The organism is Nocardia sp. NPDC005366 (genome assembly GCF_040606855.1).
Lineage (GTDB): Bacteria > Actinomycetota > Actinomycetes > Mycobacteriales > Mycobacteriaceae > Nocardia.
Map to the genome: position 1 here is coordinate 1 of NZ_JBEXFQ010000045.1, position 43,642 is coordinate 43,642.

40 protein-coding genes and 3 pseudogenes are annotated in these 43,642 nt (G+C 64.7%); 8 read left to right on the plus strand and 35 right to left on the minus strand.

What is annotated here, in order from left to right; genetic code table 11:
• Window positions 1-1,105: 1,105 nt before the first annotated feature.
• The 22 genes from ABZS43_RS32655 to ABZS43_RS32760 all read right to left on the minus strand — a co-directional run bounded on the left by ABZS43_RS32655 (window position 1,106) and on the right by ABZS43_RS32760 (window position 25,367).
• The gene (locus ABZS43_RS32655) at window positions 1,106-1,456 is read right to left on the minus strand and encodes a hypothetical protein (protein WP_355039851.1); all 351 of its coding nucleotides are present in this window, start codon (window positions 1,454-1,456) and stop codon (window positions 1,106-1,108) included.
• Window positions 1,457-2,261: 805 nt separating this feature from the next.
• Window positions 2,262-2,765, minus strand: coding sequence for a hypothetical protein (locus tag ABZS43_RS32660; RefSeq protein ID WP_355039852.1), 504 nt, complete (start codon window positions 2,763-2,765; stop codon window positions 2,262-2,264).
• Window positions 2,766-2,789: 24 nt separating this feature from the next.
• Window positions 2,790-3,248, minus strand: a complete 459-nt coding sequence (locus tag ABZS43_RS32665; protein WP_355039853.1) for a hypothetical protein — start codon at window positions 3,246-3,248, stop codon at window positions 2,790-2,792.
• A 48-nt stretch (window positions 3,249-3,296) separates the two neighbouring features.
• Complete coding sequence (locus tag ABZS43_RS32670) at window positions 3,297-4,298, minus strand: alpha/beta hydrolase (protein ID WP_355039854.1); 1,002 nt, start codon at window positions 4,296-4,298, stop codon at window positions 3,297-3,299.
• Window positions 4,299-4,839: 541 nt separating this feature from the next.
• Window positions 4,840-5,121 carry a hypothetical protein gene (locus tag ABZS43_RS32675; protein WP_355039890.1) on the minus strand — a complete coding sequence of 94 codons (282 nt, stop codon included), beginning with the start codon at window positions 5,119-5,121 and terminating at the stop codon, window positions 4,840-4,842.
• Between the two features lie 56 nt (window positions 5,122-5,177).
• Window positions 5,178-6,530 (minus strand): MmgE/PrpD family protein, encoded by a 1,353-nt coding sequence (locus ABZS43_RS32680; RefSeq protein WP_355039855.1) that lies wholly within the window; start codon window positions 6,528-6,530, stop codon window positions 5,178-5,180.
• Window positions 6,530-8,563, minus strand: coding sequence for a 3-hydroxyacyl-CoA dehydrogenase NAD-binding domain-containing protein (locus ABZS43_RS32685; RefSeq protein WP_355039856.1), 2,034 nt, complete (start codon window positions 8,561-8,563; stop codon window positions 6,530-6,532). Before ABZS43_RS32685 ends, ABZS43_RS32680 begins: the two co-directional genes overlap by 1 nt.
• The gene (locus ABZS43_RS32690) at window positions 8,560-10,659 is read right to left on the minus strand and encodes an acetate--CoA ligase family protein (RefSeq protein WP_355039857.1); all 2,100 of its coding nucleotides are present in this window, start codon (window positions 10,657-10,659) and stop codon (window positions 8,560-8,562) included. The genes ABZS43_RS32685 and ABZS43_RS32690 overlap by 4 nt, the downstream gene beginning before the upstream one ends.
• Window positions 10,659-11,831, minus strand: coding sequence for an acyl-CoA dehydrogenase (locus ABZS43_RS32695; protein ID WP_355039858.1), 1,173 nt, complete (start codon window positions 11,829-11,831; stop codon window positions 10,659-10,661). Before ABZS43_RS32695 ends, ABZS43_RS32690 begins: the two co-directional genes overlap by 1 nt.
• Window positions 11,832-11,936: 105 nt before the next feature.
• The gene (locus ABZS43_RS32700) at window positions 11,937-12,755 is read right to left on the minus strand and encodes an N-acyl homoserine lactonase family protein (RefSeq protein ID WP_355039859.1); all 819 of its coding nucleotides are present in this window, start codon (window positions 12,753-12,755) and stop codon (window positions 11,937-11,939) included.
• Window positions 12,748-13,626, minus strand: a complete 879-nt coding sequence (locus ABZS43_RS32705; RefSeq protein WP_355039860.1) for an NAD(P)-dependent oxidoreductase — start codon at window positions 13,624-13,626, stop codon at window positions 12,748-12,750. Before ABZS43_RS32705 ends, ABZS43_RS32700 begins: the two co-directional genes overlap by 8 nt.
• A 100-nt stretch (window positions 13,627-13,726) precedes the next feature.
• Window positions 13,727-15,208 carry an aldehyde dehydrogenase family protein gene (locus ABZS43_RS32710; protein ID WP_355039861.1) on the minus strand — a complete coding sequence of 494 codons (1,482 nt, stop codon included), beginning with the start codon at window positions 15,206-15,208 and terminating at the stop codon, window positions 13,727-13,729.
• 32 nt (window positions 15,209-15,240) lie between these two features.
• Window positions 15,241-16,164: a hypothetical protein gene (locus tag ABZS43_RS32715; RefSeq protein WP_355039862.1), complete on the minus strand. Its 924-nt coding sequence runs from the start codon at window positions 16,162-16,164 to the stop codon at window positions 15,241-15,243.
• 79 nt (window positions 16,165-16,243) lie between these two features.
• A complete protein-coding gene (locus ABZS43_RS32720) occupies window positions 16,244-17,473 on the minus strand; it encodes a CoA transferase (protein ID WP_355039863.1) in 1,230 nt (409 codons plus the stop codon).
• A gap of 38 nt (window positions 17,474-17,511) precedes the next feature.
• Window positions 17,512-19,176: an OB-fold domain-containing protein gene (locus ABZS43_RS32725; protein ID WP_355039864.1), complete on the minus strand. Its 1,665-nt coding sequence runs from the start codon at window positions 19,174-19,176 to the stop codon at window positions 17,512-17,514.
• On the minus strand, window positions 19,173-19,406 hold the full coding sequence (locus ABZS43_RS32730) for a hypothetical protein (protein ID WP_355039865.1): 234 nt from the start codon (window positions 19,404-19,406) through the stop codon (window positions 19,173-19,175). The genes ABZS43_RS32725 and ABZS43_RS32730 overlap by 4 nt, the downstream gene beginning before the upstream one ends.
• A 22-nt stretch (window positions 19,407-19,428) precedes the next feature.
• Window positions 19,429-20,619 carry an amidohydrolase family protein gene (locus tag ABZS43_RS32735; protein WP_355039866.1) on the minus strand — a complete coding sequence of 397 codons (1,191 nt, stop codon included), beginning with the start codon at window positions 20,617-20,619 and terminating at the stop codon, window positions 19,429-19,431.
• Window positions 20,620-20,661: 42 nt separating this feature from the next.
• Window positions 20,662-21,882, minus strand: coding sequence for a cytochrome P450 (locus ABZS43_RS32740; protein WP_355039867.1), 1,221 nt, complete (start codon window positions 21,880-21,882; stop codon window positions 20,662-20,664).
• Between the two features lie 47 nt (window positions 21,883-21,929).
• Window positions 21,930-23,393 (minus strand): aldehyde dehydrogenase family protein, encoded by a 1,464-nt coding sequence (locus ABZS43_RS32745; RefSeq protein ID WP_355039868.1) that lies wholly within the window; start codon window positions 23,391-23,393, stop codon window positions 21,930-21,932.
• A 28-nt stretch (window positions 23,394-23,421) separates the two neighbouring features.
• Entirely contained in the window at window positions 23,422-24,282 is an 861-nt protein-coding gene (locus ABZS43_RS32750) for a mycofactocin-coupled SDR family oxidoreductase (RefSeq protein WP_355039869.1), read from the minus strand.
• A 12-nt stretch (window positions 24,283-24,294) separates the two neighbouring features.
• Entirely contained in the window at window positions 24,295-25,158 is an 864-nt protein-coding gene (locus ABZS43_RS32755; RefSeq protein WP_355039870.1) for an NAD(P)-binding domain-containing protein, read from the minus strand.
• A 20-nt stretch (window positions 25,159-25,178) separates the two neighbouring features.
• Complete coding sequence (locus ABZS43_RS32760) at window positions 25,179-25,367, minus strand: ferredoxin (RefSeq protein WP_355039871.1); 189 nt, start codon at window positions 25,365-25,367, stop codon at window positions 25,179-25,181.
• Window positions 25,368-25,633: 266 nt separating this feature from the next.
• Here ABZS43_RS32760 and ABZS43_RS32765 point away from each other — a divergent pair, with 266 nt between their 5' ends.
• Complete coding sequence (locus ABZS43_RS32765) at window positions 25,634-26,359, plus strand: TetR family transcriptional regulator (RefSeq protein WP_355039872.1); 726 nt, start codon at window positions 25,634-25,636, stop codon at window positions 26,357-26,359.
• On the opposite strand, the gene ABZS43_RS32770 is transcribed toward ABZS43_RS32765, so the two are convergent.
• From ABZS43_RS32770 to ABZS43_RS32785, 4 genes and pseudogenes are all read right to left on the minus strand, one after another.
• Window positions 26,316-27,617 carry a phosphotransferase family protein gene (locus ABZS43_RS32770; protein ID WP_355039873.1) on the minus strand — a complete coding sequence of 434 codons (1,302 nt, stop codon included), beginning with the start codon at window positions 27,615-27,617 and terminating at the stop codon, window positions 26,316-26,318. The genes ABZS43_RS32765 and ABZS43_RS32770 overlap by 44 nt on opposite strands.
• 496 nt (window positions 27,618-28,113) lie before the next feature.
• Window positions 28,114-28,402: pseudogene (locus tag ABZS43_RS32775) on the minus strand (hypothetical protein); the annotation flags it as partial.
• 82 nt (window positions 28,403-28,484) lie between these two features.
• Complete coding sequence (locus tag ABZS43_RS32780) at window positions 28,485-29,975, minus strand: FCD domain-containing protein (protein ID WP_355039874.1); 1,491 nt, start codon at window positions 29,973-29,975, stop codon at window positions 28,485-28,487.
• Window positions 29,976-30,226: 251 nt separating this feature from the next.
• A complete protein-coding gene (locus ABZS43_RS32785; RefSeq protein WP_355039875.1) occupies window positions 30,227-30,361 on the minus strand; it encodes a hypothetical protein in 135 nt (44 codons plus the stop codon).
• A gap of 435 nt (window positions 30,362-30,796) precedes the next feature.
• On the opposite strand from ABZS43_RS32785, the gene ABZS43_RS32790 reads away from it, so the two are divergent.
• The gene (locus tag ABZS43_RS32790) at window positions 30,797-31,627 is read left to right on the plus strand and encodes an acyl-CoA thioesterase domain-containing protein (protein ID WP_355039876.1); all 831 of its coding nucleotides are present in this window, start codon (window positions 30,797-30,799) and stop codon (window positions 31,625-31,627) included.
• Between the two features lie 89 nt (window positions 31,628-31,716).
• Here the strand turns inward: ABZS43_RS32790 and ABZS43_RS32795 are convergent.
• Both ABZS43_RS32795 and ABZS43_RS32800 read right to left on the minus strand, forming a co-directional pair.
• A pseudogene (locus ABZS43_RS32795) lies at window positions 31,717-31,927 on the minus strand (short-chain dehydrogenase/reductase); the annotation flags it as partial.
• Window positions 31,928-32,321: 394 nt separating this feature from the next.
• A complete protein-coding gene (locus ABZS43_RS32800; protein ID WP_355039877.1) occupies window positions 32,322-32,450 on the minus strand; it encodes a hypothetical protein in 129 nt (42 codons plus the stop codon).
• Window positions 32,451-33,162: 712 nt separating this feature from the next.
• On the opposite strand from ABZS43_RS32800, the gene ABZS43_RS32805 reads away from it, so the two are divergent.
• Genes ABZS43_RS32805 through ABZS43_RS32820 form a run of 4 tightly spaced genes read left to right on the plus strand, consistent with a single transcriptional unit; the run spans window position 33,163 to window position 36,826 of the window.
• Window positions 33,163-35,412, plus strand: a complete 2,250-nt coding sequence (locus tag ABZS43_RS32805) for a nitrate- and nitrite sensing domain-containing protein (protein WP_355039878.1) — start codon at window positions 33,163-33,165, stop codon at window positions 35,410-35,412.
• Window positions 35,413-35,428: 16 nt separating this feature from the next.
• Window positions 35,429-35,869 (plus strand): roadblock/LC7 domain-containing protein, encoded by a 441-nt coding sequence (locus tag ABZS43_RS32810; protein WP_355039879.1) that lies wholly within the window; start codon window positions 35,429-35,431, stop codon window positions 35,867-35,869.
• Window positions 35,866-36,252 carry a DUF742 domain-containing protein gene (locus tag ABZS43_RS32815; RefSeq protein WP_355039880.1) on the plus strand — a complete coding sequence of 129 codons (387 nt, stop codon included), beginning with the start codon at window positions 35,866-35,868 and terminating at the stop codon, window positions 36,250-36,252. The genes ABZS43_RS32810 and ABZS43_RS32815 overlap by 4 nt, the downstream gene beginning before the upstream one ends.
• A complete protein-coding gene (locus tag ABZS43_RS32820) occupies window positions 36,233-36,826 on the plus strand; it encodes an ATP/GTP-binding protein (RefSeq protein WP_355039881.1) in 594 nt (197 codons plus the stop codon). Before ABZS43_RS32815 ends, ABZS43_RS32820 begins: the two co-directional genes overlap by 20 nt.
• Here ABZS43_RS32820 and ABZS43_RS32825 read toward each other — a convergent pair.
• The 3 genes and pseudogenes from ABZS43_RS32825 to ABZS43_RS32835 form a co-directional block, all read right to left on the minus strand.
• Entirely contained in the window at window positions 36,716-37,243 is a 528-nt protein-coding gene (locus tag ABZS43_RS32825) for a transposase (protein WP_355039888.1), read from the minus strand. The genes ABZS43_RS32820 and ABZS43_RS32825 overlap by 111 nt on opposite strands.
• A 184-nt stretch (window positions 37,244-37,427) precedes the next feature.
• Window positions 37,428-37,766 (minus strand): ISAs1 family transposase, encoded by a 339-nt coding sequence (locus ABZS43_RS32830; protein ID WP_355039882.1) that lies wholly within the window; start codon window positions 37,764-37,766, stop codon window positions 37,428-37,430.
• Window positions 37,767-37,819: 53 nt separating this feature from the next.
• A pseudogene (locus ABZS43_RS32835) lies at window positions 37,820-38,119 on the minus strand (transposase family protein); the annotation flags it as partial.
• A 281-nt stretch (window positions 38,120-38,400) separates the two neighbouring features.
• Here ABZS43_RS32835 and ABZS43_RS32840 point away from each other — a divergent pair.
• Window positions 38,401-38,658 carry a transposase gene (locus ABZS43_RS32840; RefSeq protein ID WP_355039889.1) on the plus strand — a complete coding sequence of 86 codons (258 nt, stop codon included), beginning with the start codon at window positions 38,401-38,403 and terminating at the stop codon, window positions 38,656-38,658.
• A gap of 5 nt (window positions 38,659-38,663) precedes the next feature.
• Here ABZS43_RS32840 and ABZS43_RS32845 read toward each other — a convergent pair whose 3' ends face one another.
• From ABZS43_RS32845 to ABZS43_RS32860, 4 genes are all read right to left on the minus strand, one after another.
• Window positions 38,664-39,782 (minus strand): NAD(P)-dependent alcohol dehydrogenase, encoded by a 1,119-nt coding sequence (locus tag ABZS43_RS32845; protein WP_355039883.1) that lies wholly within the window; start codon window positions 39,780-39,782, stop codon window positions 38,664-38,666.
• Window positions 39,779-40,687 (minus strand): SDR family NAD(P)-dependent oxidoreductase, encoded by a 909-nt coding sequence (locus ABZS43_RS32850; RefSeq protein WP_355039884.1) that lies wholly within the window; start codon window positions 40,685-40,687, stop codon window positions 39,779-39,781. The genes ABZS43_RS32845 and ABZS43_RS32850 overlap by 4 nt, the downstream gene beginning before the upstream one ends.
• Before the next feature lie 73 nt (window positions 40,688-40,760).
• On the minus strand, window positions 40,761-41,255 hold the full coding sequence (locus ABZS43_RS32855) for a hotdog domain-containing protein (RefSeq protein WP_355039885.1): 495 nt from the start codon (window positions 41,253-41,255) through the stop codon (window positions 40,761-40,763).
• 411 nt (window positions 41,256-41,666) lie between these two features.
• Window positions 41,667-43,295, minus strand: coding sequence for a sialidase family protein (locus ABZS43_RS32860; RefSeq protein WP_355039886.1), 1,629 nt, complete (start codon window positions 43,293-43,295; stop codon window positions 41,667-41,669).
• 103 nt (window positions 43,296-43,398) lie between these two features.
• On the opposite strand from ABZS43_RS32860, the gene ABZS43_RS32865 reads away from it, so the two are divergent.
• Window positions 43,399-43,642 (plus strand): hypothetical protein (locus ABZS43_RS32865; protein WP_355039887.1); only part of this gene is annotated, 244 nt, incomplete at its 3' end.

Below are 43,642 nucleotides of genomic sequence, written 5' to 3' on the forward strand. Positions count from 1 at the left end.
CTAGAGAAACGCTCTTCAGGCGCGCATCTCCATGTCACCGCAGCTCAGGCCATAAACCGTCGCTCCAGACGCCCGAAATTCTGCGGAACCCCGGACTGACGTTGTGGACCTGGTCGAAAGTGTTGCGGCGCATAGCGTTAGCGGCCGGAGTGCTGAACTTCTCCACTCACACCATCCGGCATCTGTGCTTGACCGACCTGGCCAGGATGGGTTGAGAGCTGCATGCGATCGCGACGTTCGCCGGGCATCGCAGTACCGACTCGACCTTGACCTATATCCACTTGTCGGGCCGGGATCTGTCGGACAAACTGAATTCCTCCATGGCGCAGATCCATGCCTGGCGCCTCGAGATGCTCACCGGCACCGGGAGTTCCGGAAGCGGACCGGACATGCCGGCGTGAGCGCCGCCGCCAACCGGGCGCGGGCAAGCACCGCCGCCGATCGGCGGCTGTCTGACTCGACGCGGTGGGATCGGCGGATCGCGTTGAGCGACACCGAGATCGCGACGCTGGCGGTGCTCGACCCGCAGCAGCTGCGCCGCAACAAGGCCGTGGGTACTCCGCGGAGGACCGCGGTGCACTGGCGGGCACTGACCCGGCCGGTCGAGCCGTTGGACGCGACGGTGGCCGGGTTGCATCACGACGGCGACGACCGGTTCCGCCTCGCCGGCAGGCAGGCGGCGGCGATCATGCTGGCCCACTGCGCCGAAACCGGCCGCAGCTGGTGGGGCTGGACCACATGGGAGTGGGCCACGCTCTGCGGCGGCAGCGCACGCGAGTTCACCACCGCGCAGTCGATGCCGACCGAGTCGACGGTTCGGCCGTTCCTGGTGGCCCTGGCCTATCTGCTCGGCGGGTTCACCGACTTCCACCGTCTGGGCCTGTTTAAGACTCCCGCGACATTTTCGCCGAGGACGCGGTCTGCCTGCTCGACGTTCCCGTCCACAAGACCGGCACCGCGTTCACCAAACCCGTCGACCCCTTCGTCGAACAAGCTATCCACGCATGGCAGACGCTGCGGCCCGACCAGCCGAAACAATTGGACCGCAAGACCGGGAGCGCGTCGAGGTGCTGTTCTCCATTCGCGCCCTGCCCGTCGGCAAGCCCTACGTCAACCACACCATCATCCCGGCACTCTGCGCCAAGGCCGGTGTCCCCACCGCCGATGTCCGCGGCACATCACCAGCCACCACGCCCGATCCACCATCGCGAGCCAGCTCTACAACGCCAAGGAACCCATGCCCCTGTTCGAACTGCAGGCATGGCTCGGACATCGCCCCCTCAATACCACCCAGCATTACGCCAAAATCACCCCGAACACCCTGTCCAAGGCATATTCCGAGGCCGGGTACTTCGCCCGCAACGTCCGCACCCTCAAGGTCCTCGTCGACCGAGACGCTGTCACCTCCGGCGCAGCAGCCGCCGGAGAACCCTGGCAGCACTACGACCTCGGTCACGGCTTCTGCACCTACACGTTCTTCGAACAGTGCCCCCCGAATGGCTTGTGCCCGTTGCGATTTCTACACGCCCAAGAACTCCAGCAAGGGCCAACTCCTCGAAGCCAAAGAGAACCTGCAACGGATGCTCGCCAACATCCCGCTCAGACGAAGAACGAGTCGCCGTCGACGAGGGACACAGCGCTCTCGACCAACTCCTCGAACGCCTCATCGACGTCCCCGCCCCAACCGGGGTCACACCCCGACAGATCGGCGTTCCACCCACCGCCACCTTGCTGCCCATCACCCCCACAACCCCCGAAAAACTGTCATAAACAGGACATTTCAGATTCCACAGAATGTGTGCGATCAAGGATGAGCATTCCGCACGAGTGCTGGGCTGGTCGGTGGCCGACCATATGCGCACCGAACTGGTCACCGCCACGCTCGACAAAGCGATCGCCACGCGCGGCCGTACCCTGCTCCCTGCTGCGCACGGCCGAGTTGACCGGAGCGGAAAATGTGTCGGTTCGGCGATCTGTTGAACCTCGTCTCCGATCCCGGTCTTCTGCTTGGCCGGGCCAACTTCGATCTCCTGCGACGCCTCGTGCTCCTCAGTTGACCACCCGCCCCGCAAGATCACCAACTCTATGCGAGATCCACAATCTGAGCGGACTTGACAGCCCTCGTCCTCGGCACGGGACCGGCGCGCTGGGCTCGTGGAAAGCCGATCGTGACACCGCATCCTGCGATGTGTGTGCCGGGGTGTGGCTGGACCGATCCGGCGGCCGACTGGCCGCTGGGGATCCCGTGTGCTGCTTCGGTTTCACGCTCGTGCAGCGGCGAGGATTCGGCGCAGCACCAAGGCGAGTTGGGTTCGTTGTTTTCCGCGCTGGCTCAACACGTTCCAGCCGAGGAGCCGGTCGGCTCGGGCGGCGCGCTCCTGCATCGTCGAGTGGTGCAACTGTAGGACGCTCGCGGCATCGCGCACGCTGTTGGTGATGCTGATCGCGTGGAGCGTCTCCAACATCCACGCGGTGGCGGCGGCCGCGTCGTTCAGTGCGGCGACGTCGGCGGGCGGCGTGTCGTCCGGCCGGACGCCGGCGGCCAGAACCAGCAGGGTGCCGGTTTCCTCGGCGAGGATCACGCGATCGCCCGGGTCCTGTTGTGTGCCTTCGGCGGTCAGCATGCGCGCCAGGCGGGCTCGGGCCCACGAGCTCGCGGCCGCTCGGGCGGGCACGATCGGACCGATTCCCGCTCGGCCCGCGCCGATTGCGGCGCGAGCGTCCTCGAACGATCGGGTGAGCAGCGGGCCGTCGTCCGTCGCCACGACGCACAGCGGAGTCGTTGGCGGTCAGCCCAAGTCCGCGCAGGGCCGCGTCGTCCGGATCGTCGGCCAGCAGCGCCCGGACCCATCCTGCTCTGCGCTGTTCGGGGGTGTCCAGGGTGCGCCGAGCACGGTCGCCGCGGCGAGCAACGCGCGTTCCAGGACGAGTGTGTCGAGACCGCCTTCGACGGATTCATCACGCTCCAAACACATTTCGAGCAACCCATCGCCCGCGACGACTCGCGGCCACCCGTCCGCGAGCGTGGAATCCGGTGTCGTGTACGTGCCTTCGGGCAGAACCCGACGGCGATCGCCGCGTGATCGATCAACGAAACCGACGGGGCAGCCAGAAAGTATTGCGGCGCCGCGCAATACCGAACGACAACCGGCGCGGTGCTCGACGAGCCGGTCGAAGTAGACGACGATCTGCAGTGCGTTCGCCGCCTCGGGAGCCAGAGCGGAAAGTCGGATCGTCAGCTCGCGCATCGTTCTTCCTCTGCTCGGCACCGCCTCGTGCACGACATCCCGAGGTGGTCAGGAGTTCATGATCCTCCGCAGCCACCGAACCCGGACGTCCTTGGTATCTCGCGACACCGTCGTCTGCGGAGCCAGTCCATCATACCTGTGGAAGCCTCCGGCGAAAACGTGCAGCTCCGCCTGGCCTCCGGCGCGCCAGATATTGCTCGCGTAGGTGACGGCCTCGTCCCGGAACGTCTCCGCGGAGCCGACATCGATCAACGCCGGTGGCAGACCGGACAAGTCGGTCGCGCGGGCGGGAGCAGCGTACGGCGAGACATCCGGGCCGCCCCGCGCCGCCCCGAGCAGCGCCGACCAGCCGGTTTCGTTCGCGTGCCGATGCCAGACGCCGCGTCCTTCACTCTGGATCGCCGAAGGGGTGTCGTTGCGGTCGTCGAGCATCGGGCACATGAGGACCTGAGCCGCGATCGCCGGGCCCTGCCGGTCCCGGGCCAGCAGCGCGGTCGCAGCGGCCAGGCCGCCACCCGCGCTTTCACCCGCGATGACGATTCGCGCCGGATCGATACCGAGTTCTCCGGCGTGATCGGCAACCCAGACCAGCCCGGCGTAGCAATCCTCCATCGGTCCCGGATGCGGCGTTTCGGGAGCGAGGCGGTAGTCGACCGAAATCAGCGTCGCGTCGAATTCCGTTGCCCAGTCGAGCATATCATCGCTGATCATCCGGTTGCTGCCGATGATCATGCCGCCGCCGTGGATGTAATAAATCGCCGCGCTCGGCGCCTGGATTCCCGTGGGGCGGCAGACCATCAACGAAATCTGTTCTCCGTGGACGCCAGGAACGAGAATTTCTTCGACGTGGAAGGCGCCGTCACGACTGAGCTCCTCGTTCGAGCGGGAGACCATGAGCTCGCCGGCCCTTGCTCGGATTGCCGGTATGGCATCGACGGAGGTGAAATTCGGCATATGCGGCAGGATCACTTCCAGCGCCGCGGCGAGTTCCGGGTCGAATGGAACGGGGGGCCCGATCTGTGGTGTGATCGCGACGTCGCTGTCGGTCATTGTGCCTCCTTCTCGTAACTGCTCGGCCCAGTCTGGCCGGGGGACGGCACGAGCGGTACAGCCATGCGACGGAAAATACCCGCCGAATGGCGGGTACTCCCAGCCGACTTCAGCTGCACCAGTTGCTCAGCACTGGGTCTGACCGATGCGTCGGAATCGGGGTGTGTCGCGGGAACGAGAGCGATCAGGCCGAGGGTCCTGATCGAACGCCAATGGTCACGCTTGTGGATCATCGTGCTGCTTTCTCTCATAGAACCGGAGCTGCCGGAGCCGGACGGTGATGTAGATCACAAACCGGGGTCAGGTAACCTAGGTGCGCAAAGTAGATGTGTCAATAAGAAATCTAGGTTCACTAGGTTGTCGTGGAACCTCAGGTTCCACAGGTGCTGCTCGCGGTGGGGATCAGGCCGGGGTGCAGCCTGAGCAGTGAAGGGAAGTCCGCGTTGAGCACGGAATACTGCGGGTTCGACCACAGCTCCCCTTGGTGCAAGACTTCACCGAAGGCCGATACTATAGCGGTACAGATAGTCAACTAGGTTTGCTAAGTAAGCTGTTTTTTGCTTCTGTCGCAAAGGTGGGTAGAGGCATTGACTAGCAACTGACCATCTCGCCCTTCTGATCGGGAAAGAGTTCCAGAAGCCGGGCCCCTCCGCTCGAAACTCGTCGTAATCTGCAAGGTGGTCGCCGCCGGGCTTCGTGTCCATGTGGTTGTTGCGACCGCCTTCATCGCCGCCAACTCCGACTCATGGTCACCCTTGCTCTCGGCGAACATCCGCACCGCCCGCTCACGCAACTCCTGCGGATACTTCTTCGAACTCGACACGACTCCATCCTTCACAGACGTTGAAGTCTCCTGACACCCCGGAGCGGTTCAGGTGGTCAATCACCGTTCGGTTGGCAGGCAAGGTTGCGCACAGATCGCAGGGCCGCCACCTCCACGAGCTGATCCTGGAGCCGTGCAGCATTCGCTGCGCCCAGAACCGGTGCGCTCAGCCCGGTGAACTTGGCGGTGATGGCGTCGGTGGACAGCGGGTTCTCGGGGCTTCCTGGTCGGTCAGGAACTGTCCGCATGACGCGGTCACCATTCTTGGTGGTGATGGTCACCGACGCGCCTCGGCGGGCGGGGAATGCCGCCTCGAACTGATCGCCGACCTCGAGACTCACACGCTCAGCCAGCGTCCGCCACCGAGTATCGGCGATTCGCGCGGCCTCGAAACTGTCCTGATCGAGTCGGCCGTCTGTCAGCGCGGTCGCGACGGTGTATGCGAGGCTGAATCGGGCGGCGGCCGGCGTCTGTGGATCCGCATTGCCTGCGACGTCCAGCGCCGCGCTGTAGCTGGCGACGGTGATGGTGTCCACCTGGTCAGGCTGTAACCCGGTGTCGCGAAGTTGGAGGGCTGCGGCGATGGCCGCGAAGGTGTGTCCGCAGCAGGGATAGGGCTTGACGGTCAACTGCTCGATGACGGGGACGGTGGCAGACCGGTCATGGCAGATCGTCCAATCCGCGTCCGCGCCTGTGGCAGCGGCCAGGCCGCTCTCACCTTCCAATGCGTCCAGGGCTCCCACGATGCCGCCACCCGCGGCGAGCGCGGCGATGACCCCGGCATGCGCAGCGTTGCCGGCGTGCAGCGGCTTGCCCGTGCTGTCGCGCCGAAACGTCTGCTGGAGTCCGCCGGCCATGGTCGCTGCGAGCGTGATCGAGTGGATGGTCGCAGCGCTGTCGAGCTCGAGCAGGTAAGCGGCGGCCATGGCTGATCCGAGGGCACCCGCGGTGCCGGTGGTGTGCCATCGGCGGTAGTGGGTCGGGCCCAGTGCTCGAGCGACCCTGCCGGCGACCTCGATACCCGCGACGACGGCGTCCTCGAAGCGGCGGCCGGTTGCGTCCACCATGTCGCCGACCGCGAGCGCGGTCGCCACGACGGGTGCGCCTGGATGCACCAGCCCCGGGGCATAGATGTCATCGAGTTCGAGCGTGTGCGCGGCAGTGCCGTTGACGAGTGCGGCCGTGGCGGGGTCCGCCGAGCCGCCGCGACCGACGAGACGGGACGAACCGCCTGCGGCCAGGCTCTGCGCCAGAGTCTGTGGCAGGCGTTCGATGGATCCGGCAATCGTCACGGCGAACCAGTCGAGCAGGGTCCGCCGGACCGCTTCGGACGTCGTCACCGACTGTTCTCCGGCGACAAGGTCGAGCGCGGCCACGGTGAGGGCTTGGGCTGCGGTCTGCTCACCCACTACTCGCCACCTCCGATTACTTCGCGAACGAGCCCGAAGTGATCGGGCTCGTGAGCGGCCTTCGCAACGGCTGCCGTGAGTGCGGCGATCCGTTGGAGCGGCTGCTGGCGGGCCCACCACACCGGCCCACCGAGGTGGCGGGGGAAGCCGAATCCGTTGACCAGGACGACGTCGATGTCATCGATGTGCGCCGCCACGCCATCGGCGACGGCACGAGCGCCCTCGACCACCATTGCCCCGATCGTTCGATCGAGGATCTCATCCGCGGAGAGTGCGGGGCGGTCGAGGCCCTTGCGTGCGGATTCCGCGACGATCAGGTCGATCACCTCGCTGTCCAGCGTCGGCGTCCCGTCGGCGTCATATGTGTAGTAGCCCGCGGAGGTCCGGCGGCCGAGGCGGCCGAGGTCGCAGAGCTTGTCGGGGATGTCGACATACCGGGCTGGGAGAACGCCGCGCTGCCGCCAGCTTCGACGCAATGCCTGGGCGATCTGCAGCCCTGAGAGGTCGGCCACCGCGAACGGGCCCATGGGAAGCCCGAACTCCTGCACGGTGGTGTCCACCTGGTCCGGAAGCGCCCCGTCCTCCAGCAGGTACTCGGCGTGCCGCCGGTAGACAGCGAAGATGCGGTTGCCGATAAATCCCTCGCCGTCGCCCGCCAGTACCGCACACTTCTCGATGTCCTTGACCAGGCGCAGACCGGCTGCGACGGACGTGGCAGCCGACTTGGGACCGGAGACGACTTCGACCAGGCGCATGGCCTGGGGCGGATTGAAGAAGTGAAGCCCGATCAGCGCGCTCGGGTCCGGCAGCGCGTCGGCGATGTGGCCGACGCCGAGATAGGAGGTATTGGTGGCCAGCACGGCCCCTGGCGCAGCGGCGGCCGCCGCCCGCAGCACCGACGTCTTGACCTCCAGGTCTTCGAACACGGCCTCGATGATCAGCTCTGCCTCGGCCAGGTCCGCAACGTCGGCCGATGCCGTTACCGCGTCCCCGTACGCCGCCACCGTCGCAGCACTCACGTGCCTCCGTCGTCCGAGGCGAGCCACCCGGGACCTGACCGCGTCAGCCGCCTGGGCCGCCCGGTCGACGTCGACATCGACAACGTGCACGGAGAGTCCATGGATCGCAAGCTCGGCGGCGATGCCGATCCCCATCGCGCCCGCGCCGACCACCGCGGCGCTCCTCAGTGGTTCACCGGCCGGCCGCGCGCTTCGGCGGCGGGGTGCCGAGCGCTCGGCGAAGAATATGTGGCGCAGCGCCTCGGCATCCGGACCTACTCGGTAACGGTCGAAGACTGCGCGCTCGGTGGAGAGCGCCGCCTCGATCGGCTCGACCCCGGCACTGCGTACCAACTGGGCAGCCTCGACAGCGTTGGGTCGTGCGCGCCGCAAGACCTTTGTGGCGGCGTCGTCGACCGCTGCTGGATCCTCCGCAGGCACCTCGAGTCCCGAGGTCGGTCGCTTGGACGTGGTCCGCGCGAGCTCGCATGCCCGCGCGACCAGATCTTCGGCCACGATGCGATCCACGATGCCGAGCTCGTGCGCCTCCTCGGCCGACAGTCTGCGTCCCGATACGATGACCTCGATGGCAGCGGCCCGGCCGACCAGACGCGGTAGCCGCTGCGTGCCTCCGGCGCCCGGAACCATGCCGAGCGTGACCTCGGGCAAGCCGACGGCGGCCCGAGGGGTCGCGATTCGTGCGTCACATCCCAGCGCCAACTCGAGCCCGCCGCCGAGGGCAACGCCGTCGATCGCCGCGACGACCGTTCGCCGGCACTCCTCGATCGCGGCGATGACCTCGGGCAGCAACGGCCGTGGCACCGGACCGCCGAACTCGGTGATATCGGAGCCGGCCATGAAGTTGCCGCCCTTGCCGACGATGACACCGGCGATCAGGTCGCTGCTCGCTGTGAGACGTCCGATCCCGGCGAGTAGTCCCGCACGTACCCCCTGTGCGCCGGCGTTGACCGGAGGGTTGTCGATCGTCATCACCAGGACGCCGTCATGGATGCTTTCAGTGACCTGCGCCGTCATCGGCCCACCTTCGGATTCATGATGCGCACCAGCGCATCGACAGCGACGACACCGCGACCTTCGGGCAGAACCATCACCGGATTCGCCTCGGCCTCGACAACGGTGCCACCGGACGCCTCTCCGAGGCGCGACATGGCGACTACCGCGGCCGCGAGTGCGTCGAGGTCACCCCGCGGTGCGCCCCGGTATCCGGTGAGTGCGCGCAGGGAGACGACCTCGCCGACCATGTCGCGCGCGGTGTCGAGGTCGACCGGCGCGGTGCGGACGCTTCGGTCCTGATACATCTCGGCCAGCACCCCGCCGGCGGCGAGCACCACGATCGGCCCGGCGTCTGCGTCGTATCGATAACCGATGAGGGTCTCGCCGAGACCTTTCACCATCTCCTGAACGAGCACTCGATCGACCCGGATTTCCGGCATGTGGTGGGAGACTGCGGTACTGATCTCCTTGATCGCGGCGTCGAGCGCTTGGTCGTCCGCGATCCCGAGCACGACACCGCCGATGTCCGACTTGTGCGGAACGTGGGCCGACAGGACCTTGACCACCGCGGGGGCCGGCACCGGAAGACTGATCCGGCCGGTGCCCGCGAGGGTCGTATCGATCACCTCGTAGCCGGCGTGCGGTACGCCGACGGAGGAGAGGAGGTCATAGGAGCGGACCTCGTCAAGCACCTCGCTGACGCCGTCGTCCGGCAGCCTCGGCACCGGATCCGACTTGGGGGCGCGCCGATCGAAGACCGCGACGACCGCCTCCGCGCAGGCTTCGGGAGTGCGGAACGCCGCGACGCCGGCCTCGCGGAGCAGCGTGAGCGCCTCCGGAGCATCCGGCATGATGAAGGCCGCGAGCGGTTTCGCGGCGCCGATGCTGTCGGCGATCGGTTTGACGGCAAGGTCCGGGCGGAACCTGGCCGAGGAGCCGGGCACCGCGACGACGGCATCGAACTCGGGGGCTGAGCACACCACATCGAGCGCGGCCTTCATGACCTCGTATCGCGTACCGGCGAGAGTGAGATCGATGAGTACGCCGTGCCCCGTGTCGACCCCGCGCTCGGCCAGACGCGCCACTGTCTCCGGCGAGGGTGCCGTCGGGACTGCTCCCGCCACCGCGAGGCAGTCGACGACCATCGCGCCGCCGCCGCCGGTGGTGGAGATGACGGCGACCCGCGGCCGCGGATTCCCGCGACCGGTGGGCCGCACGAGTCGAGCGAACTGCTGCGCTTCGAGCAGCGCTTCGAAGTTGGTGACGCGAGCGATACCGAGATCGTGCAGCAGCGCCGTCGCCACCGCGTCGTCGCCCGCGAGTGCGCCGGTGTGGGAGACGGACAGACCTGCGCCCTCCTCGGAGCGTCCGAGCTTGTACGCGACGATCGGCTTTCCCGCTACGGCCGCGGCGCACGCGAAGCGGCGAAGGTCGTCGGCGGCGTGCAGATTCTCCAGGAACAGCGCGTAGCTGGAGATGCCGGGATCCCCGACTGTCGACAGGCAGATCTCGCCGAGGGACAGATCGAGTTCTGAGCCGGTGGCGACCAGGCCGTGGAACCCGATACCCATGCCCTTCCCGCGCGAGACCAGCGCGCCGATGGCGCTGCCCGACTGGGATGCGACGAAGACGCCGCCGCGCGGCAGGTCGGCTTCGGCGAAGGCCGCGTTCGCGGTCAGCAGGAACCGCTCCGCCAGGTTGACGAGGCCGAGGCTGCTCGGGCCGAGGATGCGCGTGCGGGAGTTCCGCGCGATCTCCCTGATCGCTGCGATCCGGCGTACCCCAGCAGGATCGGTCTCGACGAACCCGTCGGCGAGGATGGTCACCACCGTCACCCCGAGCTCCGCGCACTCGCGGGTGATGTCGATGGCATCATCGGCGCCGACCAGCACAAAGACCTGGTCGGGCACCGTGGGGAGGTCGCGCACACTGGGGTAGGCAGTGTGGCCCAGCACCGTCGAGCGGGTCGGATTGACCGGATAGACGGTCCCCGGCCAGCCGGAGCGGGTGAGGTAGTCCAGCGGCCGGCCCGTCGTTTTCTCGGGACTGTCGGAGGCGCCGACGATCGCGACGGTGCCGGGGCGGAAGAGGGCCTTGTACAGGTCGTCCGTCGTCATCACGCGCCCTTGCTCGGCGTAGCTACGGAGGGCCGCTGACTGAAGCGCCGGTCGAAGACGGTCTCAGCGATACGGTTCTTCAGTATCTCGGTCGAGCCGCCGGCGATCATCCAGCCGCGAGTGCGGCGGAAGCAGTACTCGACCAGGGACTCGTGGCTGAAGCCGATGCCGCCCATCGCCTGGACCGCGACATCGGCTGCGCCGAAACCAGCTTGATTCGCGGCGTATTTGGCCACAGCTGTACTGTAGGCCGAAGGCAACGCTTGGTCCGCCTCGAGGGCCGCGCGATGGAGCAGCAGTTCTGCCGACTCGAGTTGCACCGCCCGCTCAGCGAACATCCACTGCAATCCCTGGAACTCCGCGAGCGGACGGCCGAACTGCTCCCTGGCCTTGACGTGGTCGACCGCAGTATCGAAGGCGTACCGACCGACGGCGAGCGAGCGGGCCGCGTTGCCGAGCCGTTCGACATTGAAGCCACTGATCTGCCGCTTGAAACCGCCCTCGCCGAGCAGCACCTGTCCGGCCGGGATGTAGCAGTCCTCGAAGTACAACTGGCACCAGTGCTCACCGTTCATGAACTCGGACGGAGTTCCCACCGTGAAGCCCGGGGTGTCCTTCTCGACCAGTACCGATCCGATACCGCCGACACCCGGCCCGAACCGGACGTACACCAGGAAGAGCGCCGCGTCGGAGCTGTGGGTGCCGAAGACTTTGCTGCCGTTGATGACGTAGCCGTCTCCCCTCGGCGTCGCGGTGGTCGCCAGATCGGTGACGGCCGACCCCGCATCGGGCTCAGTCATGCCGAGGGCTATAGCGCTCTCGCCCGCGAGCAGTGACGGCAGGTAGCGATCACGCTGCTCGGCGGTGGCGTACTCGGCGAACGTGCGAATCGGACCGAAGTTGCCTGCCTGGATCACATCCGCGCTGCGGGGGCAGTATTTCGCCACGGCCCGGATCGCCGTGATCGCGGCGAGCAGTGAGGCACCCTGCCCGCCCTTGTCCTCCGGGATCGTCAGGCCGAGGAGACCCTGCTTGGCCATCGCGCGGGCGACCTCCCAAGGGAACCCCGAGTCGTGCGCACGCGCGAGGGCACCATCGGCGAGGGTGCGCGAAGCGAATGACTCGACGGACTCTCGGAATGCCTCGATCTCATCCGGAAGATGGAAGTCCATGTTTTGCTCCAGTTGTCTGGCTCGTGGCGGGTGGGTGCTGGCGTGGCCGGGTCATCCACGGCAGCCCTGGTTGCTCGTCCGCGGTCGCGCCGAGCGGGGGTGTGCTTATTCGGGTGGCGACGGCGGGCGGTGTAGCGCAACGACTCCCGCGGGCAACCCGGAGCCGTCGTAGCGGTTCATGACCTGCGGATCGTGGCCCGGGATGATGTGATCGAGGGTGTCGGCCAGGCTGACGATGGTGTCGTAGCCATCGAGCATCTCGCCGAGGTCCACGATCGCGGGGAAGGGGTCCCGCTCCTCGAAGTTGGCGTAGTAGTGCAGCGCGTCCGACGCGAGCACGACCCAGCCGCGTTCGGTCCAAACCCTGACGATCTGCAGGCCGCGGGTGTGTCCGCCGATCAGGTGCAGTTCGAGTCCTGGAGCGATCGCGTGCGGGCCGTCCACAGTCGAGACCGCCCCGGCGTGGATACGGCGCAGCACACCGATCAGATCTTCGACCTCGAAGAAGTGGTTCAAGGACGGGTGGCGCATGCTCGGACCCATCGTGTAGGCGAGTTCCCGCTCCTGTAGCCAGACGCGCGCAGCCGGGAAGTCGTCAAGTCCGCCCGCGTGGTCGTAGTGCAGGTGCGTCAACACGACGTCGCCGACTGCGCCCGGATCGATGCCGAGCGTGCGCACAGCCTCGGCAGGCGTCCGCTCGAGGGTGCGGCCTCTCCGCTGGCTGGAGTGCTCGCTGAAGCCGGTGTCGACCACGGCGATCATGCTGCCGCGCCGCAGCACCCACATGTCGAAGTCGAGCGCCATCGTGCCCTCGCGCCCGGCGCCGTGCAGGAAGTTCTCACATGCCAGGCGATCGGCCACAGCCAGCCGAATTGCGTAGACCTCGAACGGCGAGATCGCCGTGTCGACGCGAACCTCAGCCACGGCCGTCGATCAGTTTGATCATCACGGGGTAGTAGTTGAGCTCGTAGCCCGCGTCGCGAGTCGCCTCCAACAGCTCCATGGTCTGCTGGGCGCCCTTCACGGTCAACCCGCCGTCCTCGGCGAGCTGGAGCGCAAGCGCGAGGTCCTTGATCGCGTAGAGGGTCGGGAATGCCTTCTCCGGGAATTCGTCGGGCACGAGTGTCCCCATCGCGTTCTTGCGTAGCTGAAAGCTATCGGCCGAGCCGAGCTGCAGCGTCTCGAACAGCAGACGACCGTCGACACCGGCGGTGCGCCCGATCGCCATCGCCTCGGCCAGAGCGTTCACATTCTGGAACACGACCATGTTGTTGAGGATCTTGACGACCTGCCCGTTGCCCAAGCCGCCGACATGGACGATGTCGGATCCCATGCAAGACAGGTGAGGCTCGAGGGTCGCGAACAGGCCCTCGGGGGCTCCCACGGTGATCAGCAGCGTGCCCTCGACGGCGGCTTGGCGCAGGCGCGCGACCGGCGCGTCGACAAGCACTGCCCCCGCCGCGGCGACCTGCTCACCCAGCTCCCGAGTACGCGTCACGTCACTGGTGCTCATATCGACGATCACGGCCGGATGCCGCGGCGCCGCCAGAATCTCGCCGACGACCTCTTCGACCTGGGCGATGCTGGGCAGAGACAGGAAGACGATGTCGACCCGAGCAGCGAGATCCGCGAGATCGGACGCGCGCTCCGCCCCGATTTCGACTGCTGACGCGAGCGCGTCATCGCGCGCGTCGTACACGATGACGGGCAGACCGGACTTGCGGGTCAGGTTCGCGCACATGGGCCCGCCCATGACTCCCAGGCCGACAAAACCCAGTACCTTTTCCTCTGACACTTCCCTGACCTCCTGTAGTTAGTAACGGCGAGTCCCTCGGCCCGATTCGGCAGGCTGCCGTCCGCACCGGCTGCGCTGCGTGATGCAGCCACCGGCGGAGCTAGTCGACCGAGACGATCACGCTCTTCACCTGGCTGTAGTGCGCGAGCGCCTCCATGCCCTTCTCGCGGCCGATCCCGCTCTCGCCGTAGCCGCCGAACGGGACCTCCACTCCCGCCCCGGCATATCGATTGATCTGGACCTGGCCGGCCTGCAGTGCCGCGGCGACGCGGTGCGCGCGACCCACGTCCGCCGTGAACACGCCGGCCGACAGCCCGTACGGGGTGTCGTTCGCGATCCGAACGGCTTCCTCGACATCGTCGAAAGTGATGACGGACTGCACGGGGCCGAAGACCTCGTGGCGAGCGATCGGCATGTCGTTCGTGACCTGCGCGAGCAAGGTCGGCATGACGAAGTGGCCCCGATCGGTGTCACCGGCCGTGCCACCGACGAGGACACGTGCACCGTCGCGCTGTGCATCGCCGATGAGTCCGAGCACCCGGGTGCGCTGCTTGTCGGAGATGAGTGGGCCGATGTCGGGATCCTGCAGTCCGTGTCCCACCGACAGGCTGTCCATGCGCTCGGCGACGAGTTCCAGGAAACGCTCCTCGACGGAGCGGTGGACCAGCAGTCGCGTGGTGGCGAAGCAGGACTGGCCGGAGTTGCGGATAACCGCGAGTGCGCCTGCGGCCGCGGCCTTCTCGAGGTCCGCGTCGGCACACACGATCGTGGGCGACTTCCCGCCCAACTCGAGGTTACAACCGATGACGCGGTTCGCGGCGACGGTGGCCACCGACTTCCCTACGGCGACCGATCCGGTGAAGGTGATGTGCTTGATCAGCGGGTGCCGGACCAACGCGTCACCTGTGTCCGGACCCTCACCGAGCACGATGTTGCACAGTCCCGCCGGAAGTCCTGCCTCGACCATGAGAACGGCGGCCAGGGCACTGGTCAGCGGGGTCAGCTCGGAGGGCTTCACCACGACGGCGTTGCCGGCTGCGAGGCTGGGCGCAACCCCGCGCATCATCTGGCTCAGCGGGGCATTCCACGGTGTGATGTGAGCGATCACGCCGTACGGCTCGTGCACCGTGTACGCGAACGTTCCACGAGGTTGCGGAATGGTCTCGCCGGAGAACTTGTCGACCGCGCCTGCGTAGTACTCCAGGTATCTCGCGCTCACCGCAATGTCGGCACGGGCCTGGGAGATCGGTTTGCCGGTGTCGATCGATTCCAGCCCGGCGAGCATCTCGGCCTTATCGCGGAACATATCCGCGCAGCGCATCAAGACGCGCCCGCGAGCGGCGGGCTCCATGGCGGCCCACTCCCCCTGCCAGGCACGGTGCGCCCCCTCGACCGCATCGGCTACCAGGTCGGTGGAAGTCGCCTCGAAACGCGTGATGATGCTATCCGTGCCGGGATCGAGGACGTCGGTGACGCGCTGCCCGGTCGTGGACGTCCACTCCCCCGCAACCACAGCGGTGAGGATCGACGGCAGCCCCGCTGCGTTGACAAGGCTGCGGACGGGGTCAGTGGTGACAGTCATGGAGAATTCCTTCCGGGTTGATTCTCAGATGGTCACTGCCGTCGGGCGCGCCGGAATTCGGCTATGGGCCAGACATCCTGGTCTTCTCCATGCACGGTGCGCCCGTCGACATCGAACTCGAGGGCGCTGTTCACACAGACGCTCGTAGCGCCGGGCAGGACGAATCTGCTTTGCACCCGGCCGGTGGCGGTGAATTGTGCCCCGTGCTCGTCGACGACCGTGAGCTCCAGCGCCGAGATCCACCCGTGCTCGGGGTCGCGGTCGACCGACCGGTAGCCGCTCGTGATCGCGATCGGATCGCCTTGTCTCCGTATGTAACCCGAATGGATGTTGTCGCTGTCATCGGCGGGGGCGGCGTAGGTCAGCAGGCTCAGATCCGCATCGGCCAACCAGGTGTAGCCGACTCTGCGGTAGCCGCGCTCGGTCCGTGTGCCCCATGACCGGTCGCGCATCGCGAAGCAGTCCACGTCGATACGTTCGCCGTCGAGTACGACGAAGCCGGTGACGTGCCCGGTCTGGTCGTAGTGCGATGCGGCCGGGTACGGGGGCGCGCCACGCCTGAGTGGAACGGGACGCTCGAGACCGTGAAAGGTGAGTTCGGCGGTGACACGGTCTCGGTCGGAATATCTGATGTCGTAGACCATTCCCGGCTCACGAACGGTGATCGTCGCTCCGGTGGGACTCAGGAGGGTGGCGTTGTCGGCCGTCGGCAGTTTGAGCGACGAGAAGTTCTCGTAGAACGGGATGTCCCACGGTTGGGTCGCAGTGTCGTCCCATATCCACATGCCGCCGGCGGTCGTGCCTGCGTTCTGACGGACGCTGGTGTAGATCCACGCCCCGACGTTTCGTTCGGGCACGAAGAACGAGAACCAGAAGGTTTCGGTCTCATAGAAATTGGTGGAGACGGGGTGAAGATTGTCATCCGCCGGGGAGAAGGTGGATATGGATGTCGTCACGCGCAGGTCTTTCGGTAGCGGCCCGTGTCGGGTCTCGGGTCGATCGGTGGACAGAAGTCGTATCGGCTCGCTTCGCGAGTCAGGTGATAGCGCCCGCGACCTTCAGCGCGATGAGTTGCTCGTCGTCGAGGCCGAGTTCGCGCACGATGTCGTCGGTGTGTTCGGCGAATTGCGGCGCACGGCCCATCTGGACCGGCGCATCGTCGAATTTGACCGGGTTGGCGATCAGTTTCTGCGGTTTGCCGTCACTGTCGACGATGTCCACGATGCGACCATTGTCGATCAACGCCTGATCGTGGCCAATTTCCCAGGCGTTCTGCAGCGGGGCCCATGGCCCGCTCAGATCGCTGAGGACCTCCAGCCATTCCGTGTAGGTACGTTTGGCGATCGCCTCGGCGAACCAGCCTGCGACCTCCTCGTTGTGGGTGGAGATCTTCTCCATGGTGTCGAAGCGCTCGTCGTCGACGAGGTGGTCCAGACCGAGAGTCGAGACGAACTCGTTCCAGAATCGAGTGGGTTGGAGCATGGAGAACTGCAACCAGCGCTCATCCGAGGTGCGATACGAGCCGGTCAGCGGGTTGCCGGGAGCGGCGCTGCTGGCGCGTTTCTTAGGCAGGGGCCCACCGGTGGCGAGTGCGAGATTCACCGAGAATTGCGTCGCCCATGCCCCCACACCGAGCAGCGACACGTCGATCACCGACGGCTCTCCGGTACGTTCGCGACCGGCGATGGCCGCGGCAATTCCGCCCGCAATGGCCATCCCGCCGATATTGTCGCCGTACGCGCCGGCGGGCATGAACGCCATGTGCTCGGTATCAGCGGGCATCACGCCGTCGGCGCTACCACCACGAGCCCAGAACGCGGTGGCGTCGTAGGCGCCTTTCTCAGCGTCGGAACCCTGACTGCCGAAGCCGCTTCCGGTGACATAGATGATGTCGGGGTTGATGGCCCGGATGTCGGCCAACTCGATTCCGAGCTTCCGGCGGACGGCGGGCAGATAGTTGGTCAACACCACATCGCTGCGGCGGATGAGCTCTTCGAGCACGGGGCGTGCCTCGGGGTTGTCGAGCGCCAATCCAATACTGCGCTTGCTGCGGTTGGGCCCTTCCATGATCGGAGCGAACGAGGATCCGGTCGACGCGGCATCGAGGCCGAGGACCCGCACCAGTCCGCGCTGGGCATCGCCGTACTCGGCATGTTCGACCTTGATGACCTCGGCACCCCAGTCCGCCAACACGGCACCAGCGGCGGGGACGTAGGTGAACTGGGCGATCTCGAGAACCCGGATGCCTTCCAGAGGGCGGTGCATTGTGACTCCTGTACTTCGAACGGTATCGGTGGGCGCGGTCAGTCGGTGCGGAGCAGAATCGCACCGGAGGGCACACCGCCTCCGGCGGTCACGACCGCTACCCGCGGCGAGTCGACCTGACGCCCTGGTGCCTGGCCGCGCAATTGCAGAACGGCCTCCCGGAAGAAGCCGTAGCCGTGGGTGCGCCCGGCAGACAGTTGCCCGCCGTGCGGATTGACCGGCAGTCGGCCGTCGATGGCGATGCCGCGGCCGTGATCGATGAAATCGCGTCCACCGCCGAATTCACAGAAGCCGAGGGCTTCGAGCCAGGACAGGGCGTTGAACGTGAATCCGTCGTAGAGGAGGGCGACGTCGACATCGTCGGGGCGCAGGTCGGTGCGCGACCACAGGTGCGCGGCCGGGCCCAGCGATTGTGGGAGGTGGGTGAGTGTGCTCTGGTCCCAGGACAACGTTTCCATGATCTGGGTGCCGACCGCTTCGACGAAGACCGGTGTGCTCGGCAGATCGCGGGCGGCGTCCACGGCCGATACGATGACCGCTACTGCCCCGTCGACGGGCACGTCGCAGTCGTACAAGCCGAACGGCGTGGACACCGTGCGCGCCGACAGATAGTCGTCCATGGTGATCGGATCCCGGTATACCGCTTCGGGATTCGCGCTCGCGTTGTCGCGGGCGACAACGGCGATAGCGCCGAGGGCGTCCTTGGCGTTGCCGTAGCGGTGAAAATAGTGCGAGGCGTAGCACGCGATCCAGTTGGCGGCCGACATCGCGCCGAATGGGTGCAGGAATTCGACCATCCCGGTGGCACGCGAGGGGGTGGCGTGCCATTGTCCGCTGCGCTGTAGTGCGGAGTGGGTGGATTCCCACACGGTGCGGAAGCACAGGACGTGCCTGCAGAGCCCCGAGGCCACCGCCAGCATCGCCGCCATGATCGAGCCGTTCTGGCCGGGCAGGTCGCCGCCGCCGTTGACCCAGGTCGGTCGAATTCGCAAAGCCTGTTCGACGGCCATGATGCCGCCTTCGCCCATCCCGGCGGGCCCGCCCCCGCCGGGATAGGTGCACAGTCCGTCGATGTCGTCGAGGCTCAGGCCGGCGTCGGTGACGGCGGCCAGACACGCATCGACTGTGAGCGAGAGAGGGTCGACCATCAGCCTGCGACCGACCGCGGACTGTCCCACGCCGGTGATCGCGACCTTGTCCTCGAATTTCGAGGTGCCGGATAACCTGGGCCGCAACCGTTCTCGATAATTCTCAGGCTCGGGCAGAGGAGTCGGCTCGGCCTGCCCGTCGGTATCGGGCTCGAACAGTGGCAGCCATACATCATCGGCAGCCTGCTCGAAGACGACCTTTACCTGCATGCCGATATGTACTTCGGTCGGTTCGCAGCCGACGATGTTGGTGGTGAGGCGCACGCTCTGGTCTTCCGCGAGCGCGACGATCGCCACCGCATACGGGGCGGGAAATGTGGGCAGCCACTGCTGAGCGTTGACGGTGAAGCCTGCGACCGTGGCGCGGCCTGACACCGGGTCCATCCCGATATCGCGCCCACGGCAGTGCGGGCAGATCGCCCGTTGCGGGTGGGCCCACCGGTCACAGGTGCGGCAGTGCGCGATACGAAGCAGGCCGTCGCGCCCCGACGCCCAGAATTCCGCACTTGCCAGGGTGGGCTGTGGTATCGGGCGCTCGACATCCACTGCGGTCATGACTGTGGCTTCCGGATCCGGTCGCGGGCAGCCGTCATCGCGGCGAGACGACGCTCCATATCTTCGCGGGTCATGATGATGTCGTCACCGCCTTCGCCATGGTCGAGCCGGGCCAGACGGTCGCGTTCGGCTGCGATCTCACGATCGAGCAGCTCACCGGCGAGATCGCGGGTGAGCAGATCCTGATCGACCCAGTCGTCGTGCGGAAGTTGGCTGATCGGTTCGTCCATGACATCTCCTTCTGTGCCGTAGTTACCGAGTGCGGGGGAAGTTGAGCAGTCGGCGGGCATTGAGTTCGACCATCTTGTGCACGTCCTCATCAGGAACGTTGCGCATCTGCTCCTGCGCTACCTTGCGGCTGTTGGGCCAGTTCGAGTCGGAGTGCGGGTAGTCGCCTTCCCAGGTGATGTTGTCGATGCCGACGGCGTGTCGGTTGTCCACGCCGAACTGATCATCGATGAAGCAGCCGAACAGATGCTTGGCGAACAGCTCCGACGGTCGCACCGTCTGGTTGATGTTCTGGTAGAAGCGGTGCTTCTCCCAGGTCTGGTCCATCCGCTCCAGCATGTAGGGCACCCAGCCGATGCCGCCCTCGGAGAGCATGAACTTCAGGTTCGGATGCTTGTGGAAAACCGGTGAGAAAAGCAGATCGGCAGTGGCATACATCGAATTGCAGCCGAACAGCGAGATCATGACGGCCATCGGGGCTTCCGGCGCGGTGATCGGTGCTTGTCCGGATGTTCCGAAATGAACGCACAGTGGTTGGCCGGTCTCTTCGGCGGCGGTGAAGACCGGATCCCAATGGTCGGTGTGGAACGAGGGCAAGCCCAGCGGCACCGGATTCTCAGGGAAGGAGATCGCGCGTGAACCCTTGGCCGCCGTGCGGTGGATCTCGGCGACCGCGTGCTCCACCGACCACAGCGGGAGGATCGTGAGCGGGATCAACCGATCGGGGGCCGTGGCGCACCAATCGTCGAGGACGAAATCGTTCCAAGCCTGTACCGACAACAGTGCGAGGTCTTTGTCCTTGGCCTCGAGGAACACCGTGCCGGCGAACCGGGGGAAGGACGGGAAGGACAATGTCGCCTGGACGCCGTCGATATCCATATCAGCGACGCGAGCTTTCGCGTCGTAGCAGCCGGGCAACATCTCATCGTAACGAGTGGGCTCCACTCCGTACTCTTCCGGTTTCTTTCCGGCGACGGCGTTCAGGCCGATGTAGGGATAGATGCGGCCCTCGTACTCCCACACCTGGGCGAGTTTGGTGGCCGAATCAAGCGCCCGATTTCCGTCACCGACATGAATCGCTCTCGGAAGTTCCTGATCGATGATCTTCGGACCCGCCTCAAGATACTTCTTCGGCAGTCTATCCGACCACAGGCCCGGATATTCGATCAGATGATCATCGGTCGAGATGAGGTGCATATGATTCTGTAATGGCATGGCGTTGACTCCTGAACAGTGGACAGACCCGAAACGTGGCGGTCAGGCGGGATCCCATTCGAGCGGAAGCGAAGTGAGACCGATTTGAGCGCCCGTTTCGACAAGTTCGGTGCCAGGTGTGATTCGGTAGTTGGGAATACGCTTGTGCCACTCTTCGAGAGCGATGCGCAATTCGCGCCGGGCCAGATGCGAGCCCAGGCAACGGTGCGGGCCGGCTCCAAAGGCGACGTGATTGTTGCCGGTGCGATAGATGTCGACCTTCGCCGCTTCGTGGAACGCGGCTTCATCGCGGTTCGCGGCGCTCAGCGGGAAGTTGATCATGTCTCCGGCCTTCATCGGGCATCCCTGCACGACAGTGTCGGTGACCACCTTGCGGGCGGGGACGATGATCGCGAACGCCCGCAGGAATTCCTCGACGGCGCTCGGGATCAGGTCCGGATTTACGATGATTTCGGCTCGGTCCTCGGGATGGTTGGCCAGATGATAGAACGACCATCCCAAGGTGACCGATACCGTGTCGAGCCCGGCCATGAACATCAACAGGCAGAACGACAGGAGGTCCGCGTCGCTGACCGGTTCACCGTCGATGCGGAATTCCAGTGCCTTGCTGATGATATCGTCCTGTGGGGTTACACGTCTTTCTGCGATGATGGTCGAGAAGCGGCCCATCACTGCCATCATCGTCGCTCCGGCGACCCGATTGCGCTCCTCCATGTCCGCGATGGTGCTGTGCATGATGGCGTCTTCCCACTCCGTGAACTGGTCGAGTTCGTCGACCGGAAGACCCATCAGCTCGAGGAAGATCGTGGTCGGGAATCGCTGCGCGAAATCCGCAATCAGATCACATTTTCCCGTGTTCTTCGCCAGTATATCGTCGATGAGCTCGCCTGCTCGATGGCGCATCTTCTCCTCGAGCTTTTCGGTAGTTTTCGGAGCGAAGAGCGGAGCGAGTTGCCTGCGCCATTGCGCATGTTCTGCTCCGTCGAGCATCTCCGGAATCCATTTGACCTGTGGGTCCGGATCCAGCGGCGTGACAACGCTGTTGGAAAATGTTTCGGGATGTTGCAAGATCTCGAGGATTCCCTCGTAGGTCACAGCTGTAAAGAATCCCGGACCGAACTCGTTTCGGTAGATCGGCGATTCTTCGGCAAACTTATCGTAGATCCCGAACCAGGTTCCGGCCGGCTTGTAGTCAGTGTAGTTGAAGTCGCGGACTGGGCAGGTGACTGCAGACTTGTCGCCGTCGACGCGGGGTTGAGTCATTGGAATTCCTCTGGGTAAGTGTGTGTGGTCGGAGAACGAAAGGCCCGTCAGCGGGCGCTCCAGGCGACGGCCTTGGTCTGCAGGTACTCATCGAGACCGGCGGCACCCCATTCGCGCCCGAGGCCGCTCTGCTTGTAACCGCCGAATGGCAGGTGGGGACTCACACCACCGCCGCCGCCGTTGATAGACACCAAGCCGGTCCGGATTCGCTTGGCGATGCTCAGGGCGCGGGCCGGATCCGCGGCGAAGACGTTGGCGGCGAGGCCGAATTCGCTGTCGTTGGCGAGACGTATGGCCTGCTCGTCGTCATCGAACGGGATGACGACGCCCACCGGACCGAAGAACTCCTTGCGCGCGATTTCCATCGAGTTGTCGACGTCGACGAAGAGTGTCGGTTCGACGAAGTACCCGCGATCCACGCCGGCGGGCCTGCCGCCGCCGAATGCGATCCGGGCGCCTTCACGAACGCCGGCGGCGATCAGGGCCTCGACCTTGTCGCGCTGGGCCTCGCTGATCAGCGGTCCCATCGTGGTGTCCGGCTCGGCCGGATCCCCGACCTGGATCATTGCCAGCCCGCCGGTGACCATCGCGATCAGCTCGTCGTAGCGCGAGCGGTGCACGAGGGTTCGGGTGAACAGGGCGCAGCCCTGGCCGGCGTGGGTCACCATGTTGGCGATGACCGATTCCGCGGCGGCGGTCAGGTCCGCATCATCGCAGACGATGTTCGGCGACTTGCCGCCGAGTTCGAGAACGACCTTCTTCAACGAAGGTGCCGCCTGTTCGTAGACCAGTCGGCCGACCGTGTCCGATCCGGTGAAACTGACCAGATCGACCATCGGATTGGTGGTCAGTTCCCTGCCTGCCTCCAGATCGCCGGTGACGATGTTGAGCACACCGGCCGGCAGCCCCGCTTCCTCTGCTGCCTGGCCGAGAACGAACGCCTCGAGCGGTGTCGTCGGTGCCGGTTTCAGCACCACGGTGCAGCCGGCGGCGAGAGCGGGCGCAAGCTTCATCACATTCAGGAAAAGGGGAAAATTGTAGGCGGAGATCAACGCCGCCACGCCGGCCGGTTCGCGCAGCACGACTCCCTGACCGATGCCCTGGCCGACCGTCGGCAGGACGCCACGTTCGAACTCGAAGGCGGGCAGAATGCGCTCCGCCATATCGCGTAGATGTTGGAGCGGGATGCCCACCTGCAGGTATTCCGCCAGCGCGCGAGTACTTCCGGATTCGGCGATGTTGAGGTCGACGAGTTCAGCCCGCCGTTTTTCCAGGGCATCGGCCATTCGGATCAGGACCTGCGCACGTTCGCGCGGCGACATCGTCGGCCATGGTCCTTCATCGAAGGCGCGCCGGGCAGCCTCGACAGCGCGACGGACATCGGTGACGGTGGCCTGGGGTACGCGGCCGATGATCTGTTCTGTCGCCGGGTTGACGACGTCGAGCATCGTGTCGCCGTCGCTGTCGGCCCATGCGCCGTCGATGTAGAGGCGGGAGGTGTTCGGTACCACTGTGTACTCCAGATTCGAAGAGGATCGCTCAGAAGGTGGGCTGCTGCGGGCGGCTGCGGACGTAGCCACCGGCATCGACGCGCATCTGCATTCCGGTGACGTAACGGGACTCATCGGACAGCAGGAACAGCACCATGTCGGCGACGTCCTCGGGTTCGACGAAGGGCACGCCCATACCGGTCATGGCGGGGAACGCCGCGAGTGCGTCTTCGCGGGTCGGCGCGTCGAGATCCGGCCGGAAGATCCGGTACATGATGTCGCTGTTGAGCATCTCGGTATTGCAGTTGGTCGGGTGCACCGCGTTGGCACGAATTCCCTTGGGGCCCAACACGACTGCGAGATCGTTGATGAACGATCCGATCATGCGCTTGGCGAGCGAGTAGCCCAGCCCACCGGCACCGTTCGCTGGATTGTCCGTGGCGCCCGGCAGCAATGCCGCGAGGCTTCCGGTGGCGACAATCGAAGCGCCTTCGCTCAGATGCGGCAGGGCAGCTTCGACGGCATTGACGACACCGACGAAATCGACGGTGAACGCGTCCATGAAGGCGTGCGGGTCATCGGTACCGAGGGGGCAAATGCCGGCCTGTGCGACAACACCGTCGAGCCGGCCGAATTCGCCGACACCCCGCTGTACCGCGTCGATGACGGCTTGGCGGTCGCGCACATCGGCTCGTACCGACAGCATCCGGCCGCCCGCGTCTCGAACCTGGCGAGCTGTCTCGTCCAGGTCCTCCGGTGTTGCCATGGAGTAACCGTTGGTTTTGATGTCTTCGCAGATGTCGACCCCGATGACGTCGGCGCCCTCCTTTGCGACGCGGACGGCATGTGCGCGGCCCTGGCCGCGGGCAGCGCCGGTGACGAAGACGACTCTGTCTTGCATACGTGGCATGGATTCGACTCTCTATTCGGATGCGAGGGGTACGGACATGGTTGGCGAACAGGCAGTGCCGTCATCGTCGAGAAGCAGGTCCATCGGACCCAGGCGGGCGGCGGATTCCAGTGCGGTGATATCCAGCCCCAGTTCGCCGGCGACCGAGACCGCGGAAGCGACGTCTTTGGCAAGGTAGCGCGGAAGGTTGAGTGCGAACTGTTCGGCCGGCACCTGCGCCGCGGCGAGATAGCGGGCCGCGGCGCTGCCGCCGCTGCTCGATGCCAGGACGCGGAGGAAGAGGTTCTTTTCTATTTCGAGCGATGCGGCGCATGTCAGCGCGCTCAGAGCCAATTGGGTGTGTGCCGCGAAAAGGAGGTTGTTGAGCAATTTGGTCACGAGGGCGGTGCCCAGCGTGCCCGTTCGGAGCACGGTCGAGGCATAGGCCCGCACGACCTCCTCGACGGTGCCGACGGCTGACTCAGGGCCGCCGAGTAGAACGGTCAACTGCTGCGATCGAACCATCGCAGCGTCGCCGCTGAAGGCTGCATCAACGACCGAAATCCCACGTTGTCCGGCGAGATCGGCCAGTTGGGCCACAACCGACGGGCTACCTGTCGTGTGGGAGAACACGGTGGCGCCGGACCGCATTCTCGTCAGGATGGGCGGCAGCACATCGAGTAGCTGGCCGTCGTCGAACAGGCAACTACCCAGAACATCGGCGTCGGCGAGGTCTTCGGCGCAATCGACAAGATTTGCACCGGCGCCACCGAGTCTGGATCTGGTAGCCGGGCTGCGGACCCAGACCGAGACTTTCCGTCCTGCTGCGAGAAGTCGTTGGACCATCGGTGCGCCGATCTGGCCGGCACCGACGAAACCAACGTGAAGCTCGTCCATAGCGTGTTCGTAACCGAGTCTCAGCGGATGGAGATCGCGCGTTCGGGACACGCTGCGATACCGGCGGCGACGTCCCCATCCAACGGTTCGGACACTTCACGGTCGATCGGGAGTGCGAAGCCATCGTCATCGAGGTCGAAGACTTCAGGGGCCACAGCGAAACAGCGAGCGTGACCGGAGCATTTGGTGGTGTCGATAGAAAGTTTCATCAGGCCCTATACCTCGGAAGCTGGGGAGATCCGCTCGGCTCCAGGAAGTGCCGACGCGGATGCGCGGTTCGAGTCCGACTGCACGACGAGACGTTGCACCGGGTAAAGTCTCAGGTCATGAGACTCTGTAGTGTTGAGAGTAGCATCACCGTCAGGAGGTGTCGAGACCTCGCTCACATTTATAACTACGTTCAACACTATGGCTTTGTGGAGGCGGCATGTCGACGTGGCAGGTTCCGGCGAGAACTAGGGTTTGGGGCACGTCCATGGACGAATACGGGCGCAATGGTGACGACGCGAGTTCACGGGAGCGGCTGATCCATGCCGCGGACGAGGAGATGAGGGCCCAGCACACCGCGGCGGTCACGATGGCCGCGGTCGCCGCACGGGCAGGCGTGTCCCGGGCCACGGCGTTTCGGCAGTTGGGTGGCAGTCGCGAGATGGTCGTCCAGGTCGGACTGCTGCGCGCGCAACGCCATATCGAACGCGCTCGCGAGCGGATGGCGGCACAGGATGACGTCTTCGCCAAGATGGAGGACGTCATGGCATACAACGCTCGGGAGCTACCCGAGGATCCTGTGATCGTCGCTATGATGGCCCAGCACTCCGCCTCGGTGCGCCATCCCGATATTCAGGCGGTCACGACGACGGTTTCCGGGCCGGTTCTACTCGAAGGGCAGCAGTCCGGGCTCATTCGAACGGACGTGTCGATGCCCGAATTGATCGACTTCCTGATCGAACAGACATATCTTGCGGCCGAGGATCCGCAACGGTCGGAGGAGGCGGCACGATTACGGTTTCGGCGATTCGTCGCGCCGGCGATTCGCCCGCAGCCAACCCCCTCCGAGTCCGCGACAATCGCCGCCGAACTCGATCAGGCGCTGACAGCCGCGACCGACGCGGTCGCGGCAGCGAAGCGGGCCGCAGGCCGGTTGCGCAACGGCGCGGTCAAGGCAGCGGATCGAAGTGGCGATCGCCAAGGATGCCCATAACCGGTCGTAGCATCGCTGTCTGCCGAAAAACCTGGCGGCCCAGGAAGGTAACGACGTCGCCCTCGCAAATCGAACCGTCCGCATGACGACGCATCAGATCGGCGACCGCGTCGGCGATTGATAGCGGCGGCTGTCCCAGGAGTTCGGTCAGGTCGGCGAGATCCGCGGTCTGGACCGCCGACCGATAACGCTCGGTTTGGCGAAGATACTTCAGAATCCTGGCCAGCCCCTTGCTGCGCTGAATGACGAACGCGTCTTCGCTGCGAGGGACGATGATCTGACGTATCTGTTCGAGCGCGGCGTGATAGAGCCAGTCCAACTCGCCTTCGTCCGGCTGTGGCGTGGCCGGCTCCTCGATCGATAGCCCCATGACCTCGGCGAGCGCCTCGATGAGCAGCCGGCGGTGCAACATGTTGAAGATCAGCATGTTGCCGACCTCGGCCAGCGGGTCGCGATCGGAATCTTTGCGGTGCCCCAGGATCACCACTCGGAGCTCGGCGAAGACCCGGTAGTAGCGGATCCTGTCGACGTCGACCTCCCAGGGGACCATCGCGGCGTAGTCCGCGATGCGTGCTGCGAGGTCGGTGAACGGCTCCTGCACGGCACGCAACGACACCCAGGCCAGATCGTCGTGGGGATCGCCGAGGTGGCCCATTTCGAAGTCGAGTACGGCGGTGACCCGCCCGTTCTCGTACAAAAAGTTCCCTGGCCCGGTATCACCTTGGACGATGACGACGGGACCGGCCGCCTCGGGGCGGTTGCGGCGCAACCATCCCAGCGCGATCTCGATAACCGGATCGCTTCCGGCGTCGGCGTCGCGATAGATCTTTTCCCACACGTCGAGCTCGTGATCGACCAGCGCCGGCAGGGCCGACTCGGGATCTTGATCGGGCAGGTGCAGTCGATGGGGATCGAGCCGGTGCATCGCCGCGAGAATCCGCATGAACTCGCTCGCTACCGCCACGCGCTCTTGTTCGTCGTGCAGATCCGAGAACCAGGGATGGCCGCCCACGCGACTGGACAGGATCGCCTGTTCCGTGGGATGCACGCCGAGAACCCTCGGCACCGGCACGTCGGTGTCTGTGAACGCTTCGTAGAAGTACGCCTCTCGATGAAGGGTGAACGGATCTCCCTTCTCCTCAGGGGTCGCGCGGTCGTATCGCAAGAAGAGGTCCCGCATTTGCCCCGCCGAATCGCGGACGTCGACATACCATGCCTCGCGTCGCCCGCCGCCCGGGCGGCGTTGCGCCGCTTCCACGGTCCCGTCGGTGACATCCGCGATCCATGTGAGCAGTTCCGGACTCAGGGACATGGTGCTGCTGGGGGACGCCTTCTGCATGGCACTCCTATCGACGGTTGCGGGAAAGGGCCGGGCCGGTCCACAAGTCTAACTATTATCACGAAGTTGTATATCATTTGGGATCGGCCGGCCCGCGAGGGGGCCGCGTCCGACGATGAGCAGTACCCCCGGGGTCCTCGGATCGGTGGTGGTGGTCGGTACTCGTGCACCGCTATTCCGCAGTCGGAGCAGGCCCACCTGTATGGTCACCTGCGACAAGTGTGCCTTTGCGGTCGTAGAGCTAGCGACGCGTTCCGGCGGCACTGTTCGGCCAGCGGCGATCGAAGCTTGCCCGACCGCTTGGCCACCGTAAGTGCACAGGACTGCGTCCTTGTCGGACCGGCCGATGTAGAGGTCGGCGTCGATTTCCTCGAGCTCGAGGATGAGTGCCGGTGGGGTGGGTACGGATCGTTGATCAATGGGCGAGCTGTTCGCGAGGCAGTCCCAGCAGCCGCTCGGCGATCACGTTGCGGTTGATCTCCGAGGTGCCGCTGGCGAGGGTGTGCGCTCGCCCGAACAGGTAGTCGCGACCGACCCCGGGCAGAAGCCCCGCTACCGCGGCCTCGCCGGTTGTTCACCTCGCCGACCGCATCCGAGTCGGGAACGAAGACGTCGTTGGAGAACACCTCGTTGAACACCGCATCTCCGATGACCTCCCGCAGTGGGCGGACATCGACACAGGGTGTGCCGAGATCGATCACCATCGCGGCGACGTCTTTGTGCGTCGGCACGTCTCGATCGGTCCTTATGGTTACCTGGGCTCGGATGACACTGGGCGTCGTCCGATCATTCCCACCATTGGTCGAGTGCGGCAAGGTGTTTGAGCATGCGGCGGCGGGCCAGCGCCGCGTCCCCAGCAACAACCGCGTCCACGATGCTCCCGTGGGCGCGGCTGACGCTGTCGGCGGCGTGATCGTGGGTGCGCCGACGTGCCGACTGTTCGGAATGCCTCGACCATACCGCGAGCAAGATTCTCAGCAACAGCGACAGGACCGGATTGCCGGATAGATTCGCCAGTGTGAGGTGGAAATCGGCGGACAGCGGCGCGATGTCGTCGCGGTCGGCGCCGGGGTGCACCCGGTGGGCTAGTTGCAGCGCCGAGGCCAGATCAGGGTGGTCGCTGCGGGCGATCACCAGGTCCAGGGCGCCGAGTTCGATGATCTCGCGAACCTGACGGAGTTGCTCGGCCTGTACCTCCTCGTACTCGAGGTAGATGGACATCGCGTCGACGCACGCGGCGGGGTCGGGTTCGGACACGACCAAGCCGCCGAACTGGCCGCGTCGCATGCGGGCGACCGAATGATACTCGAGCAACCGGATCGCTTCCCGGAAGACCGCGCGACTCACCTCGAAGCGCGCCTGCAACTCCGACTCCGAACCGTAAATCTCGCCGGGGGCGACATCGCTGGCAACGATCTCGGCCATCAGTTGCCTCGCAACGGTTTCCGCGCGTTTCTCCTCGATGTTCTCGATCTCGGTCGCGACGGTGACCGGACTCGACCGGCGCGCGATGGGCTCCTGCCGGGTCGATAGCAGCCAGGTGCGCATTGTGGTGAGGTGCCGGACGATGCGGCGTTCGGCCGCGAAGGTGTCCCCGGCGACAACGGCTTCCACGATTCGCTCGTGGGCATGGTCGGATGCTGCCGACAGCTGCCTGGCTTCGTCCTCGCCCGGTTCCTGCGGAGCTTTCGCGTAGCGGGTCGTCAACTGCGACAGCACATCGATGAAGATGCCGAGTGCCGGGTTGCCCGAGAGCCGACCGAGCATCGTGTGCAGATGATCTCGGGTGCTGGCGTCGATGTCGCCTTGGCTGCGCTCCTCGACGATGGCCCTGCGCAGGGTCGAGATCTGGTCCTCGGCCAAGCGCTGTGCAGCCAGTCGCGCCGCCACGGGTTCTAGCAACAATCGGACCGCGAGTACGTCCTCGACGGTGGCGCCGACATATTCGAGATAGATGACGACCGCGGCGGTCAAGGGTGCGGCATCCGGGGCCCGCAACATCAATCCGCCATAGGGACCGCGCAGCATCTTGGCGACGCCGTGGTGCTCGACGAGCCGGATCGCCTCCCGAATGACCGCGCGGCTGACGTCGTAGCGCTCCTGTAGTTCGGTCCCGGAGGCATAGATCGAACCGACCCGCCAGCCGTCGCGGACGATGTCGTCCTCGAGTTGACGGGCGACGCGCCGGGCGAGTTTGGACTCGTGGGGCTGGCCGCGACTGTTCAACGTAGCCCAACCGCCACCAGCTCCCGGGGTGGCTCGCATCTCGGTGGTCACCGTGGGTCTCCTAAATCCGAGGTAGCTCGTCTCGGTACACGAGATGCCGTTCGACCATGCGTAGTCACGCCCATTCGGACCTGGTGGGCCCGGATAGATCATACCTAATGAGGAGTTCCCCGCCGACGCCGCGCGACGGCCCGCCGGCACGGGCCGTGAACATGACAGATGACAGCGACGCCACTCAGACTTCTAAGTCCGGAAGGAGGCGGTAGACATCCGATTCGCGGCCGTAGCAGTGAACCCGAGATTCACGCTGGATGCGTCACCGCGGCGGTGCCGAGAGGAGAGAAGCGAGCGATGACGAAGAGTCCGACGGCGTCGACTCCGGCGGGTCCGTCTGCTCCGTAGAGAACTCGCGCGGCTTCGCGCGCTCGCCGCTCCACGGCCGGATCCCGCGGCAGCCCCGAGGAGCAGGGCTTCGGCCCGCCGCTCGGCAGGCGCGGGGATCGTCGTTGACGACCGTCTCCACTTTCGCAGCTGCTGCCCGTGTACTACCGACCATTTCGGTCTGTATAGCTTGAGCCTCCGTAGTAACCCCGTCCCACCGACTGTCAAGGTATGAACGCTGTCACAGTTCGACCGCCCATGCTCAGTTTCTCATAGGGTGTACTTTAGTGATCGGTTGCGTCGAGCTCGATCGAGACGTTCGCGGTTGCCCGGCGCGGGTTTTGGCACGGTGGCGGTACCGGAGCCTGTGGTGGCCCCTGGCCCTCGGCACGGAGAGCGCTGAACACAGTTCAGGTCTCGTGCCGCCCGGATGGTTGCCGCTGATTCGTCCATGGGGCGAGCGAGCCCAACACCTGCTGAGGAGAGGAAATATGACCGAACTGGTGGATGCGGCCGAGGCCGAAAACTCCACAGCCTTGATCGATCGCTTGGATCTGGAGGTGGTCGACCGAGATGTGTTCCGGACGCGCGTCGAGCATGTGTGGAGCAGTCGGCTGTTCGGGGGAGAGGTGTGTGCCCAGGCGCTGGTCGCCGCCGAGCGGACCGTCTCGTCAACCGGCTTGCCGCACTCGCTGCACGCGTACTTTCTCCGCCCTGGTGATCCCTCGGTGCCGGTGGACTTCCGAGTGGACCGGTTGCACGACGGTGGCACCTTCTGCCGGAGGCGAGTGACCGCTACTCAATACGGGCGCGCGATCCTGTGCCTAGACGCGTCCTTCACCGGCGATCACGATCGCTTGACCGGTCGCGTACCGGTACCCGATATGCGCGGGCCGGAACGGTGCCCGCCGTACGTGTCCTTGCTGGCCCCGAATATCGAGAGCCGCCAGATGCAGGAATTCGATATCCGCACGATGGGTCAAGGCGCCGAAGCGGATACCGGCGACATCTGGTTCCGCGCGCGCAACCGCGTCGACGGACGGGTGAGCGCCGCCGCGGTGCTGACCTACTTCAGCGATTTCACCTTGATCGCGGTGATTCTGAGTTCCGCTGAGCCACCGACGGCTCGAGCATTGACGTCGCTCGACCACGTCATGTGGTTCCACAACGAGGTCAGGCTCGATGATTGGCTGTACTACCAGAAGTCCGCACCCGCAGTGGGCGACCTGCGCGGCCTGGCCCAGGGGCGGATATTCAACCAGGACGGGACGCTGATCGCTTCCATCGCGCAAGAGGGCCTGATCCACCGTCCGCGAGCGTAGGCATCGTGCCGGAAATCCCTGCCGGTGAATCGAATCGGTTCACCGGCAGGAGTTCTCGGCCATCGTCCTAGCGATTCGCTGAGCCCCTACAGCGCCCACTCGGACGCGTAGTAGCCGCCGAGATTCGGGAACGCCGCGATCCCGCCGATCATGGGGATCTGCACGATGTTTCCCGGCCGCGCCGAACAGCCCGTGTCCGGCGTTGTTCACGACTACGTCGAGACGTCCGAAGGTTTCGTGCGCGCGAGCCACCGCAGCGAAGACGGCATCCCGATCGGTGCCGCCCAGGGCGAGCGGCAGGCTGTCCGGGTCGAGTATCGCCAGCTTCACGGGGAGCACGGTGAGTGCGGGAACAGCAACAGGCCTCCACAGATCGGCGCGTACGGGTCCGGTGGTCCCCGGTGGCGGTGCGCCCCTGGTTGGCCGTGGCTGGGCGGGTGTCGCCGCTCCGTTACGAGCCCTGCCTGGTGCTGTGTTGCCGCTTGTGCCTTTGAGGAGACCGAAGGTCTTGTAGATCAAAATCTTTGTCGACGCGAGCGCCACGATCAGGTCCACGATCACGTCCGCGTTCGGCACAAACCGCCACCCGGCCAGGATCAGGGGCAATCGCATCACGGTTATTACCGTCAGGGACTGCACCACCTGGATCGCCGAACACGCCGCGAACGAGCGCCACCACCACCGCGCCACTCCCCTAGACACCCGGCAATCCGTGACACATCAATGCCAGCGGGGCGGTGACGATCAGTATGACGGTCCTAACGCGAACCACGTGGGCGACCAACGGCACGACCAGCATCACCATCAACGCGACCATGGACAACAGCGCGAAGATCCTGCCGTTGCCATCGATCGCGGTCTGCTCGGGGGGTGCCGATGTGCGTCGACAGAGTCGGTGCTATCCGGTCCGGCGCCTGGATCTGCCAGGTCAGGGACGGGCGCCGCCCAGCACTTCTGCTGCCGACTTCCCCTGTTGCCGCCTGCCGCACCTAGCGCGCGACTTGTCCGGCTCCGCGCAATCCCATATTTCCCAAGCGGTTCAGGTGACAAGTGTAGAAACCTGCCCGGCGAACGCCATAGCACCGCGGCTCGTCTGCCGAGAGCCCGCCGATCTCGTCCGCGAGTCCTTCGGCGTCGGACCGTCACGACACGGAGGCGGTTCCAGGGAGAACCCGGAAAGAGCCGAGGACGTGTTATCTAACTTAGTTCCGTTTCATGTACCAACTGAATCGATCTAGCTGCAAGATTGCAGCAATAGGCAGGCAAATGCCTCAATCGCGTTGCGCAACATCTACCCTGGTTATATAACTTAGCGATGAGCGGACGGCCCAACGAGTGGCTGTCGTCCGCACTAGCCGAATCGATGAGGAAACCTATTGACTCCGCAGCTAGTTGCTCCCCCTTCCCAACGCGCCCAGGAGTCGCGTGACCAGGGCTCCGGCAGGGGGGGTCGCCTACGCCACCTACGGATCGGCCGCCGTGCAAGTCCCACCATCCGAACCCGGATCCTTGCGATCGCACTGATCCCGAGTGCGGTGCTCCTGCTCACCGCCTCGGTTGCCGTCACAATCCTCGTCAACGACGCCCGCGCGATCGCTCGCTGGTCCGACTTGCGAAGCGCATCTATCGAACCGGCGCTCCAGTTCGTGGCTGCCGTTCAAAGGGAACGCACAACCAGCGTCCGGATGCTCGCGGGGGGGGCGAATACAGCCGCCCCCCTTCCCGACCAGCGCGCGCAGACCGACGCCCAATTGGCCGCGATAGGCCAAGTCAGTGTGGCAGCGGGGCACCAGTTCGATGAGTTGAAAAACGCGCAATCGCTTGCGCAATTCGGCCGACTCGCGCCGCAGATTCCAACGATCCGAGCATCGGTCGATCGCGGGGAAATCCCGGTTTCCGACGTAAATGCCTTCTACTCTCAACTGATCGGTGCATTGGCGGACAATGTAGTCGAGACCGCCGGGGCGTATGCACCGAACAACCGGGCGGTCATCGAAGAGCTCAGCTCAGCGATGATGCTGCGGATCGCCGATATGCACTCCCAAGCAGTTGGACTGACCACTAGTCAGTTCACCGAGAGCACGGTCGATCCGGCGCGAGCACGCATCGTTGCGGCGCTGTACACCGATGCCCGCCAACAGCTGAATACGGAGTCGGCACAGTTCGCGGGGCCCACCCGGGATGCTCTTGACCGGTTGCAACGTAGCCCGGAGTGGCTTATGGCGACCACCGGAGAGAACCAACTTCTCGAGCAGGGATGGCTCGCGGTTCCCTACGGCGAGTGGCTGGCTAACGAAGAGGTCGTCAACGCCCAACTTCTCGACATGTTCCATACCCAGGTGGTTGTTGCGGCCCGAACGGCGGAGGACGCGGCCAGCACGTCGGCCGACCGGTCGATCTGGGTGGGCGTCGGAGTTCTGCTTCTCACCATCGCGACGTCTGCACTCACGGTAGTGCTGGCACGAAGGCTCGCGACCCGGTTGCGGATGCTGCAATCCCGGAGTCTCGAACTCGCCCAAGACACCCTGCCGTCGCTGATCGCCCGGATCCAGGCCGGCGAGGCAATCGACCTCGACGCCCAGATCTCCGTCGCCCCAGCTGGAGGCGACGAGATCGACCAGGTAGCAAGAGCGTTCGCGATCGCTCAGCGCACCGCGGTCACGGTCGCGGTCGACCAGACGCGGACCCGATCGGGTTTCGCTGCGGTGTTCCTCGATATCGCATACCGCAATCAGTCGGTGGTCCGCCAGCAGCTGGAGATACTCGACCTCGCCGAGTCCAAGCAGAACGACCCCGAACATCTCCAACTACTTTTCGATCTCGACCACCTGACGACACGCGCCCGACGCAACGCCGAGAATCTGTTGATTCTCGGGGGCGGCCAGCCCGGAAGACGGTGGCGGCAACCGGTGCCACTGGAAGACATTGTACGCGCCGCGGTGTCGGAAACAGAGGCTCTGGCCAGGGTTGGGACAGTGCGCGTTGCTGATGTACTCGTCACGGGCAGCGTCGTCACCGATCTCATCCACCTGCTAGCCGAACTCATCGACAACGCAGCGAACTTCTCACCCCCGACGGCATCGGTATCCATCCACGGGAACGCTGTCGGACGTGGGGTCGTGGTCGAAGTCGAGGATCAAGGCTTGGGGATCCGCTTCGAAGAACGCGAACGATTGAACGAAACACTGAGCAATTCTCCGGACTTCCACGAGATGGCACTAAAAGGGCGCCGCCATCTGGGCCTGTTTGTTGTCAGCAGACTGGCACAACGACATTCGATCACGGTGAACCTCCAAGAATCCGCCTACGGTGGCATCAAGTCGATCGTGTTGCTGCCGACCGAGATCCTGCAAACACCCCTCGTCACCGCTGATCCCGAAGTCGCGGTGAACATTTCGGAACGGATCCGCCCTCATACGAGAACTATCTCCCCGATCCCGCAGGCAGAGCTGTCGAAGCAGACCGGCTCATTCCAGCAACCGGCGACAACGACCGATCACACTAACGGACGCAAGCGAATGCGCATCGATAACGGCGTGCCCGCGGATCGGCCCCTACTGCCCTCCGCGGGATCCACTCCTCAGGTCACCCGAGGTCGCGCACCTCTGCCCCGCCGTGAACGGCAGAGCCACATGGCGCCTGAACTGGGCCGCACCCAATTCGATCCCAGAGCGCAGCCGGAGCCTCTCGCCAGGCGACGCAGCGCAGAGGTCGCGCGCGGTTCTATGGCCTCTTTCCAGAGCGGAACACGCCAAGGACGTGCCTCCGCCCCCGATACCCAGTGAACGGACGTTAAACGCAGTGAACGACAATATTTCTGCTCAGCCTGTCCGCCCCGAACTGGACTGGCTGCTGAACGGCCTCATCGATCGGATACCTGGTGCAGAACACGCTGTAGTCCTTTCCACCGACGGCCTTTCACTCGCCGCATCCGGGGGACTCGACCGAGAAAGCGCAGAACATCTCGCCGCGATGGCGTCGGCCCTACACAGTCTCGGCCGAGGCCTCGGCACCAGATTCAGCAAAGGTTCATTGCTGCAGACCGTCACGGAACTCGAGCACGGCTTCTTCGTAGTGACCGACGCCGGACAAGGCGCATGCCTGGCACTGTTGGCAGATACCAATGCCGACCTCGGGCTCATCGCCTATCAAATGAATGTCATTGTCGGTCAGGTACGCGAACAGCTCTCGGCCAGTCCCAGGACAGCCATCGACTCTCAAATGAGAATGTACCGACAATGAGCAGCCGAGGCTATGGATCCGGACAAATCCCCTCGGACGAGGACCCCGGCCCACTCGTTCGTCCCTTTGCGGTCACGCGCGGGCGTGCCGGGACCGATCTTTATAATCTCGACATGTTGACGCTCGTCGTCTCGGTCGGATCACCGAGCGAGATCACGACTCTCGACCGGGAATACGGAGCAATAATCCGGATGTGTAACGAGCGTCCGCTATCGATCGTCGAGATCTCCGCACACCTGAACCTTCTCGTTGCGGCGGTGAAAGTTCTAGTCAGCGATTTGATCACCGCTGGCTACGTGATTTTCCGGTCGCCTATGCCGACCGAAATGCAGCCCGATACACTCTTAATCCAGGCGGTTCTCGATGGTGTTCGCAAGATCTGATCCCTTCGGTTCGGATAGCCTCCAAACCGTGCGAGTGGTCAAACTTCTGATCGCTGGTGGCTTCGGCGTAGGAAAGACAACCATGGTCTCTACACTCAGCGAAATCACGCCCCTGCGGACCGAAGAACAACTCACGGAGCGCAGCATGGGTGTCGACGACCTCACCGGAGTTGAAGGCAAAACAACCACTACCGTCGCCCTGGATTTCGGCCGATTGACCATTGGTAGCGACCTGGTCATGTATTTATTCGGTACACCTGGACAGGACCGATTTTGGTTCATGTGGGACGAACTGTCGTCCGGAGCCCTTGGTGCGGTCGTATTGGCTGACACACGGCGCCTGGAAGCTTGTTTCGGTCCCGTGGACTTCTTCGAATCTCGTGGTATCCCCTTCATTCTCGCGGTGAACTGCTTCGACGGTGCGGATATCTACTACGAGGACGAAATAAGGAACGCACTGGATCTACCGCAGACCGTGCCGGTCGTGCTCTGCGACATTCGAGTGCGCGACTCCGCAAAACAGGTTCTCATTCACCTTCTGGAACACGTCCTGGTCACCAAAAATTTGGCATGAGGATCCTGATAGTTTCGGCCGGGTGGTGACGGTTGTTGTTGCAATGCCCGGTCGGCGGGGACATCGCGCGCCGAGAGGGTGGACGACCAGGGCCTCGGCGTAGTCGGGTTTCAGCAGGCCAGCAGTAATTCCACCGGCCTGTTGTAGTCCCGGCCGTGGTGCCGCAACGCCGGTGCGATGTGGCGGTGGCCAGCGAGCCCGCAGCAGTGACATCGTCGTGTTCCGCAGGATCGCCATGACGTGGCCAGCGGCACCGGTGCGGGCCCGGTGCCGGTCCTCGTCGAAGGTGACGTCCCGGATGTGATGCACTCGGTTCTCGATCAGCCAGTGCTGCCGCAAATAATCGGCGATCACATGATGAGCGGCGTCACCGACGGTCAGGGTCGTCACCACGAACACCGTCTCTCGGGTCTGCATACGCGTCTTGCGGCGCTTCGACACCACGGTCCGAGTGCGGTGGATCCGCAGAACCTGTGCCGCACCAGGGAATCCGATCCCCGATGCGATCCCGGTCGCTTTCAACGTCCGGGTCTCACGCCGGCCATGGGCGGGCTTGCCGGTGGTCTTGTCGAGGACCGGGACATCGTCCCCGGCAATTGTTTCAACTGTTCACGCAGGTTGGGCTGGTTCCCTTCACGCAGAGGATGTAGTGAGCGCCTGCGGATACGATCGACCGCGCGGTCTCACGGCAAGTGTGAGCGGCGTCGGCGGTGACGACACATCCGGCGATGTCCAACGTGGACAACAGTTTCCGCAGCATCGGGACCTCGCTGGTCTTGTCCGCCACCGCGACCTGCGCGAGGGCCACACCGGTGGCCTGGCAGATCCCCGACAACAGATAGGTGAGATGCCCGGCGGCGTCACGGGCACCGCGCAGCGCTTTGCCATCGAAGGAGATGACTTTCGCGCCGCCGACATGCTGACCCGCAACCACATCCACGCCCCGATGACCTGGTCGAGCTGGTCGGCGTCCACGCGCTGCAACACGCGCCGGATCGCGGACTCGCTCGGCGCACGGCGAGTGAATCCGAACCGCGTCAACACGGTGGTGGACACATCGTCGGCCCACTCGCCGATCGCGGTGAACGAGCGGGCGCCGGCGAGGGTGGCGGCCAGAGCGAGCAGCAGGATCGAGGTCAGGTCGTAGCGTCGGCCACGGGCGTCGCGGGGATCGACGACTCGCCGAAGGACATCTAGCAAACTATCGGCAGTGCGAGTCGGATCCTGTTCGAGCGGAACGTTGTCCAGCTCGATCGTGGTGGGAGCGCCACGGCATACTTGTACGGCGGGCACGGGTCTCCGAGGGTGATGTCAGGCGTAGAGAACCTTCATCTTCCTCGAGTCACTCGCGCCCGCCCAGCATTTGAAACCGCGTGTCATGCAACCAGTTTCCCCAGCTCGGTGGACCGGTAGCCGATAACGCCGAGGCCCTGGGTGGACGACCGGCGCGTATGCAGGAATACTCCCGCCCGTCCACCTGAGGCGACTTCACAACGCCCCGGCCAACCGATCAATAACCGCCTACGACCATTGACATTAGGCCCCGGCAAACCACGCGAGAAGATCACGACCCGATCGCGGACAAGGGCTACGACTATCCGCGGGTCTACGACGAACTCGAACAACGTCGGATCACTGGCCACATCCCCCGCCGCGGCACCCGCGACAAGGTGACCGCCGGCCGCTGGATCGTCGAGCAAACACTGGCCTTGCTATACCAATACCGACGATTGGCCATCCGTTGGGAACGCCGCACCGACATCCATCAAGGATTCCTCGACCTGGCCGCCGCTCTGATCTGCTGGCGACGACTCAGCAACCGAACCCGATAGGGGTTCTAAGGCATCCGAACGATTGCCTTGATCGCCACTCCGCTCTCCGCGTCCTCGATGGCCCGGTTGATGTCAGCGAAATCGTAGATCGTCACGAGCTTTTCGACCGGGAAGGTGCCTGAACGTACATCTTCCACCAGTTCCTCTATCGTGCCTGGCATGTCGGCATGGCCCATCATGATGCCTGTGACGGTCTTATCGGTCATGAACCAGGCCGGAGTGAATTCCGTTTTCCGCGCGGAATCGAAGACCACACCCGCGAGGAGACAGGTCCCGCCGTGCCGGAGGGAGTCGATGGCGGTGCCCATTACCGCCGCATTGCCCGTCGCTTCGAAAGCGTAGTCTACGCCGCCTTTTTGGATTGCGTAGATGGCGGCCCGGGTGTCGGGCACCTCGCTCGCGTTGATCAGGTGCGTCGCACCGAACGTACGCGCGAGATCGAGACGGGATTGATGCAGGTCCACTGCAATGATCGTTTCGCAACCCATCTTGCGGGCCATGTGGATCGCGCCGAAACCGACCGCGCCGATACCGAAGGCGACGAAGCTCGATCCCGGTCGGGGTTTCATTCGATTGCGGATCGCGCCCGCGCCGGTCAGAAATCCGCAACCGATCGGACCGAGATATTCCAGTGGCAGCTCCTTCGGCACTTTTATCGCATTGATGTCGGTAGCTATCGAAAAAGTAGCGAAAGATGACTGCTGGTGATAACTTCCCGTGATCCGCTCATGGTTCGGCGAAGTCACTGCCGGTGACCCATCCAGCCGCGTGCCACGCAGGTTGTAAGCGAAGAAATTATCACAGTAGGCGTGCAATCCCTGCTCGCACTGATGACAGGTGCCGTCATACACGTAGGACATCACGACATGGTCGCCGGGCTCCAGGGCCGTGACCCCACTGCCGACGCGCTCTACGATCCCAGACCCCTCATGACCGAAGATGGCCGGTTTCGGCATGAATCGGATCTCCGGCGGTGCGTCGCGCAAGCTCAAGTCCGAATGGCAGATACCAGCGGCGACATTCCTGACGAGGATCTCGTGTGCGCGCAGGTCTTCGCTTAATTCGACCTCTTCGATCCGGAGCGGCTCACGCGGCGCGTAGGAAATAGCTGCGTTTATTTTCACTGCGGATGGACTTCCTGATTCACGCCACCGTGGCGTGCCGAAGTGACAGCTGTGTCGGAGTGATCGAGCGACGATACGCGATCCAGGCAGGCGTCCATCGCGCGATTGAGGTCATCTGCCCGCCGACGGGTGAAGGACTCGACTTCCGGGTGCGGGATGACGAGAAACTCGGCCGCGTCGCACCCATCGAGCCCGATGATCGCCACACTCTCGGGTGTGTTCGATTGCGAGAACATCTCGCTCGCCGCGGAGTTGATCTGTCTAGGTCCACCCAGCGAATTGGGCCGGTTGCGCGTTGCGTTCCAGATCTGCGTGTTGACAACGGCGGGGCAGACAAGCGTGACACCGACGCCGGACTCGCTCGCGAGCAGGTCACGACGGAGGGTGTCAGCCAGGCCGAGTAAGGCATGTTTTGTCGAGGTATAGACGCTGCACGGTCCAACGATCGGCACGCCGAGCGAGTTTTCGGAGCCGGTGAGCAACAGATGCGCGAACTCGCCCCGGCCATGCGCCTCATCCAGCGCGGGCAAGAAGGTCTGAATGGTGCGTAATGTGCCGAAGACGTTGACCTCGTACATCCAGAGCATGTCGCTCTCGCGCGTCTTGGCGACCGGCCCGGGCACGATCACGCCGGCGTTGGCGCAGACGAGGTTGACCTTCCCGAACGTTTGCACGGTCGAGGAGTACGCGGCTTCCACGGATTCGCGGCTGGTGACGTCGCAGTGGACGGCGATGGCTTCGCCGCCAACGGCACGTAGTTCTTTCGCAAGGCTTTCGGCCTTGTCCTGTTCGATATCGGCGACGGCAACCTTGCCGCCTCGGCGAACGATTTCCTGACACAGCGCCTGACCGATGCCACTGGCACCGCCGGTCACGAACGCCACGCCATATTTGATCTTGTTCATGTGAATCATCCGATCGTAACGGTACAGGCGATGACTAAGGAATATCTGTACAAGTTGCAGGTCAACACCCGTATCAGGCGGCTGGCGGCTTGCGAAGTATCCCCGAAAAGGCCGCAATCCTGACTTCATCCTGAACTATCAAGCCACGCATGAAGAACATTCTCTTGGTTTCGCGCAGCCTTTCGACAATGGCATCGAGCGGCTTATCCTGCGTAGCCGGGGCCATGAACTGCGTGCTGACTTCCACCGTCATGCCTTTGGCGACATCAGTTCCACTGATGACATGCAGACCCGCGAAGAAGGCGATGTCGATATAACCGAGGATGGCCGAGCCATGGACCTGGTCGGACAAGTTCGTCAGGTGTCGACCCGGGAAAATGCGGCATCGTGCCGTCTCCGGCCCCTCAGGACGCACCAGAGTGCGACCCAGCACGGCGTCGTTGTAGCGCGTGGGATCGCTCAATTGCCACCGGTGCCATCCGGGAAATTCAGGATCGGGCAGCAAACTGAACGATGCTGCCTCGCCATCGGGAGACAGGTGGGAGTTGGCATGGTCTGGAAGAGTCATCTCAACCCTCTGAAAATATGCCGCCAGGTCTCGGCGCGCCGACCGGAGTACGACACGCCGTCCCGCACGGTAGCCGGTATCGGAATGGGCGGCCGGGCCTGGTGCTCCGTCGACATCAGCCTGACGCGCTCACTTGTCCACCGTCTGCCGAGCCGAACCTCGGCTGGGGCGCGACCATTCGAATCGCCTCGAACCCCGTGCCGTGCTCGCCGTTCCCGAACAACTCGACCGCCATCCTCACCGTACCCGCACGAAGCTCGAGCGGGTACGCGGCCATGGCTTCATCCTCCGATCAGTGGATTCTCCGGACATCCAGTGGCGGTTCAGCCATCTCCACGGCCGACGTCGTCGGCCATGCAGCGTGAGCGCTGTGCGCGCTTGCTACCTGACCGGCGACGTCGTGTTGGTCGTTCAGCCCGCGGCCGGGAACATGTGGCCGGCGGTGATCTCGTATAGGGCGGACGTAAGGTTGTTGGGGTCGCGGGTGGTGTCGCGGAAGAAGCTGGCCCACAGGCTGCCATCCGGTGCGTAGCTGACCGCGTTGTACTCGATCAGGTTGTAGAAAGTGCTCGACCCGTCCAAGTTCTGCCCCGCTGCCGAGCCGCAACACCGGTAGGGGTTCAGCGGATTGTCCGGGTTGCCGACCAGTGCCGTGGCGATGGTGCGGCGGCTCGGGTCGTCGGCGTTCTTGACCACGGCCATGTAGCCGTGCCAGGCGTTGCTGCCCTCGCTATTACCGAGGTAGGCCAGTCCGAGCTCGCCGTCTCCGCGCGCGACGATGGAGGAGAACACCGCCCTGCTGACCCCCGGCGCCGACAGCGGCTCGGGCTGTGTCCAGGTCACCCCGCCGTCCTTGGACACCGACACCAGCAACTGCGGGTTGTTGTGGATGAAGTAGAGCGTGCCGTTGTCGTCCATAGCCAGGTTGTCGTAACCGTAACCCTTGAACATTTCGGGGCAGCCGGCGAAGGCGAGGGTCTCGCGGCAGCCCGGGTAGTTCGCCATCTCGTCGGTTATAGCCGCCACGTTCAAATCGATGCGCGCGTCGGGAACTTTCGACCAGGTGAACGTCGCACCCCCGTCTTTGCTGGACCCCACCACGTAGTGACCGCACGCGTTGATCGGCAGGTATACCGTGCCGTCCGAGGCGACGACTCCCCGCATCGGGTGAACAATCGGAACTTGCGTCGTCACCGTCCCGTCCGGGCCGATCTGCGTGTCGCTGTTCGGGGTCCCCGGCAGCTTGGCGGCGAAGTCGCAATCGGACACGCCGATGGTCGCCCCCGGCGAGGTGGGCTGGAAGCTGTTACCACCGTCGAGGGACCGCCAGCACTTGGTGAACGGCCCGAAGCTCGGAATCGGGGTCAAGGCGCAGTAGTAGACCACGTTGGGGTAACCCGAGGTCTGAACACCCGCCGGAGGCGCGCCCACGAAGATCTGATGGACATCACCGAACGTGATGAAGGGATCCCCCTCGAACGGATGCCCACCGACCTGCGTGACGCGCCAGGTTTCTCCTTCGTCATCGCTGTAGCCGATCTGGTTCGTTATCTGCGACGTCGCCAGAGCGGTGCTGGTGAAGAAGAGCCGGTCCGTCGCAGTGTCCACCTGCATGGAACCGATGAGGTCCTGGAACGGGAGTGGCAGCGCCACCCGCTGCCAAGACTCGCCCCCGTCGCGGGACCGCATCAGACCCGCGCGGCCCTCCGAGTCCTTGACCGACATCCCCATGAAGATCGTTCCCCGGCTGTTGACGGCATTGCCGCCTTCGATGCCGATGGTGCCGGTGGGCGAGTTGCAGGCCTGCCACCGCGCGCTCGCACCGCCGGCGAAGGTGGCCTGCTGCGCCTCGACGCACCCCGGGCCCGAGGACACCGGCGCCTCTGCCACCGCCTGGGTGGGCGCGACGAGTACTCCGCCCATGAGCGCCGCGGCTACCACCAGCCGACGGCCTACGGCAATCAAATTCAGGCGTGAGCGCCACGGCGCGCCGAACGCCGACAGGCTCGGGGAGCGAGAGCTCTCCGGGTCGAGCGACATACTTCCTCCAAGGGTTGCAGCGGTATCGCGCCAGTATGAAGTATCCTCAATGACGATGGAAGGCTTCGCGTGAATCCAGTCCGTACACGCGAAGATGCCTGCTGTGCGGGTGTCGATCGACACCGGCAAGCAGATCTCACCGGCCCGTACCGACGTTGCGATCACCGCGAAGTATCTCGAATCCGGTAGCCGCCGCTCGATGCTGTATGCGCTGGTTTCTGCCCCGCTCGACGGTGTTGCGGCCCCGGGTGGAAGACAGGATCGACCTTGTCCAATGCCAACTTCCGCTGAACACAGTGATGGGGGGCACCGCTACGCGGTGCCCCCCATCACTCACTTCGAGACAG

Bases quoted from the DNA above. Each gene is read 5' to 3' on its own strand.
- ABZS43_RS32665 (WP_355039853.1), bottom strand. From the start codon at position 3,248: ATGCGCGAGCTGACGATCCGACTTTCCGCTCTGGCTCCCGAGGCGGCG.
- ABZS43_RS32670 (WP_355039854.1), bottom strand. From the start codon at position 4,298: ATGACCGACAGCGACGTCGCGATCACACCACAGATCGGGCCCCCCGTT.
- ABZS43_RS32685 (WP_355039856.1), bottom strand. From the start codon at position 8,563: ATGACGGCGCAGGTCACTGAAAGCATCCATGACGGCGTCCTGGTGATG.
- ABZS43_RS32690 (WP_355039857.1), bottom strand. From the start codon at position 10,659: ATGACGACGGACGACCTGTACAAGGCCCTCTTCCGCCCCGGCACCGTC.
- ABZS43_RS32695 (WP_355039858.1), bottom strand. From the start codon at position 11,831: ATGGACTTCCATCTTCCGGATGAGATCGAGGCATTCCGAGAGTCCGTC.
- ABZS43_RS32710 (WP_355039861.1), bottom strand. From the start codon at position 15,208: ATGACTGTCACCACTGACCCCGTCCGCAGCCTTGTCAACGCAGCGGGG.
- ABZS43_RS32720 (WP_355039863.1), bottom strand. From the start codon at position 17,473: ATGCACCGCCCTCTGGAAGGCATCCGGGTTCTCGAGATCGCCCAGTTC.
- ABZS43_RS32725 (WP_355039864.1), bottom strand. From the start codon at position 19,176: ATGACCGCAGTGGATGTCGAGCGCCCGATACCACAGCCCACCCTGGCA.
- ABZS43_RS32730 (WP_355039865.1), bottom strand. From the start codon at position 19,406: ATGGACGAACCGATCAGCCAACTTCCGCACGACGACTGGGTCGATCAG.
- ABZS43_RS32735 (WP_355039866.1), bottom strand. From the start codon at position 20,619: ATGCCATTACAGAATCATATGCACCTCATCTCGACCGATGATCATCTG.
- ABZS43_RS32740 (WP_355039867.1), bottom strand. From the start codon at position 21,882: ATGACTCAACCCCGCGTCGACGGCGACAAGTCTGCAGTCACCTGCCCA.
- ABZS43_RS32750 (WP_355039869.1), bottom strand. From the start codon at position 24,282: ATGCCACGTATGCAAGACAGAGTCGTCTTCGTCACCGGCGCTGCCCGC.
- ABZS43_RS32755 (WP_355039870.1), bottom strand. From the start codon at position 25,158: ATGGACGAGCTTCACGTTGGTTTCGTCGGTGCCGGCCAGATCGGCGCA.
- ABZS43_RS32760 (WP_355039871.1), bottom strand. From the start codon at position 25,367: ATGAAACTTTCTATCGACACCACCAAATGCTCCGGTCACGCTCGCTGT.
- ABZS43_RS32765 (WP_355039872.1), top strand. From the start codon at position 25,634: ATGGACGAATACGGGCGCAATGGTGACGACGCGAGTTCACGGGAGCGG.
- ABZS43_RS32790 (WP_355039876.1), top strand. From the start codon at position 30,797: ATGACCGAACTGGTGGATGCGGCCGAGGCCGAAAACTCCACAGCCTTG.
- ABZS43_RS32815 (WP_355039880.1), top strand. From the start codon at position 35,866: ATGAGCAGCCGAGGCTATGGATCCGGACAAATCCCCTCGGACGAGGAC.
- ABZS43_RS32820 (WP_355039881.1), top strand. From the start codon at position 36,233: ATGGTGTTCGCAAGATCTGATCCCTTCGGTTCGGATAGCCTCCAAACC.
- ABZS43_RS32825 (WP_355039888.1), bottom strand. From the start codon at position 37,243: ATGCAGACCCGAGAGACGGTGTTCGTGGTGACGACCCTGACCGTCGGT.
- ABZS43_RS32850 (WP_355039884.1), bottom strand. From the start codon at position 40,687: ATGAACAAGATCAAATATGGCGTGGCGTTCGTGACCGGCGGTGCCAGT.
- ABZS43_RS32855 (WP_355039885.1), bottom strand. From the start codon at position 41,255: ATGACTCTTCCAGACCATGCCAACTCCCACCTGTCTCCCGATGGCGAG.
- ABZS43_RS32860 (WP_355039886.1), bottom strand. From the start codon at position 43,295: ATGTCGCTCGACCCGGAGAGCTCTCGCTCCCCGAGCCTGTCGGCGTTC.